The sequence below is a fragment of the Lacicoccus qingdaonensis genome, from assembly GCF_900101075.1.
GTDB lineage: Bacteria > Bacillota > Bacilli > Staphylococcales > Salinicoccaceae > Lacicoccus > Lacicoccus qingdaonensis.
In genome coordinates this window covers 1-53,620 of sequence record NZ_FNFY01000018.1, presented here as the reverse complement: position 1 = coordinate 53,620, position 53,620 = coordinate 1, and the positions used below count along the sequence as shown (strand labels likewise).

The window sequence follows — 53,620 nt, the reverse complement described above, 5'->3', positions numbered from 1 at the left end:
TCAGACGATATGCCAGATATGAACTGTTAATCATTGATGAGATCGGCTACTTGCCCATTCAGAGACATGAAGCCGACTTGATTTTTCAATTACTGAACATGCGGTATGAAACCCATTCAACCATTTTCACCACCAATATCTCACTTTCTGGATGGGGTGAATTATTCAGGAGTCCGGAAACAGCTGCAGCGATTCTGGATCGAATGGTACACCATGTAAAGATTTATAAAATCAAAGGTAAATCATACCGAATGAAACAAACTTAGACAACATTCATCCACAAATTGCATTGCCGAAAACCGACATTTCTAAATTGCCATAAACCTACATTTTTAAATTGCCGTTGACAAACAACATGATTAAACGGATCATTTTCATATAGAAAACCTGCCATCTAGTTGATGTATTGTGTAAAAAACATAAGAACTCCCTGAAACAGGGAGTTCTTATTTATAAATTATTCTGAGAACATATCATACATTGCAGTCAGTTCTTCGTCGCTCACTTCATCCTCACTGAATGAAGGCATTGAGCCCTGACCGTTTCTTACGATATCAGTAAATTCATCTTCACCAAGGCTGGTGCCTGCAAGTGCGGGCCCCATACCGCCTGAGAAGTCTTCACCGTGACATGAAGCGCAGCTGTTTTGAGCAATGCCTTCAGCGTCTACGTCGCCTGAAGAAGCGCCTTCTTCTCCGCCGCCCTCTTCTCCTGAACCTTCACCTGACTCTTCAGTTTCTGCACCGGAATCGGCAGTCTGTTCACCGCCGCCGCCTTCGCCGCCAATATGGAATATCATTAATGGAATGATCAGGATGACTACCATGATCGGAATAACCCAGACTAAAGGATTTCTTACATCCTCTTTTTGCTCTTTCTTGGAATGGATTATCATTTCACGGCCCTGGCCGTCGATATAGGTTCTGTCCTTATCTTTGGCACCTTCCATATAAACTTCCTTATCTGTAAGGTTTTGATCTTTTTTATCACTCATTCGCTGTGACCCCCCCAAATATTATTCATACCTATTATACACTTAAATGGACAACTATGAAGCATAATTTTTAGTTACTTTTTACTTAAACGCTCTAAAGCACTGTCAAATGCGCTTATTGTAGCATTAATATCTTCTTTTGTATGCTTCGTTGAGAGGAACATGCCTTCAAATTGTGAAGGCGGTAAGTAAATACCTTCTTTAAGAAGCTCTTGATAAAGTTCTTTAAATAAAACAAGGTCGCTTTCGTTGGCACTGTCAAAATCTGTTACAGGACTGTCTGTCAGGAAGAAACCGATCATTGAACCTGCACGGTTGATCGTAATCGGACGGTTATGTTTGCCGAAAATCTCTTTCAGACCGTCTTCAAGGAGATCTGCAAGCTCATTAAAATAGTCATAGCTTTCTTCTGTCAACTGATTTAGTGTGTGGTAGCCTCCTGCCATAGCAAGCGGGTTGCCTGAAAGTGTACCTGCCTGATAAACATCGCCGACTGGTGCGACTTTTTCCATGATTTCTTTTTTACCGCCATATGCACCTACCGGCAGTCCTCCGCCAATCACTTTGCCAAGACATGTAAGGTCGGGATTGATACCATAATGGCCCTGTGCACAGTTATAGCCGACTCTGAATCCTGTCATGACTTCGTCAAAGATCAACAGAGTATCATTGTTCTCTGTAATTTCACGGACTTCGTGCAGGAAGTTGTCCACCGGCGGGACGACGCCCATGTTTCCTGCAACCGGCTCTACAATGACAGCGGCAATATCTTCACCATATTTATCGAATGCCTCTTTTAAGCTTTCAGAATCGTTATATGGGACAGTGATCGTATTGATTGCCGTTCCTTCAGGAACACCCGGGGAATCCGGAAGACCGAGTGTCGCAACACCTGACCCTGCCTTAATCAGCAGTGAATCACTGTGGCCGTGGTAACAGCCTTCAAACTTAAGTATTTTATTACGGCCTGTATAGCCTCTTGCCAGTCTGAGTGCAGCAAGTGTCGCCTCAGTACCCGAAGATACCATGCGGACCATTTCAACTGACGGCACTCTGTCGATAACAAGTTCAGCCATTTTATTTTCAAGCTCTGTCGGTGCACCGAAAGTTGTGCCCTTTTTCGCTGTTTCAGCAACTTCTTCAACAACTTTATCGTCGCTGTGTCCTAAAATCAAAGGACCGAAACTCAGACAGTAATCGATGTATTCATTACCGTCCACATCATAGACACGCGCATCTTTTGCACGGTCGATAAACAGAGGATGATCACCTACAGATTTGAATGCTCTTGCAGGTGAATTTACGCCGCCCGGCATCAATTCCACCGCTTTTTCATAAAGTGCTTTAGATTTGTTAAACATTACTGCACCTCTTCCTGATTAATCTTTTTACAAATATCTTTCGCAAAATAAGTGATGATCAGATCTGCACCTGCACGTTTCATTGACAACATCTGCTCGATGATGACCTCTTCGTCCAGAAGTCCCATGTCGATGGCAGTCCTTGTCATGGCGTACTCGCCGCTGACGTTATACGCAACCACCGGCAGGTCGGAACGGTTTCTGACATCACGTATGATATCCAGGTATGACAACGCCGGTTTTACGATCATCATATCCGCACCTTCATTTTCATCACTTTCAAGTTCCCTCAAAGCTTCAAGGCGGTTTGCCGGATCCATCTGATATGTTCTCCGGTCACCGAAAGATGGTGTGGATTCCGCAGCGTCACGGAACGGTCCGTAAAATTTGGAAGCATATTTGATGCCGTAGCTCATGATCGGAATATGGCTGAAGCCGTTGTCATCGAGACCTTTTCTGATTTCAGTGACGAATCCGTCCATCATGTTGCTCGGGGCAATGATGTCTGCACCCGCACGCGCCTGTGAAACGGCTGTTTTGACAAGCAGCGGCAATGTCGCATCATTGTCGACATCTTCCGTCTTTTCGTCAATCAGGCCGCAGTGGCCATGATCAGTATATTCACACAGACATGTATCCAGTATGACGAGGAGCTCAGGGTAATGTTCCTTGGACAGACGGCATGCCTCCTGGACGATGCCATGGTCATGGTAGGCCCCGCTGCCCACTGCGTCTTTTTCATTTGGCACACCAAAGAAAATAACAGATTTAATGCCAAGGGAGACGACTTCATCCAGCTCTTCTTTCAGCATGTTCAATGAAATCTGATAAACCCCCTTCATGGAAGGAACCTCTTTTTTAACATCATCTTTTTCCACTACAAAAATCGGATAGATCAGATCATCTTTGCGGAGATGTGTTTCTCTGACGATATCTCTCATAAATGATGACTTGCGAAGTCTTCTATGACGTTCAAATTCCATTATTACACCTCATAATTTTTCTTTTATTAATTCGAATATACTTTCAAGTGTCGCCTTTTCGGGAGATATGGAGTGAATCCCGATTGATTCCAGCTCTTTTTTTGTCACCGCACCGATTGAAACGACCGGTTTCTCTTTCAGCATATTCTTTTCAAAGTATTTCATCAATACTTTTACACCCGAAGGGCTGGAAAAAGTGATGATATCTATATCATCCCATCTTTCCCTGATCATTTGAATGGATTCAGCATTGTCCACCGGCTTATAGATTGAGAATTTAACCACTTCAACCCCATGCTCTTCCAGGTAGTCATGAAGAATATTTCTCGCATCTTTGCTGGTCGGATAAAGTACTCTTTTCATATCCACTTCATCATCAAGCGGGAATTGCTCTATAAAACCTTCCTGTGTATAGACGGAAGGCTCGAAATCCACCTTATAGCCGTTTTTGACAAGAAGTTCCGTCGTTTTTTCGCCAATGCTGGCGATTTTCACAAACCGGGTCTTTTCCAGATAAGGTAAAAATAGATTCACAGCATTTTTACTCGTTAAAATGATCCAGTCATAATGTTCATCCAGAAAATCCTCATCGAATGCCAGTGGCTGTATTTTGATGAGCGGTGCATGAATGATATCAAATTCATCACTCTCAGCATTTAATTTCGTCTGGGTTACGAGGACATTTTTTGTACTGCTGTTATAAGTTTTCATTGATTTTATCAATGATTTCCTTCGCTCCGATTTTCTCCATCTCATCAGCAACCAGGTTGCCGAGCTCATAAGGATCCGATGCGGATTTTTTAACGAGATACTTCTCTTCACCATCTTCGGACATGATCAGGCCTGTCAAATAAAGTTCGCCGTCTTCAAGTGTTGCATATCCGCCGATCGGCACCTGGCAGCTGCCGTCCATACGGCTCAGGAAAGTCCGTTCTGCATTTGTACACAATGCATCATCGCTTGAATGTACTTTCTGAAGCATCTCATCCAGTTCATGGTCATCTTTTCTGATTTCAATGCCGAGTGCGCCCTGTGCGATTGCAGGAATGAACTCTTCCGCGTCGAAGTATTCTGTTACACGGCTGTCGCCCCAGCCCATTCTTTTAAGTCCTGCAGCCGCCAGCAGTATTGCATCATACTCACCGGACTCCATCTTCTTGATGCGTGTGTCGATGTTTCCTCTTACCCAGTTGACGGTAATATCGTCACGGATGGATTTCAGCTGTGCTGCACGTCTCAGGCTGCTTGTGCCGACGATGCTGCCTGCAGGCAGATCTTTGAAGAGCACTTTATTGTTCGAGAGAAATGCATCCCGCATATCTTCTCTGTCGGGGATACATGCAATTTTAAACTGATCCGGCAATTTGCTCGGAACATCTTTTAAACTGTGTATCGCCATATCAATTTCTTCATTTTCCAGAGCCTGTTCAATCTCTTTGACGAAAAGACCTTTGCCGCCTACTTTCGACAATTGGACGTCAACGATACGGTCTCCTTTTGTGACGATTTCTTTTATTTCGAATTCTGTTTCAGGAAACTGTTCCTGAAGTAAAGCGATAAACTGTTTTGATTGTGTCATGGCCAAACCACTGCGTCTGGATCCGACGATAAATTTTCTCATTGAAAATACTCCTTTTAAGTCCATATATGGAAATTTGAAAACTGTGAAACGAATAAATAATTAGTCATGCAGATTATGAACAGAACCATATTTAAAATAGCAAAAACATAAATATTGCGCATCTTTTTCAAGTAAAAGAGCAGCATGATGTATAAAACGACTATGAATGATGTGCCTAAAACCTTTACATCAACAATGATACCCGGACCGATGATCTGAAGGCCCCAGTGAAAACCGAGAAGTATGCTGATCGTCATGGTCATCAGGCCGATGCCGACACTGCGCATCATCACTTTGCGCGCCGTTTCTATGCTGAATAAGGAAAAAAATGTACGGTTGAAGCGTTTCTTCTTTAAATTCGTATATTGAATGACGTATATCAGCGCATGCAGTGCCGAAACGAAAAACAGAACATAGGCGAGCAGGGCCAGACCGACATGGATGACCAGCAGCTCATTCATTATGACCGATACTTCCACCTGCTGTGATAACGGCTCAGGCTGGAATGTAAACATCGAAAAGAATATAAAGCTTAAAAATATGAATCCCAACAGCACCTGTTCGCTGTCATTCTTATAATAATACATAATGCCGACAATTGATAATACTAAGGAAAGTGTGAACATCCCTTCGTAAGTTGTCAACATCGGTATACGGGAAAGGCTGAAAACAGCATTCAGATAAATCAAAAGATGCAGAGCTGTCGCCAGTATGATGACATAAAAGGAAACCTTTCTGGCCTGGCGATTTCTAAAAGCTAAATCGTACGCCAGCACAGAAAGGCCGCTAAAGTATAAAAGCATGATAAATTCATTGATGCGGAACAGAATATCCATATTGGTCCCTACCCATTTTATTCAAATGCAATTTCAGATTGCTTGCTGATAAGCGCCTGGCGGTGTTTGTCACGCTCTCTGTTCTTGACTTCCTCGACTTCTTCCTCGATTCCAAATAACATTTCTATTTCTTTAAGTTTTTTCATCGCATGCTTTTCATTGCCGATTTCTTTTGTATAAGTAATCGGATCTTTCAGCATTTGATTGATGATGCTCTTCATGTGCTTGCTGATGACCGTCTTTTCTCTGTCAGTCATGTCAGGCATTTTACGTTCCACACTTTTGAACGTTTCTTCGTGTATCGTCAATGCTTTCGTTCTCAGAGCCTGGATGACCGGCGTCACCCCAAGCTGGTTCACCCATGTATCAAAGTCATCCTGGGCTTTTACAATCATCGATTCGACTTTTTTCGCCTCCTGCTGTCTTGTTTCAAGGTTGGAGTCGATCAGGCCCTGGAGATCATCAACGTTATACATATATACATTATCGTATTGTGTAGTGCCCGGTTCTATATCCCGCGGCATCGCTATATCGATGAGGATCAGCGGACGTGCCGCCCTTTTCGCCTGAATGCTCTCCAGCATATATTCTGTGATCACATAATTTCTTGAAGATGTACTTGAAATGACGAGGTCGGTATCCAGGAGGCAGTCTTCCAGTTCGTCCATCGCCTGATAGCTGCAGCCGAACTTATCTGCCAGTCTTTGTGCATTGTCAATCGTACGGTTGACGATCGTAATGTCTGTGATGCCGTTTGAAGTCAGGTTCAGAACCGATTGTTCAGACATCTCACCAGCTCCGATGACGACAGCTTTCACCGCTCTATTTTCGTCAAAAATCTTATTGACCAGCTGGACAGCCGCATATGAAGTGGAAACCGCATTTTTAGATATATCAGTATCATTGTGGCCTTTTTTAGCAACAGTGATTGCTTCTTTGAACAACTTGTTAAAGATCGTGCCTGTTGTCTGTTCATTCTGGGCTTTGAGAAATGCATCCCTGATCTGCCCAAGTATCTGGGTTTCACCGAGCACCATGGAATCCAGCCCCGCAGTCACGTAAAATAGATGTTCAATCGCTTCCTCACCGACTTTTACATCTATTATTTTTTTTATGGTTTCCAGGTCAACGTCAAACCAGTCAGCGAGAAAACTCTGCGCATAATATTTCCCCGTATGGATCTGGTCACTCACTATGTAGACTTCGGTTCTGTTACAGGTCGACAGTAATACCGTCTCCAAAATACTTTTCTCGGTTCTTAATTTATGCAGAGCTTCTGTCAGCTCCACTTCGTTGAACTGTACCTTCTCACGCTCTTCGACTGTCGCTTTTCTGTAATTTAAACTAAGCGAAATTACGTGCATTAAATTTCCTCCTACCACAATTAAACGTTATTAATAATAATTCTAATTGTAACAAAAAAACCATGCTATATCTACATAACACGGTTGAAATCGGCCGGAAATCATAAATGTACCAGCCTAGACAAATTTACTTAATGCTTCATGGACTTTCGGCAGATTTTTCTTGTCCACCGATGAAAAATCGATGACAATATCTTCCGGTTCGACTTCCATGGTTTCCCTGACTATTTTCAAATGTTTATCTATTTTACTTTTCGCAATCTTATCCGATTTGGTGCAGATAACGATTACAGGAAGATCAAGATGCTTTAGGAAATCATACATTAAAACATCATCCCCTGTCGGTTTATGACGAAGGTCGATCAGCTGGACGACAACCTGCAATTCCTCCCGCTCAGTAAGGTAGGATTCAATCAGCTCTCCCCATTTCTGCCTGTCCTTTTTGGACTGTTTTGCATAGCCGTAGCCTGGAACATCCACCATGAGGAACTGATCGTCGACATTATAAAAATTCAGGTTTACCGTTTTACCGGGTTTTGATGACGTTCTCGCAATATTTTTACGGCCGACAACCGCGTTTATAAATGAAGATTTACCGACATTTGAACGGCCGCTCAGCGCGATTTCATTTTTGTTTTCACCTGGATACTGGGAAACATCCATCGCTGAAATCATGAACTCCACGTTATTGGGGTTTATTTTCAATTTCATACTTATATACTCCTTATAAAAAAAGCTGTCTGAATCCAGACAGCTTTATAGGTTATGCACTTTTACGATTGAGAGAGATTTCTTTACCATCTTTATCGTAAAGCAGTGGTTCACTTTCATCCACTATCGTTTCTCTGGTAATTTTGACTTTTTTGATATCATCATTTGAAGGCACGCTGAACATGATGTCCACCATACGTTCTTCTATGATTGAACGGAGTCCACGGGCGCCTGTTTTTCTTTCGATTGCGAGCTCACTGATTGCGTTCAATGCATCTTCTTCAAATTCCAATTCAACTTCATCGATCGCGAGCATTTTCTGATACTGTTTGACGAGGGCGTTTTTAGGTTCTGTAAGAATGGAATTGAGCGCGTCAACATCCAGTTCGCCCAGGTGGCTGATGATCGGCACACGTCCGATGAACTCTGGAATCAGGCCATAGCTCTGAAGGTCATCCGGGCGTACTTTTGACAGAAGCGCATCTTTATCTTCTGCAGATGTTGCCGGTCCGCCGAAGCCGATGATTTTCTCTCCGATTCTGCGCTTGATGATTTCATCCATACCGTCGAATGCACCGCCGAGTACAAACAGTATGTTTTTTGTATCTATTTGGATGGATTCCTGGTTAGGGTGCTTTCTGCCGCCCTGTGGCGGTACGCTTGCAGTCGTGCCTTCCAAAATCTTGAGCAGAGCCTGCTGGACACCTTCACCTGAAACATCTCTTGTAATTGATGTGTTTTCACTTTTACGTGCAATCTTATCAATCTCATCGACGTAGATGATGCCCTGTTCCGCACGTTCTACATCAAAATCGGCAGCCTGGATCAGACGGAGAAGGATATTCTCTACATCATCGCCGACATAGCCGGCTTCTGTCAGACTTGTCGCATCCGCAATCGCAAATGGAACGTCAAGTGTCCTTGCCAAAGTCTGTGCGAGCAATGTTTTACCGCTGCCGGTCGGGCCGATCAGAGCGATATTACTTTTGGATATCTCTACATCGTCATCGCTGCTTTCCTGGTTAATACGTTTATAATGGTTATAAACCGCCACACTCAACGCACGCTTTGCATCATCCTGTCCGATTACATAATCATTCAGGGATTCAAGTATTTCCTGAGGTTTTGGTAATTCAGTAAAGATAGCTTTATGTTCAGTTTTCAGTTCTTCTTCAATAATTTCATAACACAACTCGATACATTCGTTACAAATGTAAACGCCGCTGCCTGCGATCAGTTTTTTAACCTGCTCCTGATCCTTACCACAGAAAGAACAAGTCAAGTTTGTGTCATCTTCATTAAATTTAATCATATTAACACCTCTTTTATCATTGTCGTAAACTATACTAGAAGTTAATGCCTAAATCAACGAATTAACTCACCATCATTGATACCAATAGCTCTGCAGCCGGTCGGCCGCAGAGCTATTGATCATCAAACCGATTTATTTTTCTTCTGTTGATTCTTCTGAATCTGCTTCAGTTTTTTCTTCTTCAGTTCCTTCAACGATTTTTGCATTGTCAACAAGTACATCCAATGCTTTTTGAACTTTGATATCCTGCTCAAGCATTGACAGGTCGCCTAAAGTTGATTTGATGTCTTCAACTCCGATACCGAACTGTTCACTCATTTTCTCAAGCTCTTTATCAAGATCTTCATCTGCAACTTCAATATTTTCATCTGCTGCAATCTGCTTCAGCGTGATATTTGTTCTGACACGCTTTTCTGCATCTTCCTTCATTGTTTCACGGAGTGCATTTTCATCCTGACCGGATAACTGCTGGTACATTTCAAGATTGATACCCTGTTGTGATAAGTTCTGTTCGAATTCCTGAAGCATTCTGTCAAGTTCAGAGTTTACCATTGCTTCCGGAACATCAATTTCAGCATTGTCGCTTGCTTTTGTAAGAAGTTCTTCTTTCAATGCTACATCAGACTGGTTTTCTTTCGCTTCTTTCAAGTCTTTTTCAAGTTTGGCTTTCAGCTCATCTACAGTCTCAACGCCCTGGTCAAGCTCTTTTACAAGCTCATCATCCAGCTCAGGAGTCTCTTTCACTTTGATGGAGTTGATTTTGACTTTGAACACTGCAGGTTTTCCAGCCAGCTCTTCCGCCTGATAATCTTCAGGGAAAGTAACTTCTACATCTTTCTCGTCGCCTACTTTAAGGCCGACAAGCTGCTCTTCGAAACCGCCGATGAATGAACCGGAACCGACTTCAAGATCGAATTCCTCAGCTTTTCCGCCTTCGAACTGCTCTCCGTCAAGATAACCGTCGAAGTCGAGGTTGACTGTATCGCCGTTTTCAATCTCGCCGTCATCTTTGATGACCATTTCTGTATGATTTTCAAGCATATGACCGATTTCATGTTCAATGTCATGGTCTGTAACTTCTGTTGAAAGTTTAGTGCCTTCAAGTCCTTTGTATTCGCCCAGTTTTGCTTCCGGCTCCACAGTGACTTTAGCTGTAAAAATAAGATCTTTTCCTTTTTCAACTTCTACAATATCTACTTCAGGCTGATCAACTGGAGTAATACCTTCTTCTTCAACAGCTTTGGCATAGTTTGGTGAAAGTACGATATCCAATGCATCCTGGTACAGGGATTCAACACCAAATCTTTTTTCAAACATTTGACGTGGAATTTTTCCTTTTCTGAATCCTGGAAGTGAAACATCCTTCGATACTTTGACGAATGCTTCATCCAATGCTTGATTGAATTCCTCCGCAGGTACTGTTACCGTCAGAAGACCTTCATTTCCTTCTTGTTTTTCCCATTTGTGAGACATAGTATAAATTCCTCCGTTAATACAATTTTTCATAACTTTTTTAGTATAACATACTACTTTTCCTTATCCAACAATTGACTTATATTTAGGTTTTTGTCGAAGTGACGATCTGTTCCATTTCTACGATCCACTCATAAACCCGGTCATCGGCGCTGTATGAATGGTCCACATTCAACAGATCGAGGATATATTCCAGATAACCTTCTATCATTTCATCTGAACTGAAATCCAAAGGTTTAGGATAGTTGAAAATCGCATGGCTCGTCATCAGAAGCGTCGCTTCACTGACAATCTGCGGCGCCTGTGATTCCAGCACATCCAGCACTTCTGGCTCCACTTCATTGATCAGCGTCACTTCCTCAAGCACCGGCAGTTCGCTCGGATTGACTTCCACCGCCTGTCCGAATTTATAATGCTTAACCTTGCTGTCATACCCTATCTCCTTCAAATAAAGGAGCATGAAGGTGACGATGTCTTTATCATTGATCTTTTGGAGTGCATCCAGTACAAAATCTTCATACTTATCATTTTTTTCATCTGCAAAAGTACTGAACATCCTCAGTATTGCCTGATGGCTCATATTATCCAGATCTATATCTGCTGTGTCGGGCTCATCCGATTTCTTGTCTTCCGTCAGATCTGCACTATCGCGCCTTTTTTCATCAATTGATTTCTTCGCCTGATGGCGAAGCCCGGCGACATCGATTCTGAAACCCTGGGGAATGTTCTCCTCCATAAGATGGTCGGAGAAATTGATGACTTCATAGTACCTTTCCTGCTGGATCAGGGCTTTAAGCAGTTCAAGCATATGCATTTCATAATCTCCGCCTCCTTCATTCAGCTTCATCAGTGCATAATCCGTCACTTTTTCATATTCACCTAGCGCATCAAGTGACTCATAGAACATTTCTTCCAGTCGGATATCGGCGGTGCCCATGCCGATATAATGATAATATCGTTCTGTAAAAGTCTTGAACTCACTGTCCTTGAACAATTGAACCAGATCTTTTTCAGCTTTCTTTAAAAATCGCTGATGCGTTGTAATTTTATCTGCCATAAGCATCACGAATGATCAATTCACTCCAGGATTCGTAAGGTGAAAGATCTGACAGTTCATTATTATCCTTCCATTTCAGGGCCAGAGTGTCCGCCTCCATATTAGAGACACTGTCCTTACTAACGGAAACTTTCAATACCAGACCGATGTGTACAAGACCGACATCATTATCATCGTCGTTGATCAGTCCCATGATTTCTATGTCATTTACATCTTCACCTGCTAAGCCCACTTCCTCTTCAAGCTCGCGCTTAGCGTTGATGGACAGCTTTTCATTTATATCCGTCACTTCCGGTATGTCGTTCATATGACCGCCGACACCGATTGACAGCAGACCATGCAGCCTTTCTTCCCCGCCGCCTCCGAGTCTTTCATAAACTAAAGTTTCCTTATCATCAGCAGTAGAAATGATGACGTAGCTGATCAGCTGCTTATATGAAGAATCTTCTTCCATATCACCGCGGCGTTTTACATCAAAATTTTTAAAAGTATCCACGATGGCCTGATAGCGCGGATCTTCTTTTCCGATAAAACCATTAAAGGCATGCTCTTCAGAATTGAATAATTGTTCTCTTGGTACTACTAGAATCTGTTCATCAAATTTACTCATGATCTTTCTCCTAATTTTTATTTCGCTCACATCTCATTCTATAAAACGTTTATTTACTTGTAAATCAAATAAGACAATAAACTTTTTATAACAAATTGTAAAGTTCGTAAATATAATGTAATTTCACATTATTAATTTTAAAATAATAATTGACTTATACCCTTCACATTGATTATAATTGAATTTGTTCTTAATTAAGTCTCGATAGCTCAGCTGGATAGAGCAATGCCCTTCTAAGGCATCGGTCGGGGGTTCGAATCCCTCTCGGGACGCTACGGAATATATTTCTAAATTTACATACCCTGGTAAACAACGGTTTACTGGGGCTTTTTTGTCCCGGTAGCTCAGCTGGATAGAGCAATGGCCTCCTAAGCCATAGGTCGGGGGTTCGAACCCCTCCCGGGACGCTTAAATGATGAAAACTGCTTCCGAATCCGGTAAGCAGTTTTATTTATTTGTGAAGATATGCGAATAAAGTCCTGAGTCCGGCCATTAATCCTCTGCATACAGCAAAAGGCCACTGAAACCCGAACTGCTTTCAGTGGCCCAATGTTTATCTCACATTAACGGTTTTTATCATCTTTTGTAAACTTATCGATGGTTTCGTTTGCCTTATCTTTTGCATTCTCGACAAATTCTTTAGCTTTTCCGGAATTTTTATCTTTTTTACCTTCTGATTCCAATTCTTTATCTCCGGTTACGTTGCCGACTGTCTCTTTTAAATTACCTTTTGTCTGTTCTTTTCTGCTTTCGTCACTCATATTTAACACCTCTCATATAATGTTTAACAGTCAATACCACTGTTCAACGACGTCTAAACATCTTGAGAGTGCCATTCGCTCCTAAGCATACGGTATAAGATGCAGTCATGATAGTGGTCATACAGGAATTCATATTCCTTCATGACACCTTCTTTAGTGAAATTGAGTGATTCAGGTATTTTACGGCTTCTTAAATTGTTCACACCGGATACGATTTCTATACGGTTCAGTCTCAATACATCAAACCCATGAGAAATGATTGCCTCGACGCTTTTTCTCATCAGACCGTGGCCTTCGAAATCTTTGCTGATCCAGTAGCCGATCTGCCCTCTTCTCGAATTCGAATCGATTGAGGTGAACCCGCACATTCCTACAAACTCATTATTGTAGAACAGACCAAGTTCCATTCCCGTGCCAAGTTCAATATTCTGCTGCCATGATTTTATCATGGTCACATAGCTGTGGGAACTTTTCGTATAATCCAGCCAGGGCAGCCATCTTTTCAGATAAACCCTGTTGTAGTTGACCACATCGTAAATCATTTTGCGGTCTCGCTGGGTCAGTTCACGCAATTCCGTATCCTCATCTATATTGATTTTTATCATTGTCTTCACTTACTTTCTTATGATGAAATAATTCTCTTTCTCACTTTCGAATTGATTTCGCATGCATCTCCCCTGTTCAGGCGGTGTCTGTTTCCGGCAATGAATTTATACAGACGGTTTCTGAAACATACAGGAATCACTTTGAAAGCACTGAATATTTTTGTGCGAGTCGCATCATTCAGCACTTCGATCACCGCATCACTCCTGATATAAAGATCATCCGAATAATAAACCACTGAATCTATATCCTTTGGTAAAATATCTTCAAGTTCTTTTATCGATGCGAAATATATTTTTTCGCGCCGGTCGAGTTTAACTATCCACTTTGCAAATGTGTTACACATTATACAGTCATCATCGAAATATAATATACTGATAATACCACTCCTGTCACAATATAAAGGGGGATACGATGAAACAGACAATCAATATCTTTTTATCTACATATTTTATAATCATCGCATTACTGTATTTGACGATGCGTTACACTTCTTTTAATATGAATGCCGTATTATTTTCAATCTTATGCGGCCTTTTCATCATTATCATCGTCATACTGTACACGAAAAAACAGATCTCATTGAACATTTTCACAGTCAGTCTGATATTCCTGACTGCCATGATGTTCCTGACCCGTCTGATTGAATGAAAAAGGGAAATAACATTTTGTTATCTCCCCCTTCTCTCTTTAAAGATCCAACAGATTGACCTCTTCAAATTTTTCATGCGCTCTGTTGAAATACTGCACTGTATCTTTTTCGGTATCGAGTACACAATAGCTCGCTTCCCATTCACCTTTCGGGAGCGAGATGCTTCCCGGGTTGATACAGAATACACCATTGACATTCTCAGCGAGTGCAATATGCGAATGGCCGTATAATGCATATTTCGCTTCGAATTCAAGTGCCCTGTCACTGAGGACTTCACGGTCGCCCTTAATGTTATAGAGATGCCCGTGCGTCAGGAAAATATTTGATTCTTCATCATGCGCTTCCACAGGGAACCTGCTGTCATCATCCACATTGCCTCTCACTTTGTTGAATTTTTCGAGCTCAGGATTGTCAAATGTGAATTCGCTGTCCCCAAGATGGATATTCAAGTCTCCGGGATTATGGTCCAATGCACTTTGAACGATTTCATCTTCCCCATGATTGTCACTCACAATTAAAACTTTCATTAAAATTCTCCTTTTAATTTGAAGTTAATTTTTCAAAGACTTCCTTATCTTTCATCAGTTCTTTCAACGCTTTGCTTCTATGACTTATTTTCCCTTTTTCCCCGCTGTTAATCATGCCGAGATATATTCCCTCGGAAGTCCTAAACAATGGATCATATCCAAAACCATAAGTTCCGAACGGTTCGGTCAGAATCTCACCTTCCAATACACCTGTATAGGTTCGTGTCTCTTCACCCGGAACACTGAGCGCGATGACACATGTAAAATGGGCGCTTCTTTCCGTAACGCCTTCCAGCGCTTCAAGCAGTTTGGCATTATTACTCTCATCCGTTGCGTTAACACCTGAATATCTTGCAGAATAAACACCCGGCGCACCTTCCAATGCGTTTACAGATAATCCAGAATCATCGCTGATGACAGGCAGACCGAGCGCTTCGGATGCTGCCTCAGCCTTCAATATTGCGTTGCCGCCGAAAGTATCCGCTGTTTCCTCCACTTCGAAATCCGACAGCATTTCCTTAATGCCGACGACTTCATAATCTGTGAATACTGCTTTGAAATCATTTATCTTTCCTTTATTCCCTGTTGCAATTACTATTTTTCCAGACATTATTACACCTACAATTCAATTTCTTGGATCTTATACTCCAGTTCAGGCAGCCAGTCCCGGAGGACATATTCGAAGCGGCTGCTGTCACCGTTGATCAGTATCGTGTGCACGATACTCTCCCCGGATGTCCTGAGTAAATTGTTGTAATTCAGAATCGTGCTCGTTTCACGGGCAGTCTCATACCCGGAGTCAATCACTTTCTTTTCATTGTTGAAATAGTTCCTTATATCCGCTTTCAAAAGTGGATAATGTGTACAGCCGAGAATGATCGTGTCCGCATCGGTATGCCTGTGTTTTTTCAATGATTGATGGATGATGATTCCTGACACAACATCATCCTTATATCTCAGCTGTTCAACTAGCGGCACAAATTTTGGGCAGGCCAGGCTGGACACTGAAAAACCGCTGTTGATGCCTATGATGGCGTCACTGTACGCATTTGATTTAACTGTACCGGATGTTGCCAGCACCAGCACCTTCTTGTTTCTGCTGTTTTGAATCGCACTTCTCGCCCCCGGCTGAATCACTCCAAGTACAGGAATATCCAGACGTTCCTTTAATATTTCGAGTGCTGCGGCTGTGGCGGTATTACAGGCGATGACAAGCATTTTAATCCCTTTGCCTACCAGATAATCGGCAATCTGAACAGTATAATCCCTGACCTCTTCCTGGCTTTTCTCACCATACGGACATCTCGAAATATCACCGAAGTAAAGAATTTTTTCATGCGGAAGCTGTCTGACGATTTCTTTGACCACAGTCATGCCGCCGACACCCGAATCCATGACACCGATTGGTTTATCCATGAGTGTTTTTTTCACTTTCTCTCAGGATTGATTCCAGTATTTCAGGTAACAGATCGAGTTCTTTTTCATCCAGGTGGGCGGTGATATCACGAATATAGGAAATCCGTTTATTGATCACCTTATTGATGATTTCTTTACCCGTCTTTTCCATCTTGACGAGTACGAGTCGTTTGTCCTTCTCAGATTTATACCTCTTTACCAGATTTAATTTTTCCAATTTGTCCACTATATCTGTTGTTGTGGAATGTGCAAGATACATTCTGTTGGACAGTTCACCGATGGTGATGCCCTCTTTATCTCCTACCCATTGCAATGCGACAAATTGCGGCGGAGAGATTTCATACTCCTTTAATATTTCACGGCCATGCGCTCTGACATGTACTGAAATATACCTGATAGATTTTTCTATTGAGATGATTAAATCTTTATCTGACATAAATTCCAGTCCCTACTATCATTTTTGTATTAATTATATCGTAAATCGACATAAAAAAATAGGAAGAGCATGAGCTCTTCCTAAATATATATCGATTAATCCACCTGGTGGTCACTTCCGAAGAAGGACTTGAACATGTGGAATGTTGTTTCTCTCTGCATTGCAGCAATGGATGTAGTGAGCGGGATGCCCTGCGGGCAGGCTTCCACACAGTTTTGTGCCATGCCGCATTCAGCGACACCGCCGACACCCATAAGAGCGTCGAGACGTTCGTTTTTGTTCATGCTGCCTGTCGGGTGAAGGTTGAACAATCTCACTTGTGAAATTGCTGCTGCACCCATGAAGCTTGATTTGTCATTGACGTTCGGACAAACTTCCAGACACACACCGCAAGTCATACATTTGGAAAGTTCATATGCAGTCTGACGTTTTTTCTCAGGCATTCTTGGTCCTGGACCCAGATCGTGAGTACCGTCGATCGGCACCCATGCCTGAACACGCTTCAAGTTGTCGAACATGAATGAACGGTCAACCTGCAGGTCTTTGACGATTGGGAACGTTGACATAGGTTCAAGTTTGATCGGCTGCTCGAACTGGTCGATAAGTGCTGTACAAGATTGTCTTGCTGTACCGTTGATCACCATCGAACAGGCACCGCACACCTCTTCCAGACAATTCATATCCCATGTTACCGGTGTTGTTTTATCACCTTTGGCATTCACAGGGTTTCTCTGAATTTCCATCAGTGCACTGATCACGTTCATATTCTCTCTGTATCCGACTTCGAATTCTTCCCAATAAGGGCTGGACTCAGGGTTTTCCTGACGTTTTATATTTATTTTGATTACTTTATTATCAGCCATTATTTATTGGCACCTCCTTTAGATTTTGAAGTGTAGTCACGTTTACGCGGCGGAATCAAGCTTACATCTACATCCTCATATTCAAATCTTGGTGCTTCCAGTTCCCCTTCGAAATAAGCTTTCGTAGTTTTCAGCCACTCGTCGTCATTACGCTCAGGGAAATCAGGTTTGTAGTGGGCGCCGCGTGATTCGTTACGGTTGAGTGCACCGATAGTGATGACACGCGCAAGTACCAGCATATTCCACAGCTGCCTCGTAAAGAACGCCGCCTGGTTACTCCACTTCTTCGTATCATTGATGTTGATGTTTTTATAACGTTCCATCAACTCGACTATTTTCTTATCTGTTTCTTCAAGACGGTCATTATGCCTGACAACAGTCACGTTGTCCGTCATAAGCTCGCCAAGCTCTTTATGGATGACGTAGGCATTCTCTTCGCCGTCCATATTCAGGATGTTATTGAATTTGTCTTCTTCAGTCTTTTTGGCTCTCTCATATATTGACTCATCAAGATCTTCATAAGATTTATCAAGTTCTTTGACATAGTCGATTGCCTTAGGTCCTGCAACCATACCGCCGTAGATGGCAGAAAGCAGAGAGTTCGCGCCGAGACGGTTGCCGCCATGCTGTGAGTAGTCACATTCACCTGAAGCAAACAGTCCGGGTACGTTTGTCATCTGGTCGAAGTCTACATAGAGACCGCCCATTGAGTAGTGTACTGCCGGGAAGATTTTCATCGGCACTTTACGAGGATCGTCACCTGTAAACTTCTCATAAATTTCGATGATGCCGCCAAGCTTGACATCCAGTTCGTGCGGATCTTTATGTGACAGGTCAAGGTAGACCATGTTCTCGCCGTTGATACCCAGTTTCTGATTCACACACACATCGAATATTTCACGTGTTGCGATATCGCGGGGAACCAGGTTGCCGTAGTCCGGATATTTCTCTTCAAGGAAATACCAGGGCTTGCCGTCTTTATATGTCCAGATTCTTCCGCCTTCACCACGGGCTGATTCACTCATCAGACGGAGTTTGTCATCTCCCGGGATTGCAGTCGGGTGAATCTGAATGAATTCACCGTTCGCATAAATCGCACCCTGCTGGTAGACGATTGATGCCGCTGAACCTGTATTGATCATAGAGTTAGTCGATTTACCGAAGATGATGCCCGGTCCGCCTGTCGCCATGATAACAGCATCGGATTTGAAAGTTTCAATCTCGCCGCTGTCGATCTTCTGGGCAGTGATACCGCGAGATTTACCCTCATCATCCAGAACCACACCGAGGAACTCCCATCCTTCAAACTTATTCACAAGACCATCAACTTCATATTTACGCACCTGCTCATCAAGTGCGTACAAGAGCTGCTGCCCCGTTGTTGCACCGGCATATGCAGTTCTATGGTACAGGGTACCGCCAAAACGTCTGAAATCAAGAAGACCTTCCGGCGTCCTGTTAAACGTAACACCCATACGGTCCAGCAGGTGAATGATTTCCGGCGCCGCGTCAGTCATTGCTTTTACCGGGGGCTGGTTTGCCAGAAAGTCACCGCCGTAAACCGTATCGTCAAAATGTATAGCAGTTGAATCGCCCTCACCTTTTGTGTTGACTGCTCCATTTATACCGCCCTGGGCACATACAGAGTGAGACCTTTTCACAGGTACGATTGAAAACAAATCCACTTCGGCTCCTGTTTCTGCTGCTTTGATCGTCGCCATAAGGCCGGCTAACCCACCGCCGACAACGATGATTTTATTGTTCGCCATGTTTTACACTCCTCTAATTATATAAACGCTAATATTGCCTGGATTCCGATGACACTCACTACAACAAATACAAGAAGTGATGCATAACCCATGTATTTCTGTGCTCTGTCAGACTGTGTAATGCCCCATGTGATCATGAAGCTCCATAGACCGTTCGCAAAATGGTATACGGTTGCAAGAATACCCACAATGTAGAATACCAGCCATAACGGATTAGCTACAATATCCGCGACAAGGTCAAAGTCCAGATCATGACCAAGGAACACCTGTACTCTTGTCTGATAGACGTGGATGGCTATGAAAATAAAAGCCAGCACACCTGAAATTCTCTGCAGCAAAAAGCTGATGTTGCGGAACGTACTCGGATAGCCGTACTTGTAATTGGCTGTAAAAGCTATGTAAATACCATAAATACCATGGAATAAGATCGGTATATAGATAACAAAAATCTCCAGGAATATTACGAATGGTAAATTAGCCATAAAACCGGCCGCCGTGTTGAATGCTTCCTCTCCTCTAGTTGCAAAGTGGTTAACCACCAGGTGCTGTACTAAAAAGACACCCAGAGGAATAACACCAAGCAACGAGTGAATTCGGCGTATTAAAAAACTTGAATCTTGTTTCGACACTTGAATTCCCCCCTAACTCTACTATAAGTTACATTTTCACAATGTCTATTTTACGCCTAAGGATACTATAAATCAAGGCACTTTGACGTGTAATCGTAATGCTTTTCAAAGATTGTGAAAATTTAATCATGTAAAGTTACTTTATACCCTCAAGAATATGTTCCGCAACATTTTTGGGAATTCCGATTTCTATGAAATCATTCACTTCTTTATCCTTCATTCTTTTTATCGAACCAAAGTGTTTCAACAGTTTCTGCTTTCTTTTCGGACCGACCCCCTCGATATTATCGAGTACGGACACGGCCTGTGATTTGCTCCTGATACTTCTGTGGAAACTGATCGCAAACCTGTGGACTTCATCCTGAATGCGCTGCAGCAGATAAAAGCTCTGGGAGTTTTTCTTCATCGGCACAATCTCCCCATTGTCTCCGAACAACAGCTCAGCTGTCTGGTGTTTATCGTTTTTCGCGAGCCCTGCCACAGGAATATCCAATGACATTTCATCCAGCAGCACACTTTTGACCGTATTCATATGGCCAAGTGCACCGTCGACGATGATCAGATTCGGAAGAGGCAGTTTTTCTTTCAGCACTCTTGTGTATCTTCTTCTGACAGCTTCTGCCATCGATGCATAGTCATCAATATCTTCAACGGTTTTAATCTTATATTTCCTGTAATTTTTCTTACTTGGCTTGCCGTCGATGAAAGACACCATCACACTGACGGGATCCACACCCTGAATATTCGAGTTGTCAAAAGCTTCTATGCGGATCGGCGTCTCTATGTCCAGCGCTTCACCAAGCGCTTCAATTGCCTTGACCGTGCGCCGCTCGTCACGCTCAATAATGTCGAACTTATTGTCTATAGCGATTTTCGCATTTTTAACAGCCAGTTCTATCATTTCCTTTTTTGCGCCACGCTTAGGCTGGAATACTTTCGACTCAATCACTTCGGATATGATATCTTTATTGAATTCCTTCGGGATATGGACTTCTTTTGGCAGCAGGCTGGATTTCAGGTCATAAAACTGAACGATATATCTGTAAAATTCTTCTTCGATATCATCCTGTATCGGGAACAATTCCGCTTTTTTCTCTATCAGGTTGCCGTTTCTGATCAGCAGTACCGAAATGGACATCCACCCTTTCGAAACACTGTAGCCGAAAACATCTCTGGAAGTCATATCCGCCGTCATCATCTTCTGCTTCATCATCGTATTTTCAATGTGACCTCTCAAGTCCCGGTATTCTTTCGCCTTTTCAAACTCTAGCGCTTCCGAGGCGGTCTCCATCTTGTCTTTCAGATCCTGCATGATCTGATCGGTCTCACCATTTAAGAAACGGGTGATACCCTGAATCATTTCATCATACTGTTCCTGCTCCACATCATAAACACAGGGTCCGAGACATTGGCCGATATGATAGTAGAGGCACAGCTTATCCGGCATCGTGTTACATTTTCTGAGCGGATAGATACGATCGAGCAGTTTTTTCGTTTCATGGGCACTGTAAGCGTTCGGGTACGGTCCGAAATATGTGCCCGATGACGGTTTTACCGTTCTGGTAACGAGCAGACGGGGATGTTTTTCCTTCGTAATTTTGATGAATGGATAACTTTTGTCGTCTTTAAGGAGAATATTATATCTCGGATAATGTTTTTTAATCAGATTCAATTCCAAAAGGAGCGACTCCACTTCTGTTGAAGTCACTATGAAATCAAAATCTGTAATCTCACTCACCAGACGCATCGTCTTTTCATCATGGGCACCGGTAAAGTAGGACCTTACACGGTTCCTTAAATTTTTGGCCTTGCCGACATAAAGAATTTCCCCATACTTATCCTTCATCAGATAACAGCCGGGTTCGGTCGGCAGCACCGAGAGTTTCAATTTTAATTCTGTCATGGTCATCCCTCTTTAAACTGAACAATATAAAAAAACCGCCATTACAGGCGGTTAAATTTTTAAGCGTGTTTTTCAATCAATGCAACAAGTTGTTCTTTCGGCTGGAAGCCGACAACTTTGTCAACCGGCTCTCCATCTTTGAAAAGGATGAGAGTCGGGATACTCATCACTTCATACTCACTTGCAGTTGCTCCGTTGGCATCAACATCCAGCTTGGCGATGTTTGCTTTACCGTCAACCTCAACCGCAACTTCTTCAAGTACTGGAGCGATCATTTTACATGGTCCACACCAAGTTGCCCAAAAATCAACCAAAGTTACACCATTAGCAACTTCTTCTTTAAAATTCGAATCATTCACATCATATAATGCCATGTTTATATACCTCCATTATTTCGAGTTTATAAATAGATTATAACTCATTGTCAGTTTGTCCACAATCGAATTGCTTTAAGTTAAAAACAATAAATAGAATATTCCGGCGACAAACATTACAATTGCCACTGCTATTAAAACTTTAGCCAATTTAAGCATATCAAAATTATCCAAGTGCTCACCTACTTCATTTCAACAATCGTGACGCCGAAGCCGCCTTCGTTTGGCAGTCCCATCCTGTAGGACTTCACTTTAGGATGTTGTTTAAGATGCTGCTGCACCCCTTTTTGAAGTGCGCCGGTACCTTTACCGTGTATGATTTCAACCTGGCTGTAACTGCTCAGCAGCACCTGATCCAGATATTGGTCCAGCTTGATCAGTGCTTCTTCATATCTCTGACCACGCAGATCCAGGCTGCTTTTAACTGCCGTCTTGCCTGTTCTTCTCGAAACAGGGCGTGAAATTTTTTCTTTCTTCCGCTTTTTGAGTTCTTTAAGCGGGATATTCATCTTCAATATGCCCATCTGGACAATCGCTTCATCTTTTTCTATCGACAAAATCTCGCCTTTTTGACCGTATGACAAAACATCCACATTGTCACCGGGATTGAATGTCTCGACTTTCTCGTTTTCAATCTGTTGTTTCAGTGATTCCTGGTAATAACTGTCCCTGAGACCTTTTCTTCTTTCGATGATTTCATGCTCTTCGATGTTTTTAGCGCCGCTTTCCTTCATCTTATTGAGTTCATCGATGATTTCTTCGGCTTTTATTTCACTCTGCTTAATGATTCTGTTCGCCTCATTGCGTGCTTCTTTATGCAGTTTCTCTTTATACTCCTGATACTGTTCATGATTATTCTGAAGTTCACGCTGAAGTCTTTCTGCTTCCTGCAGCGCTTCCTCGGTCTCTTCCTCATATTTTCGGGCATTCGTCGTGTGACTCTCCAATGCAGTGATCATGTCATTGACATCTTTTGAATCGGATTTGACGAGCGCTTTCGCCCTGTTGATGATGGACGGGGATAACCCGAGCTTGTTTGAAATTTCAAATGCGTTGGACCTTCCCGGTATGCCCATCAGCAGACGGTAGGTCGGCGATAATGTATTGACATCAAATTCAACACTTGCATTGATGACATCTTCACGTGTATAGCTGAATGATTTGATCTGCGGGTAGTGCGTCGTTGCAATCAGTGTCGACTGCTTGGAAAGCAGGTCTTCTATGATTCCGATTGCGAGAGCAGCACCTTCTTCAGGGTCTGTGCCGGCGCCGACTTCATCCAGCAGAACAAGCGTTTCATCATCAGCATTATCGATGATGACTTTCGTATTCGTCAAATGGCTCGAAAATGTGGAGAGTGACTGTTCGATGGACTGCTCATCACCGATGTCACTGTAGATCTTTTTAAAAATTGGCAGGATACTGCCGTCTCTTGCGGGTACGGGGATGCCCGACTGGGCCATCAGCTGCGCGAGACCGATTGTTTTTAAAATGACTGTTTTACCGCCGGTGTTCGGGCCGGTGATGATTACAGCAAGGGATCCTTCATCTATGGTGATATCATTTTTGACGACTTCTTGCGGGTCGATCATCGGGTGGAATGCAGCTGGCAGATAAACTTTTCTTGCCTCACTGATTTCAGGTTTCGTCGCACCGATTGCCGTACCGTATTTCGCTTTAGCAAACACCATGTCCAGATGATGCAGATGATCGTCTATCATTGTCAGTTCTTCAGAGACTTCTGCAGTCCGTGCGCTTAGTTCATACAGTATGCGTTCTATCTCCAGCGCTTCATCGTCTCTCAAGCCCTGTATTCTGTTCGTCATCTGAACAACTGCCATCGGCTCCATGTAGACTGTCTGTCCGCTCTGTGACATATCGTGGACAATTCCGTTGAACTCGGAACGGTATTCGATTTTTACCGGGACGACGTATCTGTTATTCCTCATTGTAATGATGCCGTCGCTCAGCTTCCGCTGCTGATTGCCGCGGATTAGGTCGTTCATTTTCTCACGGATCTTGCCTTCCTCCGAATTGATCTTTTTCCGAATGCGGAGGAGATTTTCTGATGCGTGGTCAAGCACCGCCCCATCATCGACTGTGCTGACTATCTTCTTATACAAATGGTGAATATCAGGCAGTCCGAAGATATAATGCCCGATCGCATCAAGCGCCACTTCATCCTCAATGAATTCCTCGAAGAGTTTATTCAAAGACTGCTTTCTGAAAAGCAGGTTTTTTATATCGTTGAAATCACTGATTGCAAGCATACTGCCGATGACGGCTCTGTTGACATGCTCCTTGACATCGGAAATGCCTGTCATTTCAACGTTTCTGTATCTTAAAATAGTGGACGCGTCATCCACTTCATCAATCATCTGCCTGACAGTTCCGATGTCATTCGAAACCATTTCAGGATTGATCAGCCGTTTCGTCTTATCACTGACAGCATGCTCCTTCAGCTGCGATAGTATTTTGTCGAATTCCAGTGTACTAAATGTTCTATCATTCATACTAAAACCTCTATTTTTGCTTATTTATATATTCGCGGAATTCTTCACGTGTCATCGTGTTGATGACCTGATCCTTTTTAACGAATCCTTTTTGAAGTGTCGCGACCCCGTATTTCATGAAGTCCAGATGATCCGTATGGTGTGCGTCCGTATTCACCGTCAATTTGATATCCTGATGACGCATTGCATCAGCATTGATATCCAGTCTCATCGGATTGGCGTTCACTTCAAGTACCGTATTCGTCTCACGTGCGAGTTCCATCAGGCGCACCATGTCGACAGGATAGCCTTCACGTCTACCGATCAATCTGCCTGTCGGATGGGCAATATGTCTAACATAAGGATTTCTGCATGCACATTCCAGACGGTGCATGATCTCTTCTTCCGTCTGCTGGAAGCTCGAGTGGATGGCTGCGATGACATAATCCAGTTCTTTCAGCATATCATCGGAATAATCCAGTGTGCCGTCTTTCAAGATGTCCATTTCAGTGCCTGAATAAACGTCGATTTCATCATATTCTGCATTGATTTGTCTGATTTCCTTGATCTGGGCCGTCAGCCTTTTTTCATCCAGCCCGTTTGCGACACGCAGACTTTTAGAGTGATCGGTGATGACGATATATTCATACCCTTTTTCAATGCAGGCCTCAACCATCTCCCTGACCGAGAACGCACCGTCACTATAGACCGTGTGCATGTGGATATCACCTTTAATATCATCCAGCGTCACAATTTCCCCGATGTCGAGATTGGTCTCTTCTCCAGTTTCCCGCATGGCAGGCGGAATAAAGTCCAGTTCAAAATGGTTATAGAACGCTTCTTCTGAATCGAATGTCAATGTTTCACCGTTCGATTCCACACCGTACTCACTGATTTTTTCATTTCGGTCCTTTGCAATCTGACGCATTTTCACATTGTGATCTTTGGAACCTGTAAAATGGTGCAGTGTCGAGTAGTATTCCTCTTCAGTAACGAACCTGAAATCGACATTGATATCCTGCATATCATCCTGAATGATGATGGACAGTTTCTTATCACCGCTCGCAACAGTCTCCGTTACGAATTCCTGTTCAAGTATATTTTTCGTAAAACCTTCGACATCTTCCACAATCAATATATAGTCGATGTCCCTGCTCGTTTCTTTCATGCGGCGCGCACTGCCGGCAACATCGAATCTGACGACATGCCCGCTTTCTTCCAGGTACTGTTCAACAAGATCCCTGAAACGGAGCACCTGGTTGATTGCATAGCGCTCCGGTCTTGTCAGAATGTCATCGATCGCCTTACTGATGTTCTGCTCCGTTTTCTTGCCGAAACCGGGAAGTGCGCTGATTTCTTCATTTTCACAGGCATTCTTCAGCCCTTCCAAAGTATCGATTTCAAGCGCTTTATAAATCTTGACAATTTTCTTCGGGCCGAGCGTCGATATTTTGGTCATCTGCACAAGTCCCGCCGGCACGCTTTCTTTAAGCTCATCCAGTACAGAGGATTTGCCGGTCTCCACGTATTCGACGATTACATCGTTGGTGCCCTTTCCTATACCTTTGATATTGTCGAATTTATCAATTTCTGATAGTGATCTCGGGTCCGTTTCAAGAGACTGTGCCGCTTTACGGTAGGCGGACACTTTAAACGGGTTCTCCAAAGAGAGTTCCATATATACAGCGATGTTTTCTAGCAGTCTGATTATATCTTTTTTAGTCATAATTTCCTCCAAAAAAAGAGCCATATCACTATGACTCGATTTGTAACCACTCCATGAATCTGTCGGAGAGGATAAAAGTATGTTCCAATATGAATTTTGCAAGACCTGAGTCCTGTATGGATGTTTGGATAAACTCTAACGGCACCATCGAAAGCATGAAAAGAATGACGACAAGAACATATATGATTTCAAATAAACCTAATATTGCCCCGATGATTTCGCCAACGATCCCGAAAACCGGTATTTGCTGAAAGTAATCAAATGCACTGACGATCAATTGGATTACAATTTTCGTCACTATGAATATTACAAAAAATGCAGACATATCATAATATGCATATTCTGCATTTACTATGTCTGGAAAGATTGGATTGGCCAGAGTCTCTGTCGTCGACGGATAAGGCAGTATAAGATCCAGCCTCGAAGCCAGGTGCTCAAAGTTCAGTGCCGCAATAATCACCGCGGCAATGGTACCGACCAGATGAAAAAACTGCAGTACAAAGCCCCTTCTATATCCAACTATCATTCCAATTATAAGTAAAATTAATATTATTAAAGTCATACGTCTCGTCCCTGGTCAGATTGTTCTTCAATCAGTTCATTATATTTCTGTTTCAATTTCACGTAATCATCCATTACGTTTACCGCCGTCAGCACCGCTTTTCTTGTCGTATCCAGCCCGGCACTCTTAGACCCGATCTCTTTCATCTTCTGGTCGACAAGATTCGCAATATGCCTGATGTGTTCCGGCTCATCCCTGCCGATAATAGTATATTGCTGATCATTGATATCGACATAAATCCGATTTTTATATTCAGCCATAATGTGTCTGCCTCCTTTATCCAAACTGTCTACAAATTGTGTTATCATTAATTTATTATACTTATCAGCAAGGGATTTCACAAGTAAAGTAATTAGAAAATAATAAAGGACTTATATGATATGAACTATGATCAGCATAACACTATCGGCAGTGATGAAGCAGGCGTCGGAGATTACTTCGGCCCGATGACCGTGTGCGCTGCCTACGTACCGAAAGATAAAATTGAATTATTGAAAGAACTCGGCGTCAAAGATTCAAAGAACCTGTCCAACAGCACTGTTATAAAGCTCGCCGGTGATTTGATCCATACGGTTGCCTATTCACTTGTCGTACTCGACAACCCTTCCTACAATAAAAAGATTGAAGAAGGCTGGAACATCGTCAAGCTGAAAGCAGTCCTCCACGACCACTGCATCAAAAATGTATACAGCAAACTGGACGAAACAGAACAGCAGAAGATGGACCGGATCGTCATCGACCAGTTTACGACATTGAACGCCTATAACAAATACGTGCCAGAACCATTCATGCTGGATAAGATCCATCAGGAAACAAAAGCCGAAAGCAAATCACTTGCCGTCGCAGCAGCCAGCATCATCGCCCGGGCGAAATACCTGGAACAGATGTCCAACCTCGATAAGACACTGAAGGACACCGTGCCGAGAGGCGCAAGCAAAAAAGTCGATGTATTCGCAGCCAAGCTCGCCAAAAAGAACGGCATGGATTTCGTTGACAGCATCACTAAAAAGCATTTCAAGACAAGGGAAAAAGTCCAGGCACTGTTGAGGAGTTAACTGACTGGTATTCATGTATTAAGTGACACGAAAGGCATGGTAAATTGCATTTCGTGTCATTTTTCATCGTCCAGTGACACGAACAATCTTCATTTCAGTGATACGTGTCATTTTGAAGTCGGAAATGACATGAACTCTGTCAAAACCCGGTTCTCGTGTCATTTTCACAACCTTTTTGACACGATCTCCCTCATAAACTGTATTTCGTGTCACGCACTCGATTCCCAGTACCCCGTCATCCCATACAAATTCAAAAAAAACCCGCTGAAATCACAACGATTCCAACGGGTCTCTCATTATCTTAACCTCTCAGCACAAATCCTTCTACTTTCAATGCTTCAAGTACCGGCTGATGAATGTCTTCAACCGCTTCATCTGTCAGCGTCTCTTCCTTATTCAGGTAAGTCAGGCGTATTGCGACAGATTTCTTATCATCTTCTATATGCTCACCGTCATACACATCAAATACATACACATCAACGAGATACTTCTTCGCAGCACCTTCGATAATATCAACGAGTGTGCTGACCGGCACATCTCTTCCTGCGACAAGGGCGATGTCTCTTGAGATGGAAGGATACTTAGGCAGCACTTCATATTCGATGCTGCCGAGCTTCACATCAAGCAGCTCATCGAGATTGACTTCGAAGACGACTGTCTGATTCAGATCGTGGTCCTTCTCATACTTCGGATGAAGCTCCCCGACGAATCCGACTCTGCTTTCTCCGAGCGCAATCTCCGCCGTGCGGCCGGGATGCATTTCAGGATAGCCTTCAACAGGTATATAATTGATGTTATCCAAAATACCCAGCTTTTCAAATACACTGTCCAAGATGCCTTTGGCTGCATAGAAATCCGCAGGCACATGAGATCCGAGCCAGTCTGTACGGTTCATCTGTCCCGTTATGATTCCACCGAGCTTTTCGACTTCATCCGGCTGTGTATCCTGACCTTTGGAAATAAAGATCCTGCCCACTTCAAACAGCTGCACGTCTTTTTGCTGACGGCTGTTGTTATAGACGACATTGTCCACCAGATGCGGGATGAGACTGTTTCTTAAAACCGCTCTGTCTTCACTCATCGGCATCAGCAATTTCAGTCCTTCTGTGCGGTCTGTGAACTGAGCCGCCTTCTCTTTACTTGTCAGCGCATAGTTGATCGACTGTGACAACCCGAGTGCTTCCAGCTGATGGCGGATGATCCTGAGTTTGCTCTGCTCGTCAGTCAGCTTTCCCGGCGTGATATTTTCAAATCTCGGTAGTGACGTCGGCAGTGCATCATAGCCGTATATACGTGCCACCTCTTCAGTGATGTCTTCAGCGATCTGCAGATCATCCCTTCTTGATGGGATGTTGATTTCAAGCTCGTCTTCGTTCACTGTTGTTTCAAGACCAAGTTTCGACAATGTCTCTTCAATCTCAGCAGTTTCAAGTGTCATCCCCAGTCTGTTGTTGATGAAATCCCGTGAAGTTTTTATTACGGAACCGCTTGTGTCCAGTTCGCCGTCGGCATTATAGCCTGAAGACACTTTACCGCCAGCATACTTCTCAAGCAGGTAGGCCGCCCTTTCCAGTGCGGGCAGTACAAACTCATGTGACACGCCTTTTTCAAATCGGCTGCTCGCTTCACTCCTCAAGTTCAGTCTGCCGCTTGTCTTTCTTATCGATACCGGGTTGAAGGCGGCAGATTCAATGACAACATTTTTCGTCTCATCCGTCACCTCGGAAAAGTCGCCGCCCATGACGCCGGCAAGCGCAATCGGCTCTTTGCCGTTTGTAATGACGACGTCCGATGATTTCAGGCTTCTCTCTTTGTCATCAAGCGTCGTCATCTTCTCGCCTTCTTCGGCGAACCTTGTAACGATTTCACTTGAACCGATCTGATCGTAGTCGAACATATGGAGCGGCTGACCGTATTCCAGTAATACGTAGTTTGAAATATCCACGACGTTATTGATCGGACGGATGCCCGCTTTGATCAGCCGGATTTGCATCCATGTCGGCGCCGGCCCGATCTTCACATCTTTGACGACACGGAGACTGTAGTAAGGCACCGCTTCACTGTCCGCGTTCACGACAGTTACATCCACCGGGTCATCCACTTCGACAAAGCCAACATCCGGCCGCTTCACTGCACCGCCGAACAATGCTTTCGTCTCATAGGCTGCACCAATCATCGACAATGCATCTTTTCTGTTCGGAGTCAGGTCGAATTCCATCACCTGATCGTCGAGATAGACTGCCGGCAGAGCGTCCGCACCCGCTTCCTGCTCATCCTGGAAGATGAATATGCCGTCCTGGTATTCCTTCGGTACGTATTCACCCGGTATGCCGATCTCATCAAGCGAACAGATCATGCCTTCCGACACTTCACCGCGCAGTTTCGCCTTTTTGATCTTAATGCCGCCCGGCAGACGTCCGCCGACCTGGCAGACGATGACATACGTATCCGCCCTGACGTTTTCAGCACCGCAGACGATCTGCTTCACTTCCTCGCCCGTGTTGACGCGGCAGATATTCAGCTTGTCCGCATTCGGATGCTGTGACACTTCTTCAACATAGCCGACCACAAGCTTCTTGATGTCAGCTGTATAGTCGATGATGTCATCCACTTCGATGCCGCCGCGCGTAATTTTCTCCGACAGCTCGTTGATATCGGTTTTTATTTCAATAAAGTCATTCAGCCATTCTTTAGAGACTCTCATTTCTTTCGCCTCCGTCTTCAGTTTGTTTAAATTGATTGATGAATCTCAAGTCGTTCGTATACAGGTGACGGATATCCTCGATGCCGTATTTCAGCATCGCCACACGGTCGGGACCCATACCGAATGCAAAGCCGCTGTATTCCCTGGAATCGTAGCCGGCCATTTCAAGTACATTCGGATGTACCATGCCGGCACCCAGAATTTCGATCCAGCCAGAATTTTTACAGACGTTACATCCCTTGCCCTTACATTTGAAGCAGGAAATATCCACTTCGACACTCGGCTCTGTGAACGGGAAGAAACTCGGGCGCAGCCTGATTTCACGCTCTGAACCGAAAATTTCCTTCGCAAACAGCTCAAGCGTCCCTTTCAGGTCACTCATATGAATATTCTTGTCGATGACCAGTCCTTCAATTTGAGTGAACTGGTGGCTGTGTGTCGCATCATCACTGTCACGTCTGTAAACTTTGCCCGGACAGATGATTTTGACCGCTTCCTTACCCTCACGTTCTTCCAGTACACGTGCCTGCACCGGAGATGTATGTGTTCTCAGTAAGATCTCTTCAGATATGTAGAACGAATCCTGCATATCACGTGCCGGATGGGATTTCGGCAGATTCAGCGCCTCGAAGTTGTAATAGTCCGTTTCGACTTCATAGCCTTCCTGGATTTCATAACCGAGACCGAGGAAGAAATCTTCGATATCTTCGATGATCCTTGAAATCGGATGCTGTGAACCGATGTTGAACTTACGGCCGGGCAGTGTGACATCAAGCGTTTCATTCGCCAGCCTTTCTTCCAGTGCAGCCGCTTCTAGCGCCTCACTTTTCTCGTTGATCATTGAATCGATGCTCTCACGCAGTTCATTGACCTTCTGTCCGTACTCAGGACGTTCCTCTTTCGATAAGTTCTTCATCTCTTTCATCAGACCGGTGACTTTACCCTTCTTACCGAGATACTGGACTTTTAAATCCTGCAGACTTCTTGAATCTTCAACAGTTTCCAGTGATGCTTTAAATTCTTCTAAAATTTGAGACATTCCGGATGTATCCATTTTTTCACTCCTTTAAAATAAAAAAATCCATCCTTAACTTAATAAGGACGGATTTCCGCGGTACCACCTAGATTTCTGCATTATAAACACAGACACTTCAAAAGATAAGGGATTTACCCATACTTCATCCGCCAGGTGAACCTGATTCCCATTACCGCCAAGTATTTCAGTCGTGTACCCGGCTCCCTGAGGCAATTCATGGAATCATTTATGTCCGGCTTCGTGTGAAGCAAGTTTTATATCGATACAGATAATTATAAGTTAAAAAATTAAAAAATCAAGTTCCGGGAATGATCTCAAGTGAATTACTCTTCACTCTCTTCTTCTTCCTCTTCCTCGTCACCAGATTCCTCTTCTTCCTCCTCTTCTTCTTCACCGCCTGATTCTTCTTCTTCGTCCTCATTTATACCTTCGCCGATTTCATTGCCCTGACCGGTATCCTGGCCTTCTTCACCGACTGGAGTATCCGCTTCATCCTCATCACTTGTACCATGATCTGTCTCTGAAGCATCTTCACCAACATCCGGTTCATCACTTCCGCATGCACCAAGTACTAAAACTGAAGCCAGACCGCCGGCAAGTAAATATTTTTTCAATTCCATCATGATTCCTCCTAATGATAATAATGAATGATTCTGTCTTTAATAACTGTTTACCCTGACTCCGCACTTTTTAATGATTTTAACGGCATATAAATGAAAAGCCCTGCGATCAGATGATAATCACAGGACTCACTGAGTTATTCCTATTTGAAATGATGCATCAGTATACCGCCGGCAATGGCAACGTTCAGACTTTCTGAATCGCCCGGCATATGAATTTTAACCGTCCGGTCCACATTGTCGAGCGCAGATTCGCTCACGCCCCGTCCTTCGTTCCCAAGAACTACAAGCATTTCATCCGCCTGCGGGATATCTTCCAGATATTCCTCATCCTTCAGACTCGTGCCGATGGACAACCCTTCGAAATTCTCAATGACGGGGTGGATATCAGTTACTTCCAGCTGAATATGGAATGTGCTGCCCTGGGCGCTTCTTAGCACCTTGTCACTGAATGGATCCACCGTTTCACGAGACATGACGAGACGACCGAATCCGAAAGCATCCGCCGTGCGGATCAGAGTGCCGAGATTGCCCGGGTCCTGGACATCGTCAAGGACGAGCACTTTATTGCCGGAAACTTCCGGCGGCATGTAGGTCACAGCCGCCATCACTCCCTGGGGGATTTCAAGCTGGGATAAAGTCTTCAGTACCGGCCCGGTCACATAGATCACTTCAAAATTCGACACATCAAAAGAAAACGTATAGTTCTCTTCAGCAATGATATAGTGGATTTGCTGGTTGAACTTCATCGCTTCTTCCACCAGATGCTCGCCGTCGATTAAAAACATGCCGGTTTTGCTGCGTTCTTTCTTCTTATGCAGCTTACGGAGATTTTTAATGCGGGTATTATCTTTTGAAGTGATGACTTCTTTTACCAAATGATATTCTCCACTGTGTCATCATCCAGTGATTTGACAATCTCGGTGATCAGTTTCACCGCATTGTTCACATCTTCCTTGTGGAGGATGGATACGTTCGAATGCATATAGCGGAGAGGCACGCCGATGTTTACTGAAGGGACACCTTCATTGGCAACATGGAAGCCGCCTGAGTCCGTACCGCCGCCAGGGACTGCCTGGAACTGGAAAGGAATGCCGTTTTCTTCTGCAACTTTCTGAATATGACGGCGGAAGCCGACATGTCCGATATTGGATGCATCCATCAGTACGACGAGCGGTCCATCACCGAGTTTGCCTTTGCCGTTTTCCGGCTTCATGCCCGGTGTATCCCATGCGATACCGACATCGACGGAGATTGCGAGGTCCGGCTTGACCGTATTCGCCGACGTTTTCGCACCGCGAAGGCCGACTTCCTCCTGGACCGTTGCACCGCTGACCACGTTGACGCCGAGGTCTTCACCTTCAAGGTTCTGCAGGACGTCGACCGCGACGACACAGCCCATACGGTTGTCCCATGCTTTGGCAAGAAGATAATTTTTGTTCGCCATCTCGGTGAATTCCATATGCGGTGTAATCTGATCGCCGATTTTGACACCCGCTTTTTCAGCTTCCTCTTTATCAGAGACACCGATATCGATGAACATGTTCTTGATTTCTACCGGTTTTTTACGCTCATCCGGCGTGAGTGCATGCGGCGGTTTCGAGCCGATGACACCCGTCAAGATACCGTCGTCCGTAATGACATTCATGCGCTGTGACAGCATGACCTGGTTCCACCAGCCGCCGATCGGCGTGAATTTTAGGAAGCCGTTGTCATCAATTTCAGTGACCATGAAGCCGATCTCATCCAGGTGGCCGCCGATAAGGATCGTTTTGTCACCATTTTTTGCCTGACGCTTACCGTAAATACTGCCCAGGTTGTCCGTGATGATTTCATCACTGACAGGCTCAAGGTATTCTTTCATGAGGTTCTTTACATCATATTCAAAACCTGAAATACCATGTGCATCAGTCAGACTTTTCATAAGTGTTAGTTGTTTATCCATTACAATTCTCCTTTGTTATATATTCAATTATATTTTAGCATAACTATTTCTATTTTCGAAATATTAATATCGCTTTCAAAACACAAGTAAAATGATAAGATAAAAGTGAAGTATTACATGGATAGAATAATGAAATGAGGTGGCAAATATGTGGAATCATACAGAAGTGACCAGGCAGCTTAAAATCCAGTATCCGATCATCCAGGCGCCAATGGCAGGGTCAACGACACCCGAACTTGTTTCAGCGGTATCAAACGGCGGCGGACTCGGCAGTATCGGTGCCGGGTATTACAGTCCGGAGAAACTGGCTGAAGATATTAGAAATACAAAAGCAATCACCGATCAGCCGTTCTCAGTGAACCTGTTCGTACCGGAATATAATGAAGTGACCAGTACACAGATCGACCGTATGAAAGAGATACTCACCCCCTACTATGAAGAATTCAATATCGAGCCGGATATGCCGACGATAGATAAAGACGATACGTTCGACCAGCTTGTCCAGATCATAATCGATGAGAATATTAAAATCTGCAGTTTTACTTTTGGCATTCCTGACCCTGTTACGGTCAAGAAGCTGAAAAAAGCCGGTGTCACACTTATCGGCTGCGCCACCACTGTCGACGAAGCCATATTGAATGAACAGGCAGGCATGGATATGGTCGTCGCACAGGGATTTGAAGCCGGCGGACACAGGGGGTCATTCGTACAAACGGCACTCAGATCTTCTGTCGGTACGATGTCGCTTGTACCTCAGATTAAAGATAAAGTAACCATTCCAGTCATTGCAGCGGGCGGCATCATGGACGGCCGAGGGCTGTATGCCGGCTTAAAACTCGGTGCCGATGCGGCACAGATGGGCACGGCATTTTTAACGACGAAAGAAAGTGCGGCGCCGAAAATTCATAAAGAAGCGATTTTAAACAGCACAGAAGCGGATACAGTGCTGACCAGATCATTCAGCGGCAAATATGCAAGAGGCATCCGCAACCGGTTTATAGATGAAATGGACTGGCACCAGGAAGACATACTCCCCTATCCGTTTCAAAATCAGATGACCAAGAAAATCAGAAGCAAAGCTGCAGCAGAAGGCAAAAGTGATATTTTACATTTGTGGAGCGGACAGAGCGTGCGACTCAGCCGGGATGTGGAAGCGGGAGAATTGCTTATGGATATTGTGAATCAGGTGAATAAAATATTGAGGAATGAGAATTACCATAAATAAACCGCATTGCAGACTGATACGATTACTATCTCTCTGCAATGCGGTTTACTTGTTTGTTTTATAGTTTTTAAATTGTAAAACTCCTCGTATAAGATGCTTATTGATGCGGGCTTATATAAATAACATTGAGGTAAGAAAAGATGGAACCTTAAAATTTTATTGAAATAAATGTTATCATTGTATATAATGTATGGTAACAATATAATAAAAAGTGAAATTTACTGAGGTCATATGTATGAGAATCCTATTATCAAACAGCTCCAAAGAACCTTTTTACAACCAAATTTACGAGCAGATCAAATCTTTTATTTTGTCAGATGAGTTAAAAGATGGTGAAAATCTGCCTTCGATGAGAAAACTCGCACACGATCTTGGTGTCAGTGTCATCACTGTCAAAAGAGCTTATGACGAACTAGAAAAAGAAAGTTTCATTTATTCAATCGTCGGCAAGGGTTCTTTCGTTTCAGAAAATAATATCGCACTGATCAAGGAGAAGAAAATGCAGGCTGTCGAAGAACAGCTTCAGGCCGTGGTTTCAAACAGCAAGGAAATCGGTATCAGTTTGGAAGAATTGCAGGAAATGCTAAAAATTTTTTATAGGGAGTGAGTACAATGGATAAAGTCATCGAATTCGAAAATATAAGCAAGGAATATTCCGGATTCTCTATCAAAAATATTGATTTAAACATCAACAAAGGGTATATCACAGGCTTTGTCGGAGCGAATGGTTCAGGAAAATCAACTACGATAAAAATGATCATGAATCTGGTCAAACCGGATTCAGGTGAGGTAAATATATTCGAGATGAACCATAATAATGATGAAAAAGACATAAAACAGAAAATAGGGTTTGTGTACGATGACAATATATACTATGAGGGCTTGAATTTAAGAGATTTACACAAAATCGTTGCACCGGCATATAAAAATTGGGACAAGAAAGCATTTCAGCATTATATCGAAACATTTGATTTACCGTTGAATCAGCCGATAAAATATTTTTCAAAAGGCATGCGTATGAAAGCTTCTCTTGTGCTTGCCCTGTCTCACAATCCTGAACTGCTTATCATGGATGAGCCCACAGCCGGTCTTGATCCTGTTTTCAGAAAGGAACTCCTGAATATACTTCAGGAAATAATGATGAATGAAAATAAAACCATATTCTTTTCTACACATATAACTTCGGACCTTGAAAAAATTGCTGATTATATTGTCTTTATTAAAGATGGGGAAATCATATTCAACCATTCAATCAATTCATTACAAAATGAATTTGCATTGGTCAAAGGTGATCGTTCACTGATTGACAGAGATACTGAAGATGAATTTGACTATATAAATTATAAAGGTGAGTATTTTGAAGCGATGACGCAGAATCCCAAAGTCATTTATGAGGTATTTGGTGATGAAGTGTCGATAGATAACATTTCTTTGGAAGAAATAATGTATTTTTTGAATGGAGCTGATTAATGTGATTTATCTATTGAGAAGAGATCTGATATTACAGAAAAGGTTACTCTGGCTGTATATTCCTTTCATTTTAATTTTTGTATATTCATTATCATCCCCTTCTCTGATATATACTCTAGCTGCATTGTATATACCATACAATGCATTGGCGTATGATGAACAGGTAAATTCAGACAAATTGTTGAATTCACTTCCATATACTCGATTGGAAATCACATTATATCGTTACCTCGGCACTTTGGTATATACGTTCGTATCTGTGATACTGGTCAGTCTGATACTTGTACTATTTAATAAGTCGTTTTCACTTTTAGACATTGTGATAGGTATATCATTCTTTCTCATTATTGCTGCTTTCACCTATCCGCTGTTCCAAATATTCAAGCAAGGCAACATAGCAACAATCATCATTGTTGCATTTGTGCTGAGCGTTGGATTATTGAGTACTTTTTCAGAGCAGATGATTGAATTGGGCAATCTGTTCCTAAACAGCTCCGTCAGCAATGCTTTACTCTTTTCTGCATTGTTATTATCTGTTCTCGTCATATATTTTGGTTCATGGGTCCTCACTTACAGTATTTATAAAAACAAGGATTTTTAAAATAAACAGTATAAATGGGAAGGATCAGTATGAAGAGGTGTTAAATAGATGATTTCAAGACAATTTCTACTAAGTGCACTTGGGATTTCATTATTGGCACTTTTAATTTTAAGTATAACAGTGTTCATGTGGAATCGAGGAGAGCCACTGCAAGAAATCATATTTCAATTTTTGTTTGCTGCAGTTCTCTTTGGCATCTCTGGTTTGTTGTTTTATAAAGCATATGGAACCAAAAATTCGGATGACTCGGAAAATGTAACAGAGTATACGGATATTATGCCATTCAAAAGATTTCTTATACATCCTGAGGTACATGCCATCAATCAGCTGATTATTTATAATGAATACGGAAATATGGTTGGCAGACTTTTTCCCGGTCAATCTTGGTTAAAATATCTGGAACCATTAATCAACTTTCTCCCATTCAAACATTATATTGAAAGTGAAAATGGTCATTTAATGACACTGGATGTTCGAGGTTTTTTTAATAAGAAAATATTTATACTCAACGAATCTGGACATAAAATAGGTACAATCAGACAAAATTTCTTCAAGTCGTTATTCAAATTTCATGTGATTATTGAAGTGAATGGCGACAGGTATGAAACCAATTCAGATGTTTTATTTGGAGAATTAGAAATTGAAAATATAGTGAAAATTAATTCGTTCAATGTACCTGTTGAAATCACTGAACGTTTCAAGCGATTTTCTGAACGGTTATTTATTATAGAAGAAAAGCTTGAAACAGATGAAGGAAAAGTAGGACTTGCAGTATTGTGTTTTTACGCAGCATTTTCGCGAGGAAAATAATCATCAAAGTATTGCAATAATATTGTTCTGTTCTCAAATATTTCAATTTTAGCTTGGTTCCCTTCAAAATACAGTGTTAGGTGTGGAATTGCATATGAAGATATAATACAGTGAGGGGCTCGTGGGTTAAGGTGAAAGAAAGGTTCTAAAATCACCATTCTAACTAATCAAAAAACCGCATCGTAGACTGATACGAAGAGTTGTATTACTTATAAATCAACAGAGTTCTCCATTTGGAAAGCTCTTTTTTCACTAAGTTATATCAGCATTTGATTAAACAATTACTCAAACCACATCGTAATCAGCCTCATAGGAAAATTCATCAGGCCGTGCATGAATATCAGGAGCCAGATATTACGGTATTTTGCCCAGAAATATCCTAAAAACAGTCCAATCATTCCATGTTGAACCAGTGAATGTGCTGTCTTATCAAACACATCACCTGAGCCCTGAATGCCCACATGCCACAGTGCCCATAATACTGCACTGACACAAATTGCAGGCCAGATACCAAAAGCTGTTTCAAGTCTTGTCTGCAGCCACTTTCTGTAAAAGAGTTCTTCCACTACAGCATTAAGAAACAAAGAGACAATGGCACCGATAAGAAGTGTAAGAAAGTCTATCTCATAAGTACTTCCTTCAGACATAGGGCTGAATATGAAGAGCATAAGCCATACTGCAACTACTACTAGCGGTGCTTTCCATTGACATGCCTTTTTAACAGATAGCACTGCTTTAACAGTATCCTTCCTCATAATAATCAGCGGGATGATAAAGAGCAGTATCAATTTGTAAATATAGAATAACGAAAATACATAGGCTTCAGGTGTCAAAACCATTACTGCAATTAATATCACAGCTAAAGTAACTAGTGACCATGTTGATTTAGGCACTTCGTTATATAAAGGCCGGATAGAATCTCTATTACCCAGAAACAGTGATAAGGCAAAGGGAATAATTGCAAGCATCCAGAGTTGCCAGATTGGAGTTTCATTCTCAAAATCCGCACTGGTCTGTATCATTCCTTCATGCGTCACAATCATATAGACCAGTGAAACCGTTATTAAAACTGCTGTTGAGATAATGATCATATAACCTGCGGTTTTCTTCGTCATCACATGTCTCCTTGGATTTTAATTAGAGTACTGCTTTTCTATTTTCCGAAATTCCTTCCTCAATCTGCTTCATCTGTTTAGTTGATTCTGGTCCTCGAGGATTAAAAATTCGTACTTATGACAGATGGCTGTATAAACTTGAAGCATACACAATTTGTAATACTTATAAATCATTTTGGCCATGCCAGGTATATGGCAAAGGCCAAAAGAAAGATTCCGATAAAAAAGGCTGCATAATAAAAACTGTTCTCTTTTCTTCTTGCAACCCCAATCATGCTGAACACTATCCCAATAATAAATGAAAATAACATTAGCCAAAATCCCATACTTGTTAACCCCTTTAAATTATACTATACAATATTCCTTTTAATTGTTGTGAGGACACATGTCATCCGTCCTATTTAACTTGTTAAAGGAATTGGGTAAAATGAAGAAAATAATATATTCAATTTAGGGAGAGTTATGAATATAAAACATGGTCAAAAACTTGGCAGGGATCAGTAATATTTACCGATCAAACTTACATTAGGGAGGTGTAATATGATTAGAAAAGCTAATGTAGATGATGCTGAAGCAATCGCAAAAATACTTGTCCACAGTTGGCAGGTGAATTTTAAAGATGTCGTTCCTGAAGATTATTTAAATCAAATGGATCCATATAAAATTTCAATTGGCATCAGGAAATCCTTGGATGAAAACACATTGTTTGTAGCAATCGTCGATGAGAAGGTTGTCGGTTTTGTCGGATGCGGCAGCAACAGATTACAATCTCATCCTGAATATGATTCAGAATTACATGCGATTCACGTACTTCCCCACAATAAGGGCAGCGGCATCGGAAGAAAATTATTCACAACAGCTCAAGAATCTTTACGAGCACAAGGTTATAAAAAAATGATATTATCCGTTTTTAAAGCCAATACAGCTCAAATATTTTATGAAAAACTTGGCAGTGAGTCTATAGGCGTCAGGTCCGTAGAATATGGCGGAAAAAAATCAGTAGAAAAACTGTATGGTTGGAATTTAGAGTGAACTAATTTGGCTTTTAAAAACAAAATCGGAAAACAGTGTTTGGATTAATCTTACATACCATCGATATCCCAAAAGTGTGGTTATACTAAAAACGTAGTATAATGAATGTAATTCTTAGAGCAGAAAGTTTACCCTGGCTTTAATCCAAATGAACGGTCTTTTGACAGTCCATGTAAAAATTTAGTTAAGCATTAATCAACCAGAGCAGCTCGTAAGAGTTGCTTTTTATTTCCGATTTAAATTATCATATATGCATTATCCATATGAAAGGAGGAAAAGATATGTTCAAACGATTATTTTTCTTATTGATAATTATAGCTGTGATTGTCTGGGCCAAACCATACTGGGAAGATGCCACCAGTGATATCATGCCTGACAATGTCTCTGAGTCATTGGATTCAGTCAGAGATACTGCAGGCGATTCAATTGAAAATATCGACTTTGATTTCACCGCGTTAAGAGACCAGATTACCTCGTTCTTTTCCTCCTTTACAGACTCTGATACTAACCAGGAATCTGTAGAACCGCTTGAACTTTCTGCACCGGAAGAGCAACAGTTTTCAGTTGGTAATGTGGAAATTGGTGACACGAAAGAATCAGTGGATGAAATGTACGGAGAACCGGAACGAGTCAGTGAAAATGAATACGGTGTGAACTGGTCTGCATACCACGAAAACTATCACAACTTCATGATGGTGGCTTACGATGATGAGGCAACGGTACGCGGCTTATACACCAACCAGGATATATTATCGTCACAGTCTGATCTGACTTTGGGCACTTCAAAAAACTCCGCGCATGAAACACTCGGGGAACCGGATGAAATCATTCAGAGCGGTGCCTTCAATTATCAGGTCAGCAATCAGGACGAATACGATGTCTATCAGACAGACGGAAACCAGACGACGATATTTTATGATGTGCACCAGGAGAACTCCGTGACGGCAATACAGATCATCGATGAAACTCTGGCAGCTGAAAAAAATGAAATCTACACACAAGCCAGTGAATCATTAAGAGAAGGCCTTGAATATCAATTGTTCGACCTCACCAATGCAGCGCGCATCAAGCATGATCTCGAGCCCTTGGAGTGGCATGAAGCAGTCAGTGAAACTGCGAGAAAACACAGTGCGGATATGGCTGAGAATCAATATTTTGATCATACAAACCTCGACGGCCAGTCCCCTTTTGACAGGATGAATGAAGATGACATATCCTACTCCACCGCTGGTGAAAACCTTGCGGCAGCACAGTTCAGCAGTATATATGCCCATCACGGACTGATGAATTCAGAAGGCCACCGTCAAAATATACTGCACAACAGCTTCAGAGAACTCGGTGTCGGAGTCGCTTTCGATGAGGATAACCGACCTTTTTATACAGAGAACTTTTTAAGTAGTCTATGGTAATTAGATAGTTCGTCTATTTAAAAGCCTCTGGTCCGAATGGCAAGAGGCAAAATTATTTCTTTATACAATTTATAAATGATCTTTCCTTCGTTCTTCGGCAGCATCTACCCATTGTCTCAGCATACCGTCCAGCTTCTTATAATCTTTTACTGCCTCTTTCCAATATACAACATTTACCATCAGTCAAATAATTCATCATCAGATAAATCGGAGAATGGGTTATACTCCTGATTTGATTTTACAATATCTTCAGATGGTATAAGTTCCTTCGGCCCTTCATTAGCGCGTTCATTCAAATGACTATAAAATGCTTTTTCTTCTAAGTCATTATAACCTTTAACTAATTTTTCATACACTTCGTTACTGAGAATGACAGCCTCGGGCTTATTATGATTAAAAATAAAAGTCGGTTCTCCTGTTTCAACAGCATCTTTTATTATTTTGGAGAAATCTTTTTTGGCCTCTGTGATGGATTTGGTATTAACATCAATAATCTTAACAAACAGAACACCTCATCTTCCTGTAATGGTAGTTTCAACCATTATAACATGAAAGCATTTAAATAAGATCTTAAAAAGACTCTTATATCAACCTTCTTTCCTTAATTTCATTGATTCACCTTCACATTTTGAGTCCTGGAGAAACCATTATAGATATCTGAAAAATCACATTACTTTTGTTACAATTGGAATATACAATAATCAGTACACTGATTTGACTGAAGCAACCATATAAAGGGGTATCTCTATGGCTTACTTGATAATAATTGGCGGAATATTCCTCGGATCCATCGTGTTTCTATTTACTTATATTGCGTCAAAAAAATTTGAAAAGTATTATATTGCACCTGTCATCACCTTCTTATTTTTCATTGCAATTTCATTATATGGATTTATCATTGTTGGTGGTTTCGACGGTCTCGGCTATGTTCTCATCGCTTTCGGCTTTCTGATTGCCGGTGTTGCCGGCACCCTGCTTCTACCAGGATTATCACGACTGAGCAAATCAAAAGAATTTGGTAAAAGTGACAAGTTGATGCTTATCGTTCTGCCTTTAATCTTTTTTACGGTAATCGGATCAGCCTTTTATCTAGACCGAAATTATTGGGTCATTGATGAGGGCGAAAACACTTATATGGGAGACAGCTATTATGAAATTTCAACAATTTCAGAAGGGAATAAACAGGTCGCCCTGACATTGGGCGAAGCATATGCAGGTAAGACTATAGAAGTTGAAAACATCAATCACCGGGGTTCTACAGACATTACGATAAATATTGTCGATGGTAGATCTGATGATAAAACACCATATATATGGATCGGACTTTATGATATAAACGAACCATTGACCATTCGCACGACAGACGGAACAATTATTGAATAAAATAAAAAAATGGAGTGATAAGCATGACATACTGCACAGAATGTCAGACAGAATGGACTTTTAAAGATAAAGCGGAAATGTATAAAACTCTGGATACATCAAGGAAATGTCCATATTGTGGAGAGATCCAATATGTAAGCCTTAAATCAAAAAGACAAGGTTCAATCCTCACATTTTTGTTTATCTTTGCAATGTTCATACCTGCATTCTTTAATACACATATAATAACCCATATCATACTGGCCTTAGCGGTACTTGTTTTTGTTCTGTACTTACAGGTTGCATTGATAAAACTTTCAGGCAAAGAATAGTTTCCGATATGAAATTGTATTTAATGTGATTCGGGGGTTAAAAGAGAATACCTGATATGATCTTGCCAACCCCCTCTATACAAATCATATTCGCCTTAATGGTCTGCTAAAAATCCGATTTATAACTGCCGTTCTCCATCATGGAGTAATCAATGATATTATTATAAATTCTGGGACAATCGGATCATATCCTTACACTGGATACCATTTTCATAAATTTCTTCATCATAATGAATGATGAAAAAATCTGATTCTATACCGGTAATACGAAAACCACATTTCTGATAAAGGACTAATTGTCCGGCGCTTGAATTGCCAGTGCCGACTTCTATTGTTCTATATTTGCTTTTTCTCGAAATCTTTATCGCTTCTTCTATCAATAATTTACCGATTCCCCGACCGCGCCTTTCTTCAACAACCGCAATATTCACAATCTCTACTGTTCCCGGTCGCGTCGGCAGAAGTACAAATGCACCAATAATCTCTTGCTGACTCTCTGCTATAAAACACTGTCCTCTATCCACATATTCTTTCACCATTTTCATGGAAGGATCTGCTTCTGACAATAGTTTCATCGGTGCCTTTTCTCCCGGTTTAAGTTTACGAATAATCATTTTTACACTCCTTTATCATCAGTACATTTGTCATTCAATATTTTATATCATTTCTCCTGAAGGCAGAAAGCAGCGATTCGATATTTCCATCGAACACATAGCCATCCATCCCCTGATCGGAAGCAGCCTCAATATTGTCAGCCAAATCATCAATGAAAAAGCTTTCTTCGGGATTTATATCAAAGTGTTCAAAGAACTTTTGAAAAATAACCGGTTCCGGTTTAAGACATTCCCAATCGGATGAAATGAATAAGCCGTCAAAATGATTCAGAGCAGGAATCGTTTCTTTAAAAATATAAAAGTCCTGGGAGGCGTTTGATAAAAGATACAGTTTATAGCCCTCTGCCTTCAGCCCTTCAATAACTTTATCCATCCCGGTATTGACCGTCATCTCTTCATGTCATCGCTCTAAAATCTCAGACACAAGTGGGTGAAGTTCACCGGGCAGTTCCTTATTCGCTTCAATGACCAGCTGTTTCTTCGTAATTGTTCCCCGGTCAAACTCGAGCCATCTGGGTGATTTGAAAATCTGCTCCAACAGCTCATTCTGCTCTGAAGTATGTTCGGTAAATTGATTGATAAATTCTTCCGGAACATATCGGATGAGTACATTTCCCATATCGAATACTATATTCTTAATCATCATGCGACCCTCCTTCGTCATAAAATTTTTATGTGAAACGATAACAAAAGGTAAATAATTTCATTTCTTTAAATACTAAATGTATTATAATTAATATAATGATACATGATTAAAGAAAAAAGTTGGGGTTTACTATGAATATCAGTTTACATGAAAATATCACAGGTTACCTGCAAGATAATAATATCCTTCAAAACTACCCATCATCTGCCTACGGTGTAGTTTATGAATCGGAAAATGGCATTGCCGCATACTTGTAATATTCGAAAAATCTTTATCACCCTGATGCCATATATCTGCATTTCGCGATTTTGGATAAAGATATCGATTCTGAAATACTCATAAAAATGTACGATAAATTTAAATCAGTACTGCCCCGCTCAAATGAAATTTTGCAGATCCACCGCAACCATGAATTTTATGAGAGGCTGATCAATGATAATGGTTTTACCGAATTCAGAAAAACATATGAACCTGAAGTCGATATTCAACAGTTGATTAAAAGATTTTTAAATGAAGATTTTGAAGGAAAACATACAAGTGGAAAGTTTAAAATGACTGATGCGCTGCTTAAAATCACTGAACATGTGTATCGATCCATCCATGAGATGAATCCATTAAAGCGTATGGACCTTTCAGAGTGGAAGGATATCATTACAGATGACCTGGATTTTGAACACTCCATTATCATATACGACCGGAATGATGAAATTATTGCCTATTTGATGATGTATGAAAATGAAGAGCCATTTAAGGATGTCGGCTACTGTTATTTTAAAAATCAGGAAGCCAAAAATTCTTTGAGTGCAGAGTTCCATGACACTCTGTTAGAACTGAAGAAGCAGAATTTCACCCATCTTAATCTGGAAGTGGATAATACTGATATATATCCCTATGAATTTTTCCATGATTTCATAGAACATGACCCGCCCTCTCTTATCAGTTATATGAAAACTGAAAATAAGTAATCTACTCAATGAAAAGCGACTTCCATTCAAAAATCAATGTGAAGTCGCTTTTTCTTTAGATCGTATCGGCTTTAATGAGGCTTTTAATATCACAAGCCTTTATTTATAATGTTTTCAAATAGTCCACCGTGAAATTCACGATGTCCGGCTGGGACATCAGTTTTGATTCCGCCTGGCCTATATTCCATTCACTCACAGCATTATGCTTCTCAAATTGTTTTCCGATATCATTGAATTTTTCTTCGTCGTAATCAAGTTCTGCATATGTTTTCCAGACCCGTTCGCCATTTTCGAGTATTGGACTCGCTGTCTTCACTTCATCCAGCTGTCCGGATAAATGTTCCCCAAGATGCATCGAACTGTTGGAACCGTAATCGACACCGATCAAAAGTACATGACCTTTTTTCCTGTATACTTTATGCATCGGCGTATCAATCCCCATCCCATGATCGAGCGGATGATCTTTTGTGATGTCGTCATTATCCTTTCCCCAGGCTGCAAATGACACTTTCGGATGATTGCTCCGGATGACATCATCATCAAGCATAAAACATTCTACAATTTTCCCCATATGGAATGTGGAGGTCTTATCCGGTTCAAATGCAGGCATCGTCTCCTGAAGTGCTTCAATCCATTCTTTCGGTACTGACGGATTGTGCCATTCAGCAGGGTCGGAGACATCTGCACTGTGCGTCGGCATCACCAATGCACCTTTGTCTCCCAGCACTTCCTTAAGCGCCTGTATGACAGTCTGGGCACCACCGCTGACAAAACCGATACTGCTTAGTGAAGAGTGCACGATTAGTGTCATCCCTTTTTTAACACCGATCGATTTTAGATCATTGATCAGTCTTTCTTTCGTTATCAAGTTTTGAGAATTTTTTATTACATCTTCCTGCGACATTTCAGATTACCTCTACTTTTTCTTTTTTAAATTTCGTTCCTTCTTTTTTTTCTTTGCTCACCGCATGCTTCATTTCACCCAACTGTTCCATACTTATAATTCCAAATTCATGATCACCGTTTTAAGAATATGACCATCGAAATCTTCATCATATTCTTTCACCACTTTAAAACCTTTAGCCTTATAGAACTGCATACCGATTTTATTTTCCTTTTCAACTTCGAGCCGAATTTCTTTCAATCCTTCAATATTTTGTATTCCTTTATCCAAAAGAGCTGTCCCCATGCCCTTGTTTTGATGGTCAGGGTTGAGGTAGATGGCACTCAACTCCGAAAGCCCCTTCTCATCGACTGGTGTAAAATTCGCAAAACCGTATATCTCAGATTCCATTTCCGCCACATACATGAATGAATGTTTCAGTCTTTGCTGCATCATCTCGTCGCTGTAAGCCATCGCTAGAAAATTATTCTGTATTTCTTCTGGAATTATTCCCTCATATGTAGCGTTCCAGCTTTTCTGTGCTATTGCCTGGATCGGTTTTATATCTTCATTGTTCATTTCCCTGATTGTAAAGTTCATCGCTGTTCCCCTCGTAGTTTTTCACATGCTGATTGATAATATTATATCATTTTCCAACCACTTAAAAAGAGGTAAGATATAATTGGATGTATCATAGCGTAGAAAAGAGGTCTTCTAGATAATGATCAAGCTTATACCGTTAAGTAAAAAAGTGGAAGTCATATGTACTCATAAACCTGTTCAGCTGTCAGAGACAAGACAGGATGAAATCGAAAATTTTTGGGCCGATGTTAATAAGGATGGCAAATTTTATCGGGGAAAAGTGTTCGATATAGAATCAGTAACCGAAGAAAAAGATAAGTATATAATACTCTTGAATACTACGGATTATGCCCATCACCTGCACTCTGTAAGAAATCATATATCTGATGCAGAAAGATGCAGGACCATTTTCAGTGCCGCTCTGGTCGAAACCACCGACTCAAAATTCATAATCGGTGAAATGGGAGCAAATACTGCTTTTCCGGGAAGACTTCAATGCGCAGGCGGCGGGCTGAGCAATGAAGACCTGTACGGTGACACCTTCGACCTTGAAAAGAGCGTTCTGAGAGAAACGAAGGAAGAACTGGCAATTGACGAAGAAAAGCATGTCGTACGTTGTCAGCCTGTATTGATGAAAGACGTTCATATCCATGATTCACTTGTCATTCTTTATCATATTAAAGTGAACATGTCAGAGGAGGAACTGCGTAAGAATTATCAGCGCTATGTTGATGATTTGACCGGGAATAATGAAGTTCCAGAGTTTCGGAAGATCATAAGTATCGACAATGACAGGGCTTCTGTCCATTCATTCTTTGATAATGATAACAGAACTAAAGATGACTATCTGGAACCATTTTTAAAGTTCATGGTAAAATGAATAGACGCCTCTTAAAAAACTTTTAAAAGACTCTTAAAATTGACATACTATATTTAAAATAGGAGGTGTCTATATGAAAGTTCTTAATGTACCTCACAGAAGTATTTCAGATGTAAAATAATCTCCGATGAGCATATTTAAAGAAGCAGATGAAACTAACAATGGTGTTTATTTATTCAACCGTAGTTCAGTCGCAGGTGTGATGTTAACGCAGGAACAATATGAGTCAGTGAATGAAGAAATTGAAAAGTTGAATGTGGAAATTGAAGTACTTTATGACCAAATAGACGAACTTGTAGTCAAAGAACGCATAGCAGATACTAATGTTAAAACCTACAGCGTCGAAGAAACAACCGGTGTCAATTTGGATGATATAGAATTTGATGAAAACGATGGGTGGGAGTAGTGTATCAGGTAAAACTGACGCAACACTCATCAAAAGATTTTCATAATCTGGGACTGGTAATCAATGTTATGTATCAAAGATTTAAAAAATCAGTACACTTCAGACCGAAGACCTCTTTGATAAAAAACGAATGATTGAAAATGTCGAAGTTCCAACCCTTCTGCAAATACTCTGTGAGAAATATAAAGTGTACAGCCAAGATGCATCAAAGTAGTATTGGAAGGCTAAGTTTGAGTAAAAACAATGAAGTGTCGTGTATAAATTAAATCGAATAGAGGAAGTATAGAATGACAAAAAGAATAAATATCAATGAACCAGAGGAAGAATGGATTGTTGATGAATCAACAGAATTGCTTAAATTCTTATTTAAAGTGATGCCTGAACGGAGCAAAAAGTCAGTGAAAGGCATTTTAAGCCGCAGACAGGTTTTTGTAAACGGGGAATCGACAACTCAGTTCAATGATCCGCTCTCCCCGGGGGACAGTGTTTCAATTGAAAAGCGCACCGCCAAACACGATGCAAGAATCAGAGGCGTTAAAATCCTGCATGAAGATGAAGACATCATAGTGATTGAAAAGGAAGCCGGCCTCCTCTCCATCGCTTCGGAAAAGGAGAATAAAATGACTGCATATCGTCAGCTTTCGGATTACATGCAGCATATCCATCCCAAGAGTCGGATTTTTGTGGTCCACCGGCTGGACCGTGATACTTCCGGTGTCATGATATTTGCGAAAAGCAAAAGAATCCAGCAGAAACTTCAAAATGCGTGGCAGGAATCTGTGCCGGAACGTTCGTATATCGCACTGGTTGAAGGGACCGTAAAAGAAGACGGCACCATCACATCATGGCTCACGGAAAATAAAGCACTCATGGTCCGTTCAAGCAAAAATCCGAACAAGGGCAAAAAAGCCATCACCAATTATAAGGTTTTAAAATCGAATTCAAAATTGTCATTGCTGCAGGTGAACCTGGAAACGGGCCGTAAAAATCAGATCCGTGTCCATATGCAGGATTTGAAACACCCGATTGTCGGCGATAAAAAGTACGGTTCACATATCAATCCCATCAAAAGAGTCGGCCTGCATGCGCAAACAATCGGGTTCATACATCCAACGACGAAAGAATATTTAAAGTTCGAATCAAAAGTTCCGGATGCATTCACAAAAATTTTCTAGGTCTTCATGATTTCATCCATTGTCCTGTTGACGCTCGGCGCATAAACGGAGCCGAATTTCATCAAATGCACCATCAATAGATAAAGCTTATAAAATCTTATCCTTTCCCATGCATCATCACTGAGAGGGTACGTTTTTTCATAAGCATCGTAAAAATCATCGGTGAACCCACCGAATACCGTCGTCGCACCAAGATCAAACTCACGATCTCCATAAAATGGAGATGGATCGAATAATGCAGGTCTCCCGTCTGAGAGAAACATGTAGTTACCTGCCCACAGGTCACCGTGTAACAGTGAGGGTTCACTCTCGTGCTCATCCAGTTTATCCTTCATGATCCTCCGGACTTTATCGTATACCTCCAGATCTGCTTCACCCCATAAACCCTGTTCAGCCAGTCTCTCTTTAAACTGATCCATTCTTTCATTGATGAACAGTTCACTCCATGAGTCCGTCCAGGTGTTATCGAAACTGAAATCACCGCCCTCATGCGGCAGATGAAAACCAAATTGACCATCTTTCTGGTGTTCAAGATGCATATTGGCAACCATCTCCCCGAGATCACTCTGGCTGCCCGTCCCTTCTTCCAAATATTCAAGGAGAAGATAGGCATCTCCTTCAATCTGGCCGTAACCAACTACTCCGGGCGCAGTAATCCCCGCTTTTTTCATTGCATCGAGACCTGCGATTTCAGCGGCATAGAAATCTTCAGAGCGACGCGGCTGGACAAGCAGGAAGTACGGCTCCACAGCCGTTTCTATAAGGTAGGCATCATTTACATCACCGCCGGTGACAGGTGTTATCTTTTTAATGTTTTCTACAGGCAGTTCCTTTTTCCACAGATCATTCATCATTATTTTCACTCTTTCTCTTCACTTTTTAATAGATCGACCAGAAACCATATTGGAGAAACCAGATAGGCGAATATCAAAGAATATTTGGAAGTTAAAGGCTCCCAACCTGAAGTCTTTTCTCCGGATTGTAAGCTGAATGCAGGGAATGTAAAAATCGAAATAAAGAAATAAACTGTCAGCATTATATAAGGGAAACTCAAAACATCATTATTTAATATGGAACCCGCTATAACCACATAAAACCAGAAGAAAATGATTCCAATTATGAAACTGAGTACCTGTGCAAATCTGTCGCTCATATTAAAACTCCCATCGATATATATCTAAACCAGAATCTGAACATTTAAACATATATTGAAAAGTAATTAAAAAAGATGACGGGCATATATCCCGGCACCTTACATTGTCATATCATTTTCTTCTGATTCCGATTGTACGTCCCATTTCCGCCGGCTGTTCGGAATTTTCCTGTGATTCATAATACTCTGTTACAGCCTGTCTGAACTTTTCAGGGAAAGCCCCCGGACGCCCTGCTTCTGTGTCCATGCCCATGTACATCACTTCATATGTTGCACATTTCTCGCCTTTAGGATTCATCAGTGTCATGAACACATGCATTCTCTTTTCATCATGATCCAGTATTCTGATCTTGATTGTTATATCTTCACCGGCAAATACTTCATTAAGATAAACGATATGATTCTCCAAAGTGAAGATTGTATAGGACAATTCTTTCACCTTCGATTCACCCAGTCCAAGATATGTCAGCCACTCCAGACCAGCATCACTGAATGTACGGCTGTACTGGCCATCATTCATATGTCCGTTATAATCCAGCCATGACTCCGGCACCGTCGTCTGATAATCAAATAATTCCATTTATATCACTGCTCCACCTATATTTTCAATTACATATGATTTTATCATACCGGATGACAATTATTCTCTATAAAACTAATTTTCGAGCGGTCATCTGAATTTCTCAAGACTGTCGTGGTATTCATTGGATAAAATGCTGTAAACAAGTGTGTCCCTGTAACCGTCCTTAAGTTTGATATTTTCCCGCAGCAGCCCTTCTTTTGTCATCCCTGATTTTTGCATCACTCTTTCAGATCCAGTGTTCCTCTTATCGGTCGTTGCCGATATTCTATTCAATTTCAACTCGTTGAATCCGTATTCGAGTATCAGATGGACAGCCTTTGTACCAATTCCCCTGCCCCAGTATTCGGGATGCAGGATATAACCGATTTCACCGTTGTCATTGTCTTTATCGATGGACAGTTCAATCGCACCGATGACTTTATCAGATGATTGATCCACAATGACTTTATGATAATAATTGTCATCGCTTTCCATGACCATCTTCACATGATTTTCTGTATCTTTCAGACTGTCGGGTCCCCACCCCTGATATTTCGAAACTTCATCCAATGAAGCATAACTGTGTATATCTTTTGTATCAGTCAACGTTACGTCCCTTAAATAAAAATTCATATCAGCACCTCAATATGTATATGACTATAGAATTTTAGCCATATAACAATCATCATAAAAGTAATCATCGATCAGTAGTGAATCTATTTTGATGCCCTGGATTTTAAATCTCATCTCCTCATATAAAATGACACTTGTTGCATGAAGAGCTTCAGTTTTCCAGCAACATCTTTAGTCAATCTCACATGTTCAACCGAAATACCTCCTCTTTTCACACATAAAATTTCATCTCTGGCTTTGATTCTTTGTAATAATTCAACCTGTCTTCAAGTGTACCTGTGTGCAGTTCAAGTTTATGACCATCGGGATCTGTGAAATAAATGGATTTTTTATCCCGGACATCTCTCTTTCTTCCTTCAAGAATGTTTACATCATTTTCTTTGAGCCATTGAAACCAATCATCAAATTCATCATCGGATATGCTGAAAGCCATGTGGGTGTATGAATGCTTGATTTCTTTTCTGGGGATTTCTTTTTCTTCGTTTAAAGCTAACCACAATCCGCCAATGTCGAAATATGCAGAAGTTTTACCTTCGACTAAAATTCTGCCTTTTAAAATGTCTCTATAAAATATAATTGAATTCTCCAGGTTTGAAACTGAGTAAGTCACATGATTCACTGATTGGATCATTCTCTAACTCTCCTAATGTTATTATTATCCTTCAAGTGTGATCTGATACCTTTACCTGACAGTTGTTCATCTTTATATCGCAGCATTACATGTAAATGGGCATGCATGATGTGCTGCCCTGACGATGTTTATTATAAACAAGACTTTTGGTTTCTTGTAATAACTTATAGGTATCTGTCGATTTTTTTCTGTTAAATCAAACTTCCGGATTTCGATAATCATCATCTTCAGACCTGTTTCCGGCTATGATGAAACTAATCACCATCTCGAAAACTGTATAGACGATGATTACTGAGATAAATAAAGTCCAGCTCATTGCATCAGGATTTATAAAATACACCCCGGCTAAAACTGCTAAAAATAACAGTGCCAACAAATTTCTGAATACCCGTAATTTCATATCCATTCCCCTCCTCGTATAGTAAGTTTTATAGTCTTTCTTTTTATCAGTCTTTCGACTTGGATATTCCGGGATAACCCTGGATAATAAAGCCATAGATTTGAAAGGATCTAATGGGCATGAGCTATCTCCCCTTGTAGTTGAACTACACTTTAAGACTGCTCCCCTGGCCATGCGAATGAATTTCAAACGCACAAGCTGTATCCATAAGCATCAAATGAATCCATGTAGTAGTGGGTTCTGCAGCCATTGATGTTTATGAATGAATACTCATACGCGAGGTTGAATCCTGTCGCATGTATCCAGGGGTATCCCGGAGTACCCAAGTCTATTAAATAA

Annotated in this window: 63 protein-coding genes and 2 tRNA genes; 19 read left to right on the top strand and 46 right to left on the bottom strand. The window is 41.7% G+C overall.

Features of this window, described 5'->3' with window-relative positions:
- The coding region (locus tag BLR15_RS09985) for an ATP-binding protein (RefSeq protein WP_143003958.1) at positions 1-266 on the top strand (266 nt) is incomplete at its 5' end.
- Between the two features lie 191 nt (positions 267-457).
- On the opposite strand, the gene BLR15_RS09980 is transcribed toward BLR15_RS09985, so the two are convergent.
- From BLR15_RS09980 to BLR15_RS09925, 12 genes are all read right to left on the bottom strand, one after another.
- Positions 458-994, bottom strand: a complete 537-nt coding sequence (locus BLR15_RS09980; RefSeq protein WP_092987073.1) for a c-type cytochrome — start codon at positions 992-994, stop codon at positions 458-460.
- A gap of 74 nt (positions 995-1,068) precedes the next feature.
- Positions 1,069-2,355: a glutamate-1-semialdehyde 2,1-aminomutase gene (gene hemL, locus BLR15_RS09975; RefSeq protein WP_092987072.1), complete on the bottom strand. Its 1,287-nt coding sequence runs from the start codon at positions 2,353-2,355 to the stop codon at positions 1,069-1,071.
- Entirely contained in the window at positions 2,355-3,338 is a 984-nt protein-coding gene (gene hemB / locus BLR15_RS09970) for a porphobilinogen synthase (protein WP_092987071.1), read from the bottom strand. The genes hemL and hemB overlap by 1 nt, the downstream gene beginning before the upstream one ends.
- A 9-nt stretch (positions 3,339-3,347) precedes the next feature.
- Complete coding sequence (locus BLR15_RS09965; protein ID WP_176754126.1) at positions 3,348-4,049, bottom strand: uroporphyrinogen-III synthase; 702 nt, start codon at positions 4,047-4,049, stop codon at positions 3,348-3,350.
- A complete protein-coding gene (hemC, locus tag BLR15_RS09960) occupies positions 4,036-4,959 on the bottom strand; it encodes a hydroxymethylbilane synthase (RefSeq protein ID WP_092987068.1) in 924 nt (307 codons plus the stop codon). The genes BLR15_RS09965 and hemC overlap by 14 nt, the downstream gene beginning before the upstream one ends.
- A gap of 14 nt (positions 4,960-4,973) precedes the next feature.
- On the bottom strand, positions 4,974-5,795 hold the full coding sequence (ccsA, locus tag BLR15_RS09955) for a cytochrome c biogenesis protein CcsA (RefSeq protein WP_092987067.1): 822 nt from the start codon (positions 5,793-5,795) through the stop codon (positions 4,974-4,976).
- Positions 5,796-5,812: 17 nt separating this feature from the next.
- The gene (gene hemA / locus BLR15_RS09950; protein WP_092987066.1) at positions 5,813-7,159 is read right to left on the bottom strand and encodes a glutamyl-tRNA reductase; all 1,347 of its coding nucleotides are present in this window, start codon (positions 7,157-7,159) and stop codon (positions 5,813-5,815) included.
- Positions 7,160-7,276: 117 nt separating this feature from the next.
- Positions 7,277-7,864: a ribosome biogenesis GTP-binding protein YihA/YsxC gene (yihA, locus tag BLR15_RS09945; RefSeq protein ID WP_092987076.1), complete on the bottom strand. Its 588-nt coding sequence runs from the start codon at positions 7,862-7,864 to the stop codon at positions 7,277-7,279.
- Positions 7,865-7,922: 58 nt separating this feature from the next.
- Entirely contained in the window at positions 7,923-9,182 is a 1,260-nt protein-coding gene (gene clpX / locus BLR15_RS09940; protein ID WP_092987065.1) for an ATP-dependent Clp protease ATP-binding subunit ClpX, read from the bottom strand.
- Between the two features lie 132 nt (positions 9,183-9,314).
- Positions 9,315-10,655 (bottom strand): trigger factor, encoded by a 1,341-nt coding sequence (gene tig, locus BLR15_RS09935; protein WP_092987064.1) that lies wholly within the window; start codon positions 10,653-10,655, stop codon positions 9,315-9,317.
- An 85-nt stretch (positions 10,656-10,740) separates the two neighbouring features.
- Positions 10,741-11,712 carry a hypothetical protein gene (locus BLR15_RS09930; RefSeq protein WP_143003957.1) on the bottom strand — a complete coding sequence of 324 codons (972 nt, stop codon included), beginning with the start codon at positions 11,710-11,712 and terminating at the stop codon, positions 10,741-10,743.
- A complete protein-coding gene (locus BLR15_RS09925; RefSeq protein WP_092987062.1) occupies positions 11,702-12,322 on the bottom strand; it encodes a DNA mismatch repair protein MutT in 621 nt (206 codons plus the stop codon). Before BLR15_RS09925 ends, BLR15_RS09930 begins: the two co-directional genes overlap by 11 nt.
- Positions 12,323-12,520: 198 nt before the next feature.
- On the opposite strand from BLR15_RS09925, the gene BLR15_RS09920 reads away from it, so the two are divergent.
- Positions 12,521-12,594: transfer RNA gene (locus BLR15_RS09920), tRNA-Arg, on the top strand.
- Between the two features lie 61 nt (positions 12,595-12,655).
- A tRNA-Arg gene (locus BLR15_RS09915) sits at positions 12,656-12,729 on the top strand.
- Positions 12,730-12,885: 156 nt separating this feature from the next.
- Here the strand turns inward: BLR15_RS09915 and BLR15_RS09910 are convergent.
- The 3 genes from BLR15_RS09910 to BLR15_RS09900 are packed head-to-tail and all read right to left on the bottom strand — an operon-like array spanning position 12,886 to position 14,113.
- Positions 12,886-13,083: a CsbD family protein gene (locus tag BLR15_RS09910; protein ID WP_092987061.1), complete on the bottom strand. Its 198-nt coding sequence runs from the start codon at positions 13,081-13,083 to the stop codon at positions 12,886-12,888.
- A gap of 53 nt (positions 13,084-13,136) precedes the next feature.
- The gene (locus BLR15_RS09905; RefSeq protein ID WP_092987060.1) at positions 13,137-13,688 is read right to left on the bottom strand and encodes a GNAT family N-acetyltransferase; all 552 of its coding nucleotides are present in this window, start codon (positions 13,686-13,688) and stop codon (positions 13,137-13,139) included.
- A gap of 17 nt (positions 13,689-13,705) precedes the next feature.
- On the bottom strand, positions 13,706-14,113 hold the full coding sequence (locus BLR15_RS09900) for a thiol-disulfide oxidoreductase DCC family protein (RefSeq protein ID WP_281182381.1): 408 nt from the start codon (positions 14,111-14,113) through the stop codon (positions 13,706-13,708).
- On the opposite strand from BLR15_RS09900, the gene BLR15_RS09895 reads away from it, so the two are divergent.
- Entirely contained in the window at positions 14,101-14,337 is a 237-nt protein-coding gene (locus BLR15_RS09895; RefSeq protein WP_092987059.1) for a hypothetical protein, read from the top strand. The two genes, BLR15_RS09900 and BLR15_RS09895, sit on opposite strands and share 13 nt — an antisense overlap.
- A gap of 39 nt (positions 14,338-14,376) precedes the next feature.
- Here the strand turns inward: BLR15_RS09895 and BLR15_RS09890 are convergent, their stop codons facing one another.
- The 13 genes from BLR15_RS09890 to zapA form a co-directional block, all read right to left on the bottom strand.
- Positions 14,377-14,865, bottom strand: coding sequence for a YfcE family phosphodiesterase (locus BLR15_RS09890; protein ID WP_092987058.1), 489 nt, complete (start codon positions 14,863-14,865; stop codon positions 14,377-14,379).
- Positions 14,866-14,878: 13 nt separating this feature from the next.
- Complete coding sequence (rdgB, locus tag BLR15_RS09885; RefSeq protein ID WP_092987057.1) at positions 14,879-15,475, bottom strand: RdgB/HAM1 family non-canonical purine NTP pyrophosphatase; 597 nt, start codon at positions 15,473-15,475, stop codon at positions 14,879-14,881.
- 8 nt (positions 15,476-15,483) lie between these two features.
- Complete coding sequence (racE, locus tag BLR15_RS09880) at positions 15,484-16,281, bottom strand: glutamate racemase (protein ID WP_092987056.1); 798 nt, start codon at positions 16,279-16,281, stop codon at positions 15,484-15,486.
- On the bottom strand, positions 16,274-16,717 hold the full coding sequence (locus tag BLR15_RS09875) for a MarR family winged helix-turn-helix transcriptional regulator (protein WP_092987055.1): 444 nt from the start codon (positions 16,715-16,717) through the stop codon (positions 16,274-16,276). Before BLR15_RS09875 ends, racE begins: the two co-directional genes overlap by 8 nt.
- 95 nt (positions 16,718-16,812) lie before the next feature.
- Complete coding sequence (gene sdhB / locus BLR15_RS09870) at positions 16,813-17,580, bottom strand: succinate dehydrogenase iron-sulfur subunit (protein WP_092987054.1); 768 nt, start codon at positions 17,578-17,580, stop codon at positions 16,813-16,815.
- Positions 17,580-19,349, bottom strand: coding sequence for a succinate dehydrogenase flavoprotein subunit (gene sdhA / locus BLR15_RS09865; RefSeq protein ID WP_092987053.1), 1,770 nt, complete (start codon positions 19,347-19,349; stop codon positions 17,580-17,582). The genes sdhB and sdhA overlap by 1 nt, the downstream gene beginning before the upstream one ends.
- A gap of 17 nt (positions 19,350-19,366) precedes the next feature.
- A complete protein-coding gene (locus BLR15_RS09860) occupies positions 19,367-19,978 on the bottom strand; it encodes a succinate dehydrogenase cytochrome b558 subunit (RefSeq protein ID WP_092987051.1) in 612 nt (203 codons plus the stop codon).
- A gap of 136 nt (positions 19,979-20,114) precedes the next feature.
- Positions 20,115-21,881, bottom strand: a complete 1,767-nt coding sequence (uvrC, locus tag BLR15_RS09855; protein ID WP_092987049.1) for an excinuclease ABC subunit UvrC — start codon at positions 21,879-21,881, stop codon at positions 20,115-20,117.
- A 59-nt stretch (positions 21,882-21,940) separates the two neighbouring features.
- The gene (gene trxA, locus BLR15_RS09850; RefSeq protein WP_052256148.1) at positions 21,941-22,255 is read right to left on the bottom strand and encodes a thioredoxin; all 315 of its coding nucleotides are present in this window, start codon (positions 22,253-22,255) and stop codon (positions 21,941-21,943) included.
- A gap of 182 nt (positions 22,256-22,437) precedes the next feature.
- Positions 22,438-24,768 (bottom strand): endonuclease MutS2, encoded by a 2,331-nt coding sequence (locus BLR15_RS09845; RefSeq protein ID WP_092987047.1) that lies wholly within the window; start codon positions 24,766-24,768, stop codon positions 22,438-22,440.
- A 10-nt stretch (positions 24,769-24,778) separates the two neighbouring features.
- Complete coding sequence (gene polX / locus BLR15_RS09840; RefSeq protein WP_092987045.1) at positions 24,779-26,473, bottom strand: DNA polymerase/3'-5' exonuclease PolX; 1,695 nt, start codon at positions 26,471-26,473, stop codon at positions 24,779-24,781.
- A 28-nt stretch (positions 26,474-26,501) separates the two neighbouring features.
- Positions 26,502-27,035: a CvpA family protein gene (locus BLR15_RS09835; RefSeq protein WP_092987043.1), complete on the bottom strand. Its 534-nt coding sequence runs from the start codon at positions 27,033-27,035 to the stop codon at positions 26,502-26,504.
- Positions 27,032-27,295 carry a cell division protein ZapA gene (gene zapA / locus BLR15_RS09830; protein ID WP_092987041.1) on the bottom strand — a complete coding sequence of 88 codons (264 nt, stop codon included), beginning with the start codon at positions 27,293-27,295 and terminating at the stop codon, positions 27,032-27,034. The genes BLR15_RS09835 and zapA overlap by 4 nt, the downstream gene beginning before the upstream one ends.
- Before the next feature lie 120 nt (positions 27,296-27,415).
- Between zapA and rnhC the strand changes: the two genes are divergently transcribed.
- On the top strand, positions 27,416-28,090 hold the full coding sequence (gene rnhC, locus BLR15_RS09825) for a ribonuclease HIII (protein ID WP_092987039.1): 675 nt from the start codon (positions 27,416-27,418) through the stop codon (positions 28,088-28,090).
- A gap of 301 nt (positions 28,091-28,391) precedes the next feature.
- Here rnhC and pheT read toward each other — a convergent pair whose 3' ends face one another.
- The 5 genes from pheT to BLR15_RS09800 all read right to left on the bottom strand — a co-directional run bounded on the left by pheT (position 28,392) and on the right by BLR15_RS09800 (position 34,395).
- The gene (pheT, locus tag BLR15_RS09820) at positions 28,392-30,794 is read right to left on the bottom strand and encodes a phenylalanine--tRNA ligase subunit beta (protein WP_092987037.1); all 2,403 of its coding nucleotides are present in this window, start codon (positions 30,792-30,794) and stop codon (positions 28,392-28,394) included.
- Positions 30,781-31,833: a phenylalanine--tRNA ligase subunit alpha gene (gene pheS / locus BLR15_RS09815; RefSeq protein ID WP_143003959.1), complete on the bottom strand. Its 1,053-nt coding sequence runs from the start codon at positions 31,831-31,833 to the stop codon at positions 30,781-30,783. The genes pheT and pheS overlap by 14 nt, the downstream gene beginning before the upstream one ends.
- Positions 31,834-32,153: 320 nt before the next feature.
- On the bottom strand, positions 32,154-32,450 hold the full coding sequence (locus BLR15_RS09810; RefSeq protein ID WP_092987033.1) for a hypothetical protein: 297 nt from the start codon (positions 32,448-32,450) through the stop codon (positions 32,154-32,156).
- Positions 32,451-32,593: 143 nt separating this feature from the next.
- The gene (locus BLR15_RS09805) at positions 32,594-33,328 is read right to left on the bottom strand and encodes a TrmH family RNA methyltransferase (RefSeq protein WP_092987031.1); all 735 of its coding nucleotides are present in this window, start codon (positions 33,326-33,328) and stop codon (positions 32,594-32,596) included.
- Positions 33,322-34,395, bottom strand: coding sequence for a M42 family metallopeptidase (locus tag BLR15_RS09800; protein ID WP_092987029.1), 1,074 nt, complete (start codon positions 34,393-34,395; stop codon positions 33,322-33,324). The genes BLR15_RS09805 and BLR15_RS09800 overlap by 7 nt, the downstream gene beginning before the upstream one ends.
- A gap of 148 nt (positions 34,396-34,543) precedes the next feature.
- Here BLR15_RS09800 and BLR15_RS09795 point away from each other — a divergent pair, with 148 nt between their 5' ends.
- The 5 genes from BLR15_RS09795 to BLR15_RS09775 all read left to right on the top strand — a co-directional run bounded on the left by BLR15_RS09795 (position 34,544) and on the right by BLR15_RS09775 (position 38,501).
- Positions 34,544-35,620, top strand: coding sequence for an NAD(P)H-dependent flavin oxidoreductase (locus BLR15_RS09795; protein WP_092987027.1), 1,077 nt, complete (start codon positions 34,544-34,546; stop codon positions 35,618-35,620).
- A gap of 235 nt (positions 35,621-35,855) precedes the next feature.
- Positions 35,856-36,227: a GntR family transcriptional regulator gene (locus BLR15_RS09790; protein WP_046514585.1), complete on the top strand. Its 372-nt coding sequence runs from the start codon at positions 35,856-35,858 to the stop codon at positions 36,225-36,227.
- Positions 36,228-36,232: 5 nt separating this feature from the next.
- Entirely contained in the window at positions 36,233-37,090 is an 858-nt protein-coding gene (locus BLR15_RS09785; RefSeq protein WP_046514582.1) for an ABC transporter ATP-binding protein, read from the top strand.
- Position 37,091: 1 nt separating this feature from the next.
- On the top strand, positions 37,092-37,691 hold the full coding sequence (locus BLR15_RS09780) for an ABC-2 transporter permease (protein ID WP_176754125.1): 600 nt from the start codon (positions 37,092-37,094) through the stop codon (positions 37,689-37,691).
- A gap of 48 nt (positions 37,692-37,739) precedes the next feature.
- Entirely contained in the window at positions 37,740-38,501 is a 762-nt protein-coding gene (locus tag BLR15_RS09775; RefSeq protein ID WP_046514575.1) for a hypothetical protein, read from the top strand.
- 281 nt (positions 38,502-38,782) lie between these two features.
- Here the strand turns inward: BLR15_RS09775 and BLR15_RS09770 are convergent, their stop codons facing one another.
- The gene (locus BLR15_RS09770) at positions 38,783-39,616 is read right to left on the bottom strand and encodes a CPBP family intramembrane glutamic endopeptidase (protein WP_092987023.1); all 834 of its coding nucleotides are present in this window, start codon (positions 39,614-39,616) and stop codon (positions 38,783-38,785) included.
- 540 nt (positions 39,617-40,156) lie between these two features.
- On the opposite strand from BLR15_RS09770, the gene BLR15_RS09765 reads away from it, so the two are divergent.
- Together BLR15_RS09765 and BLR15_RS09760 are read left to right on the top strand one after the other, a co-directional pair.
- The gene (locus BLR15_RS09765; RefSeq protein ID WP_092987021.1) at positions 40,157-40,648 is read left to right on the top strand and encodes a GNAT family N-acetyltransferase; all 492 of its coding nucleotides are present in this window, start codon (positions 40,157-40,159) and stop codon (positions 40,646-40,648) included.
- Positions 40,649-40,929: 281 nt separating this feature from the next.
- The gene (locus BLR15_RS09760) at positions 40,930-42,057 is read left to right on the top strand and encodes a CAP domain-containing protein (protein ID WP_092987019.1); all 1,128 of its coding nucleotides are present in this window, start codon (positions 40,930-40,932) and stop codon (positions 42,055-42,057) included.
- Between the two features lie 179 nt (positions 42,058-42,236).
- Here BLR15_RS09760 and BLR15_RS14410 read toward each other — a convergent pair whose 3' ends face one another.
- Entirely contained in the window at positions 42,237-42,527 is a 291-nt protein-coding gene (locus tag BLR15_RS14410) for a type II toxin-antitoxin system Phd/YefM family antitoxin (RefSeq protein ID WP_281182383.1), read from the bottom strand.
- Positions 42,528-42,804: 277 nt separating this feature from the next.
- Here BLR15_RS14410 and BLR15_RS09750 point away from each other — a divergent pair, with 277 nt between their 5' ends.
- A complete protein-coding gene (locus BLR15_RS09750; protein WP_092987015.1) occupies positions 42,805-43,440 on the top strand; it encodes a hypothetical protein in 636 nt (211 codons plus the stop codon).
- Positions 43,441-43,463: 23 nt separating this feature from the next.
- Positions 43,464-43,751, top strand: coding sequence for a TIGR04104 family putative zinc finger protein (locus BLR15_RS09745; RefSeq protein ID WP_092987013.1), 288 nt, complete (start codon positions 43,464-43,466; stop codon positions 43,749-43,751).
- A gap of 161 nt (positions 43,752-43,912) precedes the next feature.
- Here BLR15_RS09745 and BLR15_RS09740 read toward each other — a convergent pair whose 3' ends face one another.
- From BLR15_RS09740 to BLR15_RS09730, 3 genes are read right to left on the bottom strand one after another with little or no spacing between them, the layout of a single operon-like run.
- On the bottom strand, positions 43,913-44,365 hold the full coding sequence (locus BLR15_RS09740) for a GNAT family N-acetyltransferase (RefSeq protein ID WP_092987011.1): 453 nt from the start codon (positions 44,363-44,365) through the stop codon (positions 43,913-43,915).
- Positions 44,366-44,399: 34 nt separating this feature from the next.
- Entirely contained in the window at positions 44,400-44,756 is a 357-nt protein-coding gene (locus BLR15_RS09735; protein WP_092987009.1) for an HAD-IA family hydrolase, read from the bottom strand.
- 9 nt (positions 44,757-44,765) lie between these two features.
- Positions 44,766-45,008, bottom strand: a complete 243-nt coding sequence (locus BLR15_RS09730) for an HAD family hydrolase (RefSeq protein ID WP_092987007.1) — start codon at positions 45,006-45,008, stop codon at positions 44,766-44,768.
- Between the two features lie 134 nt (positions 45,009-45,142).
- Between BLR15_RS09730 and BLR15_RS14405 the strand changes: the two genes are divergently transcribed.
- Together BLR15_RS14405 and BLR15_RS09725 are read left to right on the top strand one after the other, a co-directional pair.
- Positions 45,143-45,268 carry a hypothetical protein gene (locus BLR15_RS14405; RefSeq protein ID WP_281182379.1) on the top strand — a complete coding sequence of 42 codons (126 nt, stop codon included), beginning with the start codon at positions 45,143-45,145 and terminating at the stop codon, positions 45,266-45,268.
- A 51-nt stretch (positions 45,269-45,319) separates the two neighbouring features.
- Positions 45,320-45,976 (top strand): hypothetical protein, encoded by a 657-nt coding sequence (locus BLR15_RS09725; protein ID WP_092987005.1) that lies wholly within the window; start codon positions 45,320-45,322, stop codon positions 45,974-45,976.
- A 103-nt stretch (positions 45,977-46,079) separates the two neighbouring features.
- Here BLR15_RS09725 and BLR15_RS09720 read toward each other — a convergent pair whose 3' ends face one another.
- Positions 46,080-46,880 carry an AAC(3) family N-acetyltransferase gene (locus tag BLR15_RS09720; protein WP_092987003.1) on the bottom strand — a complete coding sequence of 267 codons (801 nt, stop codon included), beginning with the start codon at positions 46,878-46,880 and terminating at the stop codon, positions 46,080-46,082.
- A 93-nt stretch (positions 46,881-46,973) separates the two neighbouring features.
- The gene (locus BLR15_RS09715) at positions 46,974-47,459 is read right to left on the bottom strand and encodes a GNAT family N-acetyltransferase (RefSeq protein WP_092987001.1); all 486 of its coding nucleotides are present in this window, start codon (positions 47,457-47,459) and stop codon (positions 46,974-46,976) included.
- Positions 47,460-47,580: 121 nt separating this feature from the next.
- On the opposite strand from BLR15_RS09715, the gene BLR15_RS09710 reads away from it, so the two are divergent.
- The 3 genes from BLR15_RS09710 to BLR15_RS09700 all read left to right on the top strand — a co-directional run bounded on the left by BLR15_RS09710 (position 47,581) and on the right by BLR15_RS09700 (position 49,902).
- Positions 47,581-48,321: a hypothetical protein gene (locus tag BLR15_RS09710; RefSeq protein WP_092986999.1), complete on the top strand. Its 741-nt coding sequence runs from the start codon at positions 47,581-47,583 to the stop codon at positions 48,319-48,321.
- Between the two features lie 127 nt (positions 48,322-48,448).
- On the top strand, positions 48,449-48,727 hold the full coding sequence (locus BLR15_RS09705; RefSeq protein ID WP_245696731.1) for a hypothetical protein: 279 nt from the start codon (positions 48,449-48,451) through the stop codon (positions 48,725-48,727).
- Between the two features lie 287 nt (positions 48,728-49,014).
- On the top strand, positions 49,015-49,902 hold the full coding sequence (locus BLR15_RS09700) for an RluA family pseudouridine synthase (RefSeq protein WP_092986997.1): 888 nt from the start codon (positions 49,015-49,017) through the stop codon (positions 49,900-49,902).
- Here BLR15_RS09700 and BLR15_RS09695 read toward each other — a convergent pair.
- From BLR15_RS09695 to BLR15_RS09665, 6 genes are all read right to left on the bottom strand, one after another.
- Positions 49,899-50,753: a fructosamine kinase family protein gene (locus BLR15_RS09695; protein WP_092987074.1), complete on the bottom strand. Its 855-nt coding sequence runs from the start codon at positions 50,751-50,753 to the stop codon at positions 49,899-49,901. The two genes, BLR15_RS09700 and BLR15_RS09695, sit on opposite strands and share 4 nt — an antisense overlap.
- Before the next feature lie 8 nt (positions 50,754-50,761).
- Complete coding sequence (locus tag BLR15_RS09690) at positions 50,762-51,055, bottom strand: hypothetical protein (RefSeq protein ID WP_092986995.1); 294 nt, start codon at positions 51,053-51,055, stop codon at positions 50,762-50,764.
- Between the two features lie 112 nt (positions 51,056-51,167).
- Positions 51,168-51,635, bottom strand: a complete 468-nt coding sequence (locus tag BLR15_RS09685) for a thioesterase family protein (RefSeq protein ID WP_245696728.1) — start codon at positions 51,633-51,635, stop codon at positions 51,168-51,170.
- Positions 51,636-51,725: 90 nt separating this feature from the next.
- Positions 51,726-52,250 carry a GNAT family N-acetyltransferase gene (locus BLR15_RS09680; RefSeq protein WP_092986993.1) on the bottom strand — a complete coding sequence of 175 codons (525 nt, stop codon included), beginning with the start codon at positions 52,248-52,250 and terminating at the stop codon, positions 51,726-51,728.
- Positions 52,251-52,461: 211 nt separating this feature from the next.
- Entirely contained in the window at positions 52,462-52,881 is a 420-nt protein-coding gene (fosB, locus tag BLR15_RS09675; RefSeq protein WP_092986991.1) for a FosB/FosD family fosfomycin resistance bacillithiol transferase, read from the bottom strand.
- Between the two features lie 196 nt (positions 52,882-53,077).
- A complete protein-coding gene (locus BLR15_RS09665) occupies positions 53,078-53,455 on the bottom strand; it encodes a hypothetical protein (RefSeq protein WP_176754123.1) in 378 nt (125 codons plus the stop codon).
- Between the last annotated feature and the right edge of the window lie 165 nt (positions 53,456-53,620).

Excerpts from the sequence above, each read along its gene's own strand:
- BLR15_RS09980 (WP_092987073.1), bottom strand. The coding sequence starts at position 994 with ATGAGTGATAAAAAAGATCAAAACCTTACAGATAAGGAAGTTTATATG.
- hemL (WP_092987072.1), bottom strand. The coding sequence starts at position 2,355 with ATGTTTAACAAATCTAAAGCACTTTATGAAAAAGCGGTGGAATTGATG.
- hemB (WP_092987071.1), bottom strand. The coding sequence starts at position 3,338 with ATGGAATTTGAACGTCATAGAAGACTTCGCAAGTCATCATTTATGAGA.
- BLR15_RS09965 (WP_176754126.1), bottom strand. The coding sequence starts at position 4,049 with ATGAAAACTTATAACAGCAGTACAAAAAATGTCCTCGTAACCCAGACG.
- hemC (WP_092987068.1), bottom strand. The coding sequence starts at position 4,959 with ATGAGAAAATTTATCGTCGGATCCAGACGCAGTGGTTTGGCCATGACA.
- ccsA (WP_092987067.1), bottom strand. The coding sequence starts at position 5,795 with ATGGATATTCTGTTCCGCATCAATGAATTTATCATGCTTTTATACTTT.
- hemA (WP_092987066.1), bottom strand. The coding sequence starts at position 7,159 with ATGCACGTAATTTCGCTTAGTTTAAATTACAGAAAAGCGACAGTCGAA.
- clpX (WP_092987065.1), bottom strand. The coding sequence starts at position 9,182 with ATGATTAAATTTAATGAAGATGACACAAACTTGACTTGTTCTTTCTGT.
- tig (WP_092987064.1), bottom strand. The coding sequence starts at position 10,655 with ATGTCTCACAAATGGGAAAAACAAGAAGGAAATGAAGGTCTTCTGACG.
- BLR15_RS09930 (WP_143003957.1), bottom strand. The coding sequence starts at position 11,712 with ATGGCAGATAAAATTACAACGCATCAGCGATTTTTAAAGAAAGCTGAA.
- BLR15_RS09925 (WP_092987062.1), bottom strand. The coding sequence starts at position 12,322 with ATGAGTAAATTTGATGAACAGATTCTAGTAGTACCAAGAGAACAATTA.
- BLR15_RS09910 (WP_092987061.1), bottom strand. The coding sequence starts at position 13,083 with ATGAGTGACGAAAGCAGAAAAGAACAGACAAAAGGTAATTTAAAAGAG.
- BLR15_RS09905 (WP_092987060.1), bottom strand. The coding sequence starts at position 13,688 with ATGATAAAAATCAATATAGATGAGGATACGGAATTGCGTGAACTGACC.
- BLR15_RS09895 (WP_092987059.1), top strand. The coding sequence starts at position 14,101 with ATGAAACAGACAATCAATATCTTTTTATCTACATATTTTATAATCATC.
- BLR15_RS09890 (WP_092987058.1), bottom strand. The coding sequence starts at position 14,865 with ATGAAAGTTTTAATTGTGAGTGACAATCATGGGGAAGATGAAATCGTT.
- rdgB (WP_092987057.1), bottom strand. The coding sequence starts at position 15,475 with ATGTCTGGAAAAATAGTAATTGCAACAGGGAATAAAGGAAAGATAAAT.
- racE (WP_092987056.1), bottom strand. The coding sequence starts at position 16,281 with ATGGATAAACCAATCGGTGTCATGGATTCGGGTGTCGGCGGCATGACT.
- BLR15_RS09875 (WP_092987055.1), bottom strand. The coding sequence starts at position 16,717 with ATGTCAGATAAAGATTTAATCATCTCAATAGAAAAATCTATCAGGTAT.
- sdhB (WP_092987054.1), bottom strand. The coding sequence starts at position 17,580 with ATGGCTGATAATAAAGTAATCAAAATAAATATAAAACGTCAGGAAAAC.
- sdhA (WP_092987053.1), bottom strand. The coding sequence starts at position 19,349 with ATGGCGAACAATAAAATCATCGTTGTCGGCGGTGGGTTAGCCGGCCTT.
- uvrC (WP_092987049.1), bottom strand. The coding sequence starts at position 21,881 with ATGACAGAATTAAAATTGAAACTCTCGGTGCTGCCGACCGAACCCGGC.
- trxA (WP_052256148.1), bottom strand. The coding sequence starts at position 22,255 with ATGGCATTATATGATGTGAATGATTCGAATTTTAAAGAAGAAGTTGCT.
- BLR15_RS09845 (WP_092987047.1), bottom strand. The coding sequence starts at position 24,768 with ATGAATGATAGAACATTTAGTACACTGGAATTCGACAAAATACTATCG.
- polX (WP_092987045.1), bottom strand. The coding sequence starts at position 26,473 with ATGACTAAAAAAGATATAATCAGACTGCTAGAAAACATCGCTGTATAT.
- BLR15_RS09835 (WP_092987043.1), bottom strand. The coding sequence starts at position 27,035 with ATGACTTTAATAATATTAATTTTACTTATAATTGGAATGATAGTTGGA.
- zapA (WP_092987041.1), bottom strand. The coding sequence starts at position 27,295 with ATGGCTGAATATAAAAATCGGATTTATGTCGATATCAATGATCAGCAA.
- rnhC (WP_092987039.1), top strand. The coding sequence starts at position 27,416 with ATGAACTATGATCAGCATAACACTATCGGCAGTGATGAAGCAGGCGTC.
- pheT (WP_092987037.1), bottom strand. The coding sequence starts at position 30,794 with ATGAGAGTCTCTAAAGAATGGCTGAATGACTTTATTGAAATAAAAACC.
- pheS (WP_143003959.1), bottom strand. The coding sequence starts at position 31,833 with ATGTCTCAAATTTTAGAAGAATTTAAAGCATCACTGGAAACTGTTGAA.
- BLR15_RS09810 (WP_092987033.1), bottom strand. The coding sequence starts at position 32,450 with ATGGAATTGAAAAAATATTTACTTGCCGGCGGTCTGGCTTCAGTTTTA.
- BLR15_RS09800 (WP_092987029.1), bottom strand. The coding sequence starts at position 34,395 with ATGGATAAACAACTAACACTTATGAAAAGTCTGACTGATGCACATGGT.
- BLR15_RS09795 (WP_092987027.1), top strand. The coding sequence starts at position 34,544 with ATGTGGAATCATACAGAAGTGACCAGGCAGCTTAAAATCCAGTATCCG.
- BLR15_RS09790 (WP_046514585.1), top strand. The coding sequence starts at position 35,856 with ATGAGAATCCTATTATCAAACAGCTCCAAAGAACCTTTTTACAACCAA.
- BLR15_RS09785 (WP_046514582.1), top strand. The coding sequence starts at position 36,233 with ATGGATAAAGTCATCGAATTCGAAAATATAAGCAAGGAATATTCCGGA.
- BLR15_RS09775 (WP_046514575.1), top strand. The coding sequence starts at position 37,740 with ATGATTTCAAGACAATTTCTACTAAGTGCACTTGGGATTTCATTATTG.
- BLR15_RS09770 (WP_092987023.1), bottom strand. The coding sequence starts at position 39,616 with ATGACGAAGAAAACCGCAGGTTATATGATCATTATCTCAACAGCAGTT.
- BLR15_RS09765 (WP_092987021.1), top strand. The coding sequence starts at position 40,157 with ATGATTAGAAAAGCTAATGTAGATGATGCTGAAGCAATCGCAAAAATA.
- BLR15_RS09760 (WP_092987019.1), top strand. The coding sequence starts at position 40,930 with ATGTTCAAACGATTATTTTTCTTATTGATAATTATAGCTGTGATTGTC.
- BLR15_RS09750 (WP_092987015.1), top strand. The coding sequence starts at position 42,805 with ATGGCTTACTTGATAATAATTGGCGGAATATTCCTCGGATCCATCGTG.
- BLR15_RS09745 (WP_092987013.1), top strand. The coding sequence starts at position 43,464 with ATGACATACTGCACAGAATGTCAGACAGAATGGACTTTTAAAGATAAA.
- BLR15_RS09740 (WP_092987011.1), bottom strand. The coding sequence starts at position 44,365 with ATGATTATTCGTAAACTTAAACCGGGAGAAAAGGCACCGATGAAACTA.
- BLR15_RS09735 (WP_092987009.1), bottom strand. The coding sequence starts at position 44,756 with ATGACGGTCAATACCGGGATGGATAAAGTTATTGAAGGGCTGAAGGCA.
- BLR15_RS09730 (WP_092987007.1), bottom strand. The coding sequence starts at position 45,008 with ATGATTAAGAATATAGTATTCGATATGGGAAATGTACTCATCCGATAT.
- BLR15_RS14405 (WP_281182379.1), top strand. The coding sequence starts at position 45,143 with ATGAATATCAGTTTACATGAAAATATCACAGGTTACCTGCAAGATAAT.
- BLR15_RS09720 (WP_092987003.1), bottom strand. The coding sequence starts at position 46,880 with ATGTCGCAGGAAGATGTAATAAAAAATTCTCAAAACTTGATAACGAAA.
- BLR15_RS09715 (WP_092987001.1), bottom strand. The coding sequence starts at position 47,459 with ATGAACTTTACAATCAGGGAAATGAACAATGAAGATATAAAACCGATC.
- BLR15_RS09710 (WP_092986999.1), top strand. The coding sequence starts at position 47,581 with ATGATCAAGCTTATACCGTTAAGTAAAAAAGTGGAAGTCATATGTACT.
- BLR15_RS09705 (WP_245696731.1), top strand. The coding sequence starts at position 48,449 with ATGAGCATATTTAAAGAAGCAGATGAAACTAACAATGGTGTTTATTTA.
- BLR15_RS09700 (WP_092986997.1), top strand. The coding sequence starts at position 49,015 with ATGACAAAAAGAATAAATATCAATGAACCAGAGGAAGAATGGATTGTT.
- BLR15_RS09695 (WP_092987074.1), bottom strand. The coding sequence starts at position 50,753 with ATGAATGATCTGTGGAAAAAGGAACTGCCTGTAGAAAACATTAAAAAG.
- BLR15_RS09690 (WP_092986995.1), bottom strand. The coding sequence starts at position 51,055 with ATGAGCGACAGATTTGCACAGGTACTCAGTTTCATAATTGGAATCATT.
- BLR15_RS09685 (WP_245696728.1), bottom strand. The coding sequence starts at position 51,635 with ATGGAATTATTTGATTATCAGACGACGGTGCCGGAGTCATGGCTGGAT.
- BLR15_RS09680 (WP_092986993.1), bottom strand. The coding sequence starts at position 52,250 with ATGAATTTTTATTTAAGGGACGTAACGTTGACTGATACAAAAGATATA.
- fosB (WP_092986991.1), bottom strand. The coding sequence starts at position 52,881 with ATGATCCAATCAGTGAATCATGTGACTTACTCAGTTTCAAACCTGGAG.
- BLR15_RS09665 (WP_176754123.1), bottom strand. The coding sequence starts at position 53,455 with ATGGCCAGGGGAGCAGTCTTAAAGTGTAGTTCAACTACAAGGGGAGAT.